Raw genomic sequence first — 57,671 nt, forward strand, 5'->3', positions numbered from 1 at the left:
AATGTGCTGATGGGCATTCCCAACGAAAAAGAAATTGAGCTGGAAACCCTGAGGGCCAGCATAAACGAATACGCGGCAATCGGTACGCAGGGACTTAAAGAAAACCTGAAATTTTTCCTTAACGCCATTGCCGAAGTTTGTACCGAAGAGGGGATAAAGATGACGATCCATCCCGATGACCCGCCTTATCCAATTTTGGGCCTGCCACGGATAGTGAGTACGCTGGAAGATTTTGAATATATCATCAACGAGGTCAACCAGGCCTTTAACGGCGTTTGTTTTTGTACCGGATCTTTGGGTGCGGGAATGAAAAACGATACCCTGGCCATTTTTAATGCAGTTAAAGAGCGGGTTTATTTTGCGCATCTGCGCAACGTTAAAAAAGATGATGACGGCAGTTTCTACGAGGCCGACCATTTGGGCGGCGATGTAAACATGTTCGAGATAATGAAAGCACTAACGGAAGAAAATGCGAAAAGAGAACAGCCGATTCCTTTTCGTCCCGATCACGGGCACCAGATGCTGGATGATCTTGCAAAGCACACCAACCCGGGTTATTCGGCCATTGGGCGTTTACGCGGCCTTGCAGAACTGAGAGGTTTGGAAGTAGGAGTAACCGGAAACTATTAATTTTTATAACAATACCTGTCGAATAATAGGCGGGTATTGTTTTTTACAGTCAAGTTATGGCTTGAAATTTGAGCAACTCGCATTATGGAAAACAAATCTAATCCCAGTAAAAAAATTTTAACTCCTTCAGTCATTCATGATGATTTACCAGAAGTCAAAAAACCAGAACACCTGCGTAAAATAGCATTGCAACATGATGATAAGTTACCTGAAAATCCAGAAAGAAATTACCACCACGATGAGCTTTTTAAGTCATCAACATCTAGCCATGATGAGATAAAACATGCGGATGATGATGTTTGGAATGGGGAAGATGCCTAGCTATTTCATGCTGATATTAGCTTTCATGAGGTAAACATTATAGGGTTCCCACTGCGACATAGTGAAGTATAAATGATCGTCGTTATTTTTTAACGGATAAATATAAGGACAGTATAATCCTTTAAATTGGTTAACATCGGCTAATATTTTTAGATTGCTCCAGGTTCCATTAATACTTTTGGCATCGCGATAAACCATGGCATGGAATTTACTTTTCGCCATTGGATCATAAGCTGAATCGTAGCTGTAAGCAATGATCCATCGCTTAAATTTCTTATGATCTAGGAGGGAGGCCTCGCCAATGGGTCCGGGGATAATAGTGGTCGCTTTACCTTCATCAGCTTTGAACCACTTTTTCGAATCACCATTCCAATATTCGTATGGATCTAAATTCAGCATTTCTTTTTCCTTAATCCTGGCCAGATATCCAGGCCCACCACGACCGGCTAAGCTTCCTATCATATAAACAAAACCATCTTTCTTAGCATAATAGATCTGAGAAAACTTACTATTGCCATTAAAGGTTACTGACTCTTTTCTTGTCCAGGTTTTTCCGTCATCTGTTGAGGTATACAACGAAGAAAAGTTAGTAAGCCATCGGCTATTTTTACCGGCCCAATCATAAATGTTCATGTAATGCACATAATCTGTTTTACCTACTCGAATAGCTGCTGTTGGAATAGAGGTGTTGTATTTTTTAGGATTTGTCTTTCCACCAGCACAAATTTCTCGGGCACTTCCGTTTTCATCCAATACCATAGAATCAATTGTGATTCCATCCTCCAGATTATTGTCGCTTGAAAATGCCAGAACATTTGATCGCCAATTAGCACCATTGCCACCGCCTTTACCATCTTTTTCAGCAATAAATTCTCTTCCATGAGTATCACCGAAAAAGATCCCGACTTTTGAACCTTCCATTTGCCAAAAAATTCCCAGATCAGTTCCACCAACATCATAGTCCTTTAAAGTATTATTCGGACTGGGAAGTTGTTCACCTTTGAGTGGTGTTCCTGTTAAACGAGCGATTTTTTGACATTACTCAATTGTAATTCAGGAGTTTGATTGTTTTGTGCCAAAGCGCAAAGGCTATTGAAATAAGGAAGGCAACGGCTAGACTAAAAGGTTTTAGTAGTTTATTAAATTGATACGGTGTCATATTGGTTTTCATTTGGTTAGCAGACTAATGTAAGTATATTAGCTAAAAAATAAACCAATATAAATGATTTGTTACCGAACATTTCCTGCAAAAGTTACCGAGTTTTAAATATGGAGATTTCGAAACGTTTGTAGCTCTTTTTTGTTATTTTCATCTACATATTAATAGTTTCAATGCGGAAGTTTTTACAAAGATTATTAGGTAAATGGGTAATTAGCCTCTCTAACAAGTTTGGTTCTCGACCTAATCAGATACGTATTCACGAAGCATTGACGAAACTTTATGAGACTATTTTGGGCGAGCCCGGCAAACGAGGACTGGTTTTCGATATGCAACCGGATGATAAGTTTATCATCTTTTCCGATCAGCATAAAGGCGCAAGAGACTATGCTGATGATTTCGCTCTGGCAGAGAAAAACTATTTAGCGGCGCTTGCTCATTATCATCGAGAAAATTTTCATTACATCAACCTGGGAGATAGTGAAGAGCTATGGGAAAATTTAATGGAATCTGTAATTAAACACAATAAAGCTACTTTCGAGGCAGAGAAGGCATTTATACTCTCTGAATCGTTTACAAAAATATTCGGTAATCACGATTTGTATTGGGATAACGATCCACTTGCTGGCCTCAACCTAAATAGAATTTACGGAAAAAAGATACCCATTTATGAGGGTGCGATTTTAAGAACGACTATAGCGAATAAAAAGTTAAATATTTTTCTCACTCATGGTCATCAAGGTGATTTACAAAGTGACGGAAATTGGTTTAGTAAGTGGTTTGTTAGTACAATTTGGGCACCTTTGCAATCGTTCTTGCGAATTAACCCTAATACTCCGGCTTATGATAATCAGCTTAAAACCGAACATAACAGCATGATGTATAGCTGGCAAATAAAACAACAAAATACCTCGCTGATTACCGGGCATACGCATCAGCCAGTTTTTGCTTCGCTTACCCATTTGGAGCGGATCTATTTAAAGTTAAAAAGAGCGACCTTAAGTAATAATCAACAAGAAATTGACTTATTAAATGCCGAATTGAAGAAAAGAATTCGGGAAGGGGATGAGGCGCCAGAATTTAAACAGTACAAACCGGGCTATTTTAATAGTGGTTGTTGTTGTTTTAGTGATGGCGACATTACGGGCATTGAAATTGAAAATGGAGTAATACGTTTAATCAAGTGGTCATTTCTGAAAAATGGAACTCCAGAAAGAATTGCGCTTGAGGAAATGAGCTTGGCAGAATTGCTCGATTAATTATTTAATAGGCAGCTGAACAAAAAAAGTAGTGCCCTTATTTTTGCCTTCACTCTCTGCCCAAATTTTACCTTTATGCATATCTAAAAACATTTTTACAGCTGTAAGGCCCAAACCATTAGAATTTTCGCCATGAGTTGGTACGGCGCTTAGATCTGCAAATTTTATAAAAAGTCTTTCCAAATCAATATCATTTAAACCTACCCCTTCATCTTTAACAGCTATCGTAAGTAAATTTTCTTCTTGCTGATGCGACAATGTGATGCTTCTATTTTCAGGAGAAAATTTAATTGAATTATGTAAGATGTGATAAAACAACGCCGTTATCTTTTCATGGTCGCCAAAAATTTCTAAAGCCGAATTTATTTTAATATCAAAGTTTTGACTTTTTTTATTAGCTAGTGGCGCTAGTTTTTGGGTAACCGAATTTAAAATTTCTCTGAGATCAATTTTATTTTTTTGTGGTTTAAACGAACCACTTACTTTTTTAGCCGAGCTTAAAATTTCGTTTAAACTAGCGACCATTTTTTTTGATTGCAAATTAATTTTTGAAGCAATCAAGCCCGCTTTTTCATCGATGTTTGGCATTCTACTCACCAATTCCGATTGCAGAGAAATAGTGGTCATCGGATTTTTTAAATCGTGAATGAGCACATGCAAGCGATCATCCTGTGCAGTTAGTGTTTGTCTGATGGCAATCCTGGTTTCTAATTTATCAATAACTAGTTCTGCTAATTTTGATAACATTTCTTTTTGTTTTTCCGTTGGTTCTGCCGTGATAGCGCCAAACACATAAAGCGCTCCAATTATAAAACGATCAGGAGATTTGATGGGTACAGCTATATATTTAGTTTGCTCATCACTTTTAGAGCTATTATTTGTTGTTGCCGCCCCGTAGTTTAAGTATTCTGGAGATAGAAAACTATCATTCTTTGACAATTCAATCTTCTTTCCAACTTCCGATTTTATAAAAATATCATCGTTGGTTATAAAGCAAATTCCAGCATTTTCCACCTCAAAAATTGCAGCCGCCAACCAGCTAATATTGTCGTATGTGTGCTCTACTGGCGAATTTAAAATTTCATAATATAAAAGTTTTTCTAATCGACTGTTGCTATTAATTGGGATAATGTTTTCAGGCATGATTGTATTTTTAGAATGCTGATCCCGATGAGAACAACAATAATGTTAAAGGTAAAGATTATCCTCAAAAAGGATAAAAAAAGAAACAATTATATAGTAAATTTAGTTAATATACATATTGAAAATATTCGGATAAAGAATTCGAATTAACGATCAAATCAACATAAAAATGAGATTATACATCGAACGAAAACCCGTTAAGGTAAACCCCGATACCAAACGTGTTATTGCCCGTTTTTTTTTTAACGGAGAGGAAAGAGCACTTGAGGTGATCAGAAAAGTTTTAGAATTTTCTGACGAAAAAGTTTTCTCCTTAATTTCGCCAATTCTGCAGGAATACTCAAAAAGACATAGGAATATCACAAAGATTTTAAATCGACATTGTAAAAAACTTAAAAAGCAGTTTACCATATTAAATACTGATATGGAAGACCTTGATCAATATAAAAGGTTATTGATCGGTGCTTACTTTACACACGAATATTCAATTGAATCTGCTGCTTTTTTCAATCCCAGTATTGTAGATGATCCTGATCAAACGGATTTAGTGGAAGGTGAGAAAAGAGTAATTATAAGCTTCAGGGCTGTTGGAGAAGGCCACATTTCATCGATTGTTTTCCGAAGGGCATTAATTGATAAAAATAATAATATTCAGGTGCTGCCAGTGGGCGATTATGTAGATGAGGCTGAGGTGGTGAAAAATGCAATTTATGTTAAAAAGCTTTTTCTTAAAAAAGCTGCTTACGCACAAATAGATCCTTCGGTTTTAGAGGAGATTGAGGCTAAATTGGATGATAAGTTTGAGTATACGGCATTAAGTAATATCATTAAAGATTCTAAAAGCTTACATAAAGATAACCCAGTCAAATCGATTGAATTCGATAAAGTGCTTTGGCTTTCTGATACCTACCACACAATAAGTTTTTCTAAAGATACCGATATTTCCGATCGTGTTATTTTTCCGATCTCAGAATTTGAACGAAAAGGAATTGAAGATGCCAGGTTTGTAAAATTTATAAAAGATGATGGAAGAGTGGTGTATTACGCCACTTACACCGCATTTGATGGATCGCTTATCATACCGAAATTGGTACAAACGGAGGATTTCTATGAATTTAAAGTGATTCCGCTTTATGGAGATGGTGCACAAAATAAAAATTTAGCATTATTCCCCCGTAAAATAAACGGGAAATATGTAATGATGAGTAGGATAGATGGGTGGAATAATTACATCATGTTCTCTGACAAAGTGAATGTTTGGGAAAATCCAATTTTGCTAAAACAGCCACGCTACTGTTGGGAGCTTGTACAAATAGGAAACTGTGGTTCGCCGATTGAAACTGACAAGGGTTGGTTGGTAATAACCCATGGTGTTGGCCCAATGAGGAGATATTGTATCGGGGCAGTGTTGTTAGATTTAGACGACCCAACCAAAGAAATAGGACATTTAATGGAACCACTAATTATACCCAATAATGATGAGCGTGAAGGCTATGTTCCAAACGTGGTCTATTCTTGTGGATCAATAATCAGTAACGGCGAGCTTATTATCCCTTATGGTTTATCCGATTATAGTTCTTCATTCGCAACCGTAAATCTAGAGTTACTTCTAAATCGTTTATTAGAAAACAACGATAAATAGTTAAACTCTAATGCACAAAAAAAGGCTGAATCAGATGATGGATCAGCCTTTTTTTATTTACTCGAACAGTCTATTTTTCTACTTTTTCATTTTCTACTAACGGAGAAGATAACGTTGCATATTCAGCTTCGGCAGCCTTTAATACGGCTAGGTGGGAGATAAAATAAGCTAGCGTACTTTCAGCGCCTTGATTTCTGTTCACACTGTTAAACTGTAAGCCATCGGCACAGCCATGTGTTTCAAAATCGTACAAAGGAATATGGAGGCTGTTTTTGCCTAAAAACCACTCGTAACTCACCTGCATCAAGTTAAGGTATTTCTCATCTTTAGTAATTTCATAGGTTTTTGCATAGAGCAGTACCATAGCCATCGTTTCAATAGCTTGCTGATCATATATTGGATTTTTACCATGCTTTTTCATCCAACCATCATTCCCAACTGGATTCAAATAACCATTTTCAAATGAAAAATTATTTAAAAACTCAATACTCTCCATGGCAATTTTATACGATTCTGTATTACCGGTAGCTTCATAGTGATGAAGAAGCGCCAACGGTAAAATGGCATTATCGTAAGTCAAAATATCTTCAAACCAATGCCATTCGCCATCTTTATTAATGTTATACGCTTGTTTAAGTGTATTTGCCAAGGTGTTAATTTCATTGATTAGTAATTCATCACCATGGTGGGTTTTTAAATAATAAGCTACTCCAATGATGGTGTTAGCCTGGCCTCTCAAATATTTCAAACTTTTAAAATGAGAAACGGAATGTGAGAATAATTCTCTTCCGAATTCTCGGTAAGAGTTATTTGGCGCAACATTTATCAAATAACCTAATGACCAAATGGTACGACCAAACGAATCTTCAGATCCAACTTCATCCAGATAATTTCTATTAAAGCTTAAAAAATTCCTAAAATTTCCATCTTCCCGCTGCATGTATTGAATGAAACTTAAATAGACTGGAATTAGCTTCAGCGCTTTTTGATTTTTATATTGCTCAAAAGCCATTAATGCCATAATTAATGCTCTGGCATTATCATCTATACAGTATCCTTCCTTCAAATTCGGAATTCCAAAACGGGCATGCTGTATAATTCCCGTATCATCAGTCAACAGAGAAATATGACTTAAATTTAGAGCCGGCATTCCTTCAACATCAATAATCGGCGGCACAACTCTCAATGGTTTCTGACCTGCGAATAACGCCTCCTCTAAAACGTTCATGTAAACATTTCCAATAGCTGGCCACCTTAAATTTAATCCATATTGGTATGCATTTGATTTATGTTGTTGATGCTTATTTTGATCATTTAATAATTCATTCACCACATTTGCTAGCTGCTCATCGTTTTTAAAATCGAACAACTTACCTCTGTTATCTGCAAGTAATTCTTGCGCATGCCAATAGGGAGTTGAAACTACAGCTGCACCTGCTCCAATAGCATATGATAATGTTCCACTGGTGATTTGCGCTTCATTTAAATACGGGGTAACATAAATGTAGCAGGCAGTTAAATATTGATGTAATTCCTCTTCAGAGACAAATTTATTTACGAATGAGATATTATTTTCCACACCCAGCTCCTTAGCCAAAGCTTTAAGGCTATCGCGATATTCCTCTCCATTATGTTTAACAACACCTGGGTGTGTGTTTCCTAAAATCACATATAAAACATCAGGATGTTGGGCGACAATGCTCGGAAGCGCTTTTATCATCGTTTCTAATCCCTTATTACGACTAATTAAGCCAAAGGTGAATAGCACTTTTCTATTTCTAAATAATTCACTTTTAGCAACTTCATTATTTAAAATCGGCTCCAGATCTGGAACACCATGTTCAATTAATTTTATTGATGATTGTGGAATTTGGTAAATGCTGGTTAAAAATAAAACTGCTTTTTTACTCATCACCACTATTTTCGAAGATTTTAATGCAATCTCTTTAATAATGGTTTGCTGCATGAAATTGGGTTCTTTTAATACCGTATGTAAGATGGTAATGAAAGGCTTTTTTAATCTATTGATAAATGAGAGTAAAAATACCCCGCTATTACCACCATAAATTCCAAATTCGTGTTCGATTATGCAGGTTTCAATATCACTGTTATTTATGAAATCTGCAGCTTCTAAATAATCTTGCTGATTCTGCTGTCTGATTACAAACTTAACTTCCTTCGGATAGGCATGCTCATCAAGATTATCTGATTCATTTAATGCAGCAACGAAACTGTTTTGAGCATCATAAGAAGAGTTTAAGCTTAAGGCGTTAACTAAATTCTGATTGAATGTTGCTAACCCGCATTCGCGTGGAGGATAAGTGGATATGTATGCAATCTTCATAAGTACTAATAGGTTGATATACCTTATTTAACATAGCCGATGGTAAATGGTTTTGTTTTCGATAGATTTCTCTTGATTATGACAAAACAATATGAATTATCGCCTTGTTACCTATAAAATTTAAACATCATTGCTATGAGATCGATTTGGAAAGGTTCAATTGGATTCGGTTTAGTTAATATTCCTGTAAAATTGTTTTCGGGAGTGCAAACTACACACCTTGATTTTGATATGCTTGATGAACGCGATCATGAAAAAATTAGGTACATGCGTGTAAATGATAAAACGCATAAGGAAGTACCTTTTGATAAAATTGTTAAAGGACATTTTCTGAAAGACAAATACATTATTTTAGATAAACACGATTTCGAAGAAGCTTCACCAGAAAAAACTAAAATTATCGAACTCGAAAATTTTGTCGATATCAAAGAGATTAATCCTATTTATTACGAAACATCATATTATACCGAACCAGAGAAGCAGGGTCGAAAGGCTTATGCACTGCTATTAAAAGCATTAGAAAAATCTGGCAAAGCCGGTGTAGCTCGGTTTGTTTTAAGAAATACCGAAAACCTTTGCGTTATTCATCCTATGGAAGGCGTAATTGTGATTACCAAAATTCGGTTTGAACAAGAGATTAGAAGTTTATCAGACATTAATAAAGTAACGGATATCACAATTACCAAAAAGGAGATGGATGTCGGTTTAGCATTAATTAAACAATATAGTTCGAAATTTGATTTAAGTGCTTTTAAGGATGACTACAGCGAAGAATTGTTAAAAATAATCAAGGCAAAAGCCAAAGGCAAAAGGGCCACAGTGAAGAAAATGAAACCACAAAAAGCGACGAGCGATGATTTATACGATCAATTGATGCAAAGTTTGGGATCAAAAAAAGGAGCTTAAGTGTGTTGGATTGAAAAAAAAAAGGAGGCCTTATTGCCTCCTTTTTTCGTTATCTTATTTAAAGGCAAACTTTAACTGTTCTGCTGCATAAGCTTGAGCCGCTTTAGCTTCTGGAACAACAAGGGCCATTCCGAAAAATTCATGTGTTACTCCCTCATAATTTCTGCTATTCACCTTCACGCCAGCTTCAGATAGTTTATTGGCTAATATTGTTCCATCATCATGCAAAGGATCAATTTCTGCAGTTATGATAGTGGTAGGAGGTAAGCCTTTTAGATTTGCATTTACCAGCGAAATTTTTGGATTTTGTGCTTCAATCATTGTGGTTAAGTATTTCTCTGTAAACCAACCCATCATTGCTTTATTTAATGGTTTAGCATTGGCATAAAGCTTATAAGATTCAGTATCCATATTTGATTGTGCAATAGGATATATCAAAACCTCGTGTAAAGGGATCATTATATTTTTATCTCTTGCTGTAATAGATACATTCGCAGCCAAATTGCCACCGGCACTCTCGCCAACAACAGCAATTTTCGCTGGGTCACCTTTTAGACTAACTGCATTTTTAACTACCCATTCATAAGCGGCAAACGCATCGTTGTGCGCCGTCGGGAATTTACTTTCTGGAGCAAGCCTGTAGGCAACTGATACCACTACAGCATTAACCTGCTCGGCTAATCCCTGTGCAGAGGCATTATAAACATCTAAGTTTGCAATAACAAAACCGCCACCATGATAATAAACAATCAAAGGATAGGGACCATTTCCGGCTTTAGGGGTATAAATGCGGACATGAATTTTTCCACCAGCAACATTAATGTCTTTACCGCTGGTATCAACTTGAGGTGCTGGAACTTCGATCTCATTTTGCTTTACTAAATCCATAACGGCATCAGTTGGCGTGTGGTTTTTACGAGCAGCAGCTGGGTCTAACGTTTCCAAAGGCTGATCTCCATAACTCGCTAGCTTTTCAATTACAGTTTGCATTTCCGGTTTAATTGTTTTGCCCCATTCTGGCGGAGGACCAGCGGGTTTTAACGCCACGACAGCTGACGAATCGGCCATTACAGAATCTGTAGTGTTTGTTGTTTTATCTCCACTGGTGCAGGCAGATAGTGAGATCGCCAGCGCAAAAAAGGCAGATGACAACTTTAATAAATTGGTTTTCATAGGAATTTTAGTTTTTATAAATGCTTTTTCTATAACGTTATCAAGAAGTTAGGGTTTCGTTTTACGTACAACCTTTTAGAATTTAGTCCCTTTCCAAACATCTACACCAATAAACTTGTTCTATAAAAAACTAAATAATATGTTAACAGAAATTACAGGGTTACCCGATAATGTATTTGGTGTGAGGGCTACCGGCGAAGTTACCAGTGATGATTTGAAGAACGTATTGCTGCCAGGCTTAAAACGAACTGCAGATCGATTTGACGAAATAAGGTATTTATTGGTGTTGGAAACTGATGTAAAGAATTTTACCGCTGGTGCCTGGGTTCAAGATGCTAAGGCGGGGTTACAAAATTTCACTAAATGGAAGAAGATAGCTGTTGTAAGCCACGAGAAAAGTGTAGAATGGTTTTCAGATGCATTCTCAATAGCAACTCCAGGTTCATCAAAAGGTTTTAAACCAGATGAACTAGAAGAAGCCAAAGCGTGGTTAATTACTGATAACTAAATTAAATATTCAACTATGAAATCCGCTCCCTTTCACGCCGTAATCGGGATGAATAATTCAGCTAGCGCATGCAGTGAGTAGGGTTTTGTTAACTTAAATAATTAAAAACAGATGAAAAATTCAAAAACTTCGGCAGAAAAAAGCAAAGCTACTGCACCAAAAGATGAAAAAGCAAAAGGGGCCGATGAAAAGGTTACTTCGGCAAAAGACGCTAAAAAAGTAGATGTGAGTAAGGAGTCGCCTAACAAAGACAAAAGTAAGTGAGTTTAATTTATGAAGATAGATTCGGATAATATTAATCGGTTTTACGATAAAATTTTTGATTGGGTAATAGCGAAAGGTCCGGCTGTTCTTTTAGGCATTGCTGTATTAATTGTTGGTTTATGGCTCATTAAAATTTTTAGTAAATGGTCAAAAGCAGCAATGACGCGGAGGGCGGTAAACCCTTCATTAACACCATTTCTTACTAGTCTAATCATCATCACGTTAAGAGTGCTTTTGGTTTTAACCGTAATGCAAATTATCGGAATCCAACTGACATTTTTAACTGTATTAGTGGGTGGTATTGGAGTAGCCGCCGGTTTAGCATTATCAGGTACTTTACAAAATTTTGCAAGCGGTGTACTGATACTATTGCTAAAACCGTTTGTAGTAGGCGATAATATTATCGCTCAGGGGCAGGAAGGTACAGTAAAATCAATACAGATTTTCTATACCATTGTGAAAACTTTCGACAATAGATCAGTAGTAATACCGAACAGTAAATTATCGAATGAAGTAATCATCAACATCAGCAAAGAAGGAGTGAGAAGGCTAGATATTGAAATTAAGTTTAGTTATGGGATTGAATTTGAGCAAATAGTCAAAGTTTTTAACCAAACGGTTGACGAATTTAAAAAATGCCTCAACACTCCAGAACGTAGAATAGGGGTATCGTCTTTGGAAGATAGTGGTTACAAAGTGGCCATGAACATTTGGGTGAAAGCTCATGGATTTATGGATACCAAGTTATCTTTTCAGCAAGAGTTAATGAAAAATTTAAAAAATGGCGGGGTAAAATTACCTGGAATGCCAGACTAATTTATGCTTTCAGAAGTGCATAAATCTTATCCATCAGCTCATCAATATTAAACGGCTTTGCCATAAAGTCATCGGCAGAAACCCCATCAAGAGTATAATTAGTTGCGTTATAACGGGCGGAAATCATTAACACAGGAATATGGCTGGTTGAGTCTTTCTCTTTCAATTCTTTCAAAAGAACTCTTCCGTCAATATCCGGCAGCATGATATCCATGATGATAACATCTGGATTAAACTCGGATACATGCTCAATAAAATCTGCGCCTTTGTTTAACCCCGCTACATTAAAAGCTTCGCTTTCTAAAATAAGAGTAATAACATCTAAAATTGCATGGTTATCTTCTATAACCAAAATGTTCTTTTTTGACAAGGTTGGGATGATTTTTAAATTTCGAACAAAGATAAAATAAAAAATAAATCTCTAAACTGAATATAGCAAATTAGAGTCATTCTAAAAGAACAGTAATATTTGCCATTTAGAAAATTCTAATACTTTTGTAAGTGCTAATACATCCTATGAATAAATTTTCTGTTGATTTAACCAATTGTGATAAAGAGCCTATTCACATTCCCGGCAAAATTCAGTCGCATGGTTTTTTAATCGCTATCAATAAAATTGATTTCACTATCACCTATATAAGTGAGAACACAAGTGATTATCTTTCTACGCCAGCTAAAAATTTATTGGATCAGCCTATTTCAGTATTGTCAAATCATTTCGTTCATGAACCTGATTTTAATATCGAAAACTTATTAAAGTTAGGGGTAATCAGAAAAAGCTTCGATGCTATTAGTCCATATCCTATTGAAATAAATGAAAAGCCATTTTATCTTATCATAAATACTTCAGTTAACGATTGGCTTTTAGAATTCGAGCCAGTAAGTTTACAATATGATATTCAGAGTTTAGTAGGGAGATCAGCCTCTGCAATGCTGCAAGGTAAATCGGTATCGGCCTTATTAAAGGGAGCCGCTACCGAAGTTAAAAAGCTTATTGGTTATGATCGTATCATGATTTATAAGTTTTTAGATGATGGACATGGCGAAGTGGTAGCCGAAGAAAGGGAAGATCATTTAGAGCCATTTTTTGGTTTACATTATCCAGCGACAGATATTCCGAAACAAGCAAGAGAATTGTATAAGCTAAACTTAACACGCCTAATTGCAGATGTTAATACCGATGATTCTCCTATAATAACTTTCAACGAAGCCACCGCATTAGATTTAACTAACGGAAGTTTAAGAGCTGTTTCGCCTATCCATATCCAATATTTAAAAAATATGGGGGTGTATTCGAGCTTTAGTATTTCGTTAATCGCAAATGGCGAGTTATGGGGTTTGATTGCTTGTCATAATTATAGTCCTAAATTTATCGATTATAAAGCTCGAGAAGGCGCTAAGCTCATCGGCGAAATTTTGTCTTCTGCATTGGAATATAGAGAGGAAGAAGAAAATTCGGAAACAGTGGAATTATTCAACAACACTGCGAATGTACTATCTGAACACCTCAATAGAGATAAGTATTTAATTGAAGCATTAACCAATTACGATAAAACGTTACTGAATGTTACTCATGGAACCGGTGTGGCGATTGTTTTCGAAAACGAGCTAAAAACAATTGGTGAGGTTCCGGATGATGAGTCAATATGGGAGTTAGTAGCGTGGCTTAAAGATAATAGCGACGAATCGATTTATTATACGCATCGGCTTTCCGAAATTTTTCATCCAGCGAAAAAGTATAAAGATATAGCATCTGGAATATTGGCATGTTCGCTAAGTAAAGATCCTGTTGAAATCATGATCTGGTTTAAGCCAGAACAAATATCTACCGTTAATTGGGCAGGAAATCCTGATAAACCCGTAACCGCTGTAGTGGATGGATTAGCGAGTTTATCCCCAAGAAAGTCTTTCGAAACTTGGTCTGAAGTGGTTAATAATACCTCCGAGAAATGGATGCCGGAAGAGATTACTTCCGTTTTACGCATCCGGGAAATCATCGTTGCTCACATTAATAAGAAAGCCAACGAGATTAGACTGTTAAATGAGAAACTACAATCAGCTTATGAGGAACTGGATACTTTTAGTTATACCATTTCTCACGATTTGAGAACACCGCTTACCTCTATAAAAACCTATGCAGAGCTGATGTTGAAAAACAAAACGCTGGATGATAAGGGAAAAAGCATGCTGGATAGGATTGTTAACAGTGCTAATAAAATGAATTTTCTAATCAAGGAGATTTTAAATTTAGCTCGTGTAGGCCGTTCTGAACTCGTTTTTGAGACGGTAAATATGCAATCGTTGTTAGCTGAGGTTAGCGCTGAAGTGTGGTCGGCTTTTAAAGCAGACAATGCCGAATTGATTTTAGGGCAATTGGTTGATCTAAAAGGTGATAAAACAATGATCGCTCAAGTTTTTACAAATCTTATCAGCAATGCTGTAAAATACTCATCAATGGTTAAAAGCCCTAAAATTGAAGTGAGTGCTGTTATAGATGGTGGAGAAACTATATATGCGATTAAAGATAATGGTATGGGAATTGATAACCGTTATTACGACAGGGTCTTTGAGCTTTTTAAGCGCATGGAAAATGTTAAAGATATTGAGGGAACAGGTGTGGGTTTAGCCATTGTAAAAAGAATAGTTGAAAGACATAACGGTAGGGTTTGGTTTGAAAGCAAACTCCATGCAGGTTCAACTTTCTATGTGGCTTTTAAAAATAAATAGAATGACGCCAGACATATTTTATGTAGAAGATGATACGGATTATGCATTTTTTATGCAGAACGCCGTACAAGAAGTTAAAGAAACGCTAAATCTGAGTATTGTAGAAGACGGAAAAGAGGCTTTGGAAAAATTGCAGGCTTTCGCTGATACTAAAACAAAACCTAAATTAATTTTATTGGATTTAAACTTACCAGGTTTATCTGGGTTAGATTTACTGAAATTTATTAGAGATATTCCTTACCTAAAATCTGTTCCGGTGATTTTATTCTCCACCTCAGATCATCCGGATGATGTAAAAGCATCAATTGAGTTTGGTGCCAATGCTTATTTAACAAAACCTGATGGCTATGATAACTTACTGAAATGTGTTCACTCCGTACACGATTTTTGGTTTAACCAGCATTTACGTTTAAATTAATTTTTTTAGATATAACAATAAAGATTCGGGCTTCAATCCGAATCTTTTCTTTTTTACAATTTAATTTTAGATATCACTTAGATATGATTGCCAATTTATTGAGAACGGAAACCGCTGAAAATCATGCGGCATTAGAATCTTTAATGTTTGTAAATGAAATTATGAACAATACATTAAGCATTGAAAACTATAAAAAACTACTAACCATTAATTACATTATACATCAAAAATTAGAAAATAAGTTAGCCAATATGTTAGATACTGCTTTGGCTGATCGATTGGATATGAAGAACAGACTAAAATTAGCTGCGCTGGAAAAGGACCTGGCGTATTGGCAAATTGATAGTTTGACTTTGCCAGCGCTTAACTTCGAATTATTTGTGCCTGAAAAAAACAATGCAGAAGTGTTAGGCGCATTATATGTGCTGGAAGGCGCTACACTGGGTGGAAACGTAATTAAGAAGCATATTTTGGCTAACCCTAATTTTTCTAATCACGAAGGCGGTTTAAACTATTATGGGGTTTATGGGGAAGAGTTAGGCACAAAATGGAAAAATTTTGTAACTATACTGAATGAAAGTGTTATAAGTGCTGATTACGAGCGATGCGTTAGAAGCGCTAATGAAACCTTTAATAATTTGATCAAGTTATCAAAACAGCTTAATTAGGTTTTCGAATTCGGCCTGATAAAATCGAAAAAATACATCTATAATACTGCTAAGGCATTTTTTTGATTGTTAGAATGTGCAAAACTTCTTTCAAATTAAAATTTGCTTTCTGTTGTTAATTCAAGGTAAATATGTATTATTGAAAAAAATAAATTTTTTAAACCTTAAAAACATCAATTAGCGATGGAAAAATTCTCAAAAGTTAAAGCTGCTGTTGCTGCGATTGAAGCAGATGTAGAAAAATTTTATAATGCTGGCAATGCAGCTGCTGGTACTCGTGTGCGTAAAGCAATGCAAGATCTTAAAGTTTTAGCACAAGAAATCCGTGCAGAAGTAACTGACAAGAAAAACTCTGGAAAATAATATTTCGCGAGTAAGAACAAAAAGGGTTTCGGTATGCCGGAGCCCTTTTTGCGTTTAGTGCATTTTGAGTAGCTATCGTTATCCCAAACTTACTATCTGCAAAAGAGTGGGCATCTTAATTATTAGTTTGCAGCTTGTAACGTTGCTAACGCTAACAGGCAATTTGCTTATTAGAGATAGTAACTTTTAAAAGACAGTTTGGGAATTAGCATGTGACAATGCAACAATAGATCAATCCAACAATTAACCCGAAGCCCTATAAAAGATAAAGCTCCCCATCGCGGGGAGCATCTATCCAACTAACAAAACATATTTTTAATTGAGAGCAAATAATTCAAGCTAACCTTTTTTAACCAACTTATATTCAAATACAGGTTTTCCACGCTCACCACCATCGCTTCCAACACCCATACTGACAAATCTTAATTTATAAATATTACCAGCACCATCTTTAACAACATAGAAACGGTCAGATTTAATACCTGTACCAGTAGTCGATCTCCACTTACTTCCTATGGCATCTCTGGCCGTCAAAAAAGTTAAAGTTGATAAATTTGATTCGGCGAAGGATGCGTATGTTAATGTGCTTGTATTTACAACTTCCGCTGCTGAAATACCTGCTAGATTGTTAATCGCGATATAATCTTGAAACCAATAAGGTGAACCTAAGCCAGAATTGTATGTTCCATAACTCCAGGCAAAATCCCATTCTGTTTTTCTAGGTTCAGCACTTACAGCTTTATTATTCTCTAGTGAAACAAAAACCAGGTTATAATCAGCATTCTTTGCAACATCCAAAGTTTTAATGGCTGTTTCACCTAATCTTGCATATTGAATTTTATAGCCAGCTCCATTCCGAGTAATCCTAACTTTAAACCACTTTTCTTTTTCTTTGCTTCCTTCAAAACTGATTAAGAACACTTTATTCTCCGCATCAATAGCGCTTATTTCAGGGATTGCCGTTTTAGTAACGTCACCATCCCAATTATCAACAAGTGAAACAGTTGTGGGGTCGGTGATGTCATGATTCAAGTTTACAGAGGTGCCCTGATCTGCTACTGTCACAGCAGAGATATCACTTTTTGAGGTAGTTACAGCTGTTGTTTGGTATGCTGCATTTAATACAACTCTAAATCTACTATCTGATGTTAATCCAAAATTGAAGCTTTTCCTGTCAACAGCTGTCGCTTTATCAGTACTTAAATCAGCATAAACGATATTTGCGTAATTCGATTCAGCAGTTTTACCGCTAAGGGTTAATGTACTTCCATCAGAGGGTGGCACTACAATTATAGGTTCTTCGCTATCTTTTTTGCAAGCGGTAAAAGTTATCACTAGTGCAGCGATTGCAATCATTGAGTTAAGTTTATTCATGTTCTTATTTATTGTGTTTAAAAATTATTTGTTCCAGTTAAAAGTTAAGCCAAAGACATAAGAGCGGCCATAGCTATAGGGTACTGCACCACCACCCGTATTATGTGCGCCTCCAGATGCGGTTGAAGTATTGCTCAAACGGGTTACATTAACCAGGTTTTTAACACCTGCATTGATGGTGATGTATTTGTAAATGCTTTTGTTCAACATCAAATCTGCTAGGCTAAACCCACCAATCTCAACCAATTGGTAATCTGTAATATTGGTATTTACACTTTGATAACTCGGAACAGCGCCCGAATATTTATAGAATAGACTGATGTTTCCTCTAATTTTTGGAAAGCTGTATAAGATCGTTGCGGTAATTTCTGGCGACCATGAAAATTCAGGTATTGTCAGCCCAGGATTAATTTCTAATTGTTCATTATATCTGCCGATGTAGGATGCACCAATAGTTGCGTTCAAATTTTTATAGATGATGGTATTATCTAAGGTAAATCCTGCAGTTTTAAATTTTGATACATTAAATAGCGTAGTCATCGTCGCATCTTGTGCCGATTGTGCAAATGAGATTCGGTTTTTAAAAAAATTATAAAACCCTGCTAATGTAGAACGCATTTGCAAATCATCAATTTTTAATCCCGCCCAGGTTAATGAACCATTAAAGCTATTTGATTCTTCAGCTTTTAAATTTGGATTACCAATAATATTATGACTGGCATCAACGAAATCATAGTATAACTCTCTCAGCGCTGGGGATCTAAAGCCGCGGGCGTAAGCTAATCTCAAATCGAAATTTTTGCTTAAAACAAACTTGGTATTTAGTGATGGAATAATAGGAGGAGCGGGGTACACCGAGTTTTTAACAAATCTTAATCCTGGTCTGATATTTATTCCCTCAACGGGTTTAATCTCTGATGAAATAAAAAGCGCATAATCATTTATTACTGGCGAACCATTAATTCGTTGTCCACTTGCTGCATCTCTGTTAAATTCAAAACCTGGTTGAAAGGAAATTTTGGAATTTAAAATATACTGTGCTGTCGCCCTGAAAATAGTGGAGTTAAATTTGGCAGTATCCTGCTTTCCTTGTTCGGTACTGAGCACATCTGCACCTGTACTGAAATTGTGATTAATGGTTTTAGTTAAACGTTTCAAATCAGAATAACCAGCTATTGCAGTTAATTGTAATGAATTACTTAATCTCCATTCAGATTGTAATTGATTGGTGTAACGCTTGGTGTTATAACTCTGCCATTCAGCGATGTAATTCAGCGTATTCATACCGCCACGGCTAATAATTTCTTCCCGCAAACCATCCAATCTGTACCAAACATTAAAATCTTTGTTTCTATACCCAATCTTTGTATTGGCAAGCCACTGCTCTTTTGGTTTCCACCGATTGCCACTCGCCAAATCCTGATCAACAATGTCTCTGGAAGTAGTGCTTGGTTTAATGTTCCAGCCAGCAAAATCGTTATGCGTTACGCCAAACAAGGCACTCCAGCCGTTGTTTTGCCAACTTAACCCAAGATTTTGAACGTGATTTCCCTTGTCCGAAAATGCTTTATATTCGTTTCCAACAGTTTCCTCTTGCAATCTTGCTGTAATATTTAACAACGATTTTCCAGCACGTTTGGTAATAATATTAATCACACCAGCTAAGGCATCAGCCCCGTAAACAACCGACATTGGCCCTTCAACAATTTCAATACGTTCAATGGTATTAATATCAATTTGGTTTAAACTTTCCCTTGTATCCGATCGATCAATCATGGGTACACCATCCAGTAAAACCTTAACATTTCTGCCTGTCATGCCCATTATGGTTACATCGGTTGTTCCCAATGTTAAATCATTACTAAACCTGAAACCTAATTCGGTATTTAAAACTTGCTGTAAGTTAACAGCTCCACGTAAACGAATTTTTTCTGCACTGATCGTTCGCACATTGTAAACTGAATTTTTTAACGATTGAGGACCAAACTGACCAGTAACCACAACATCTTTCAAGTCGGTTGCCTTGATGGTATCTGTTATGATTTCCTGTGCAAAAGTTAAAAATCCAAAAAACATCAAAAAGACTGATAAATATATTTTCATTTATTTAGACTAATTATAAATAATTGTGCAAATTTGTCGATAATCAGACACATCAGATAACGCCAAACGGATAATTAATGCCGTGATACGGATTAAAAAAAAATGGGAATTAAAATATCAGACTATGCTACAGAAGAGCCTATTTATTCAAATACCTATCCATATAATTTCGAAGTTGCAAAGGATATTGATGAACACAGTAGCGAAATAGCGAATGCTGATTATCAAATAAAAATCAGCGAGAAATGGTTTGAAGGCATCCATGTTACTGTTGCAGACATTGAAAGCAATCGACCTAGAGATTTTAGATACAGCTCAGCTCAAGAAAATATTGGCTTTCTGTATTGCATTGAAGGAGTACTTTTCATTAATAATGCCGATGAAGCAAGTGACCCGGTCATTATAAACGCTAATCAACAGTCTATTGCTTTTGGGCAATTAAACAATACCGTACTCCATATTAATGGAAGGGTTAAATATCTATATATTCAACTTACCTCATCCTACTATCAAAGAATCGCCAACAAAATATTTGAAGCAGAATCGTTTCAAAAAGAGAAAACGGTAACACCAGAAATGGAGCTACTATTTCAATCCATTATCAATTCAAAATATGCTGGTAGGGCAAATCGGTTGTTTATCGAATCTAAAATTTTTGAACTGATTATTTACTATATCGATCAGCAAGATAAGCCAGAGAGCTTTCTTATTAAGAAAGATGATGTGGATAAAATTCTATTAGCGAAGAAGCTGGTGGAGTCTGATCTCCAAAAACCGCATTCGCTTGTCGAGTTAGCAAGAAAGGTTGGTATAAACGATTACAAGCTTAAACGTGGTTTTAAAGAAATTACGGGATATACCGTATTTGGTTATTTGTATAAAATTAGAATGGAACAGGCTTACCATTTCCTAACTCAGGATAAAAAAAGTGTAAGTGAGGTATCGTATTTAGTAGGTTATAAAAATCCACAGCACTTTATATACGCTTTTAAAAAGCTTTATAAAATTTTACCAGGAAGTTTGAACAAAATCTAAAACTCAACGCAAACGTTTGTGTTGATTAATCTTTGCCTTCGTTTACAATCAGGTCTGATTCTACTATCGTATTGTAAAATGCCTGATTTTCTGAATTAGGACTATTCATTAAATCGAGAAGAATGTTTGCTGCCTTCTGTCCCTGTAAATAGGGATATTGTTCTACTGATGCAACTGGAGAATGATCTATATAGCTAATAATAGGTAAATTAGCATAACTAACAATGTCGAAATCATTAATTACATTGAGTTTTTTAAAATATTTGATTAAAAATAAGGCAACATAATCATTGAAGGCTACAATGGCAGTTGGTTTCCTTTTATGATTTAAAAATTGATTTGCAGCTTCTATGGTACCTTTTTCAGTTAAATCGCAGTTAACGATCAAAGACGGATCGAACTTCAGCCGGTTAAAGGTAATGGCTTGCATATAACCATCTTTTCTTTCGTCGCTCGCGAATAAGGTGGTCGGTCCGTTTATCATCCCAATGCTTCGATGGCCTTTTTTAAGCAGGTAATTTATAGCCTTAACCGTTGCGCTTTCTAAGCTGCAAGCTACATAATGAACATTTTTGAATGGAGGAATGCGGTCGAAAAATACCACAGGAATATTAAAAGAATTTAATTTTTCAAAGTGATTAAATTTTGACGTGTCTTTACTGATAGAAACCAACAAGCCATCAACACGTTGATTTTTCATCTTTTCTACCAACTTCACTTCCTGATCATAATCATCATGCGACTGGGCAAAAATTACAGTATAATTCTTTTTTAATGCCTCATCTTCAATTGCAGATATAGCTGTGGAGAAAAAATGCTCTGATAGTTCAGGTAAAATTACACCGATGGTATAGGTTTTGCCCTTTTGAAATAAAATTGCAGCATTATTTGGCTCATAGTTAAGTGATTTTGCCAACTGCTTAATCTTCTCTCTTGTTACTGCTCCAATACTGGGATGATCATGTAAGCCTCTAGATACGCTAGAAGGAGAAATGTTCAAAAGTCTGGCGATTTCTTTTATAGTGGTTGGTTTGGATTGCATTTTGACTGCTAAACTACTTCTTCGTGATGTAATATTACGAAATTAATCAAACGTTTGCGTTGTTTTTTTACTCCATTTCCTATAATCAAGATCTAAATATCGATACATTCGAATATCTTTTAATGGGTAACCAATATCAAATATTTGAGCTTTATGGATAGAAGACAATTTGTTAGAAACGCAGGACTAACCACTGCTGCTTTCGCAGCCCTTCCAGATCAATCTATTTTTGCATCACCCGTTGATGATAAAATTAAAGTGGTGATGATCGGAGTAGGTTTAAGGGGCCAAAATCATTTGGAATTGCTTTTGAAAAGAAATGATGTAGAATTGGTGGCTATCTGCGATATAGATAACAGGATGTTAACAATGAGTAAAGCCATAGTTGCGAAAAGCGGTAAGCCAATGCCAAAGATTTTTACAGGTGATGAAAATGCCTGGAGAAAAATGTTGGAACTAAAAGGCATTAAAGCTGTAATCATTTCTACTCCATGGGAACTGCATAAACCAATGATAATCGGTGCAATTGATGCCGGCATAAAATACGTAGGATCCGAGGTATCGTTGGGAATTAACCTGCAAGATCATTGGGATGTGGTACACGCTGCTGAAAAAGGAAATGCACAAGTGATGATGCTTGAAAATGTTTGTTACCGAAGAGATGTTCTTGCTGCTTTGAACATGGTTCGCCAGGGTGTTTTCGGGGAGATGATTCATTTTCAAGGCGGTTACCAGCACGATTTAAGGGAAGTTAAATTTAACGATGGTGTTAATCCATACGGACATGGGGTAGAATTTGGTGACAAAGGATTTTCGGAAGCCAAATGGAGAACTAACCATTCAGTTCATCGCAATGGTGATTTATATCCTACACACGGTGTCGGCCCGATTGCTCAATGTATAGATATTAATAGGGGAAACCGGTTTTTGAAATTAAATTCCTTTGCAACCAAATCTCGTGGCTTGCATAACTATATTGTTGAAAAAGGAGGTACAAACCATCCGAATGCTAAAGTGAATTTCAGATTAGGAGATATTGTAACGACCACAATTGATTGTGCAAATGGCGAAACGATTATTTTGCAGCACGATACTAATTTACCACGCCCTTATTCTTTAGGTTTCCGTTTTCAGGGTACAAAGGGTTTATGGATGGATGTGAACAAAAGCATTTATGTAGAAGGCATAAGCAAGCCACATGCTTGGGATAATGCTAAAGAGTGGCTGGAAAAGTATGATCATCCGCTATGGAAAAAATACGGAAATGATGCCCAGGGTGCAGGACATGGAGGTATGGATTTCTTTGTTATAAACGCGTTCATCGAATCAGCCAAGAGGAACGTACTTACACCGCTTGATGTTTATGACGCTGCAACTTGGAGCGCCATTACCCCGTTAAGTGAACAATCAATAGAGCTAGGAAACGAAACAGTGGAGTTTCCAGATTTTACAGGAGGCAAATGGATGAGCAGAAAGCCAATATTTGCTCAAAATGATGATTATTGATAGGAAGCGATTATGCGATCACTAAGCAAGTGATGAAGTAAAACGAGAAGTGTTATAACCACTCCCCGTTTACTGGCACTTCAAATAAATGAATTCACTTGAATTACATAAGTTATCTAAGCTATATGTTGAGCCGGTATCAAAGTTATCACTTTAAAGCGTTCAAAATTAATTTTTATTGAAATTGCCAAAGGCCCCAGAACATTTCTGGGGCTTTTTATTTTGCTTTCCGCTGACTTAAGTATTGAAGTGATGGTCAATCTAATCCGTACATTGGCCAAAATTTTTCTTAATGATTGCGCTATATTTTTTACTCTTATTTGTCGTCTTATTTTTAGTGATCACCAACCTTCCTGTTTTCGGTAGATTACCAAAAGGATTAAGACTTGAGAGAATCCATCAATTGAGCAATTATCGTGATGGTGCTTTACAAAATCAATCGATCACCCCAATGCAGCCTGAAGGCGTAAGTTTGTTGAAGGTACTGAAAGCTTTCTTGTTCGATAAACATCCAAATAAGATTCCTCAAAAATCTTTAAAACATATCCAACCGGATTTAAATAGTAAACCAGCAACGGCTGCTCCAGAGATTATTTGGTTTGGCCACTCTTCTTATTTAGTTAAAATAGATGGTTTAAGGATTTTAGTTGATCCAGTTTTTAGTCAGGTACCGTCTCCATTTTCTTTTATTGGGAGTAAAGCTTTTGCGGGGACTGACTTTGTGAAAGCTGAAGATTTTAAAGATCTTGATGTGATTTTAATCACTCATGATCATTATGATCATTTAGACTATCAAAGCATCATAACATTGGCTCCCCAAACTGCCAATTTTATTACATCAATAGGGGTGGGCTCACATTTGGAAAGATGGGGAATTTCTCCAAACAAGATTAAAGAGTTGTGTTGGAATGAAACTACTAGTTTGTTGAATGGAATTACCTTTACAGCGGTACCGGCAAGACATTTTACAGGACGAAAATTCAAACGTAATCAAACACTGTGGTCGGCGTTTGTGCTGGAGTATAAAAATTGGAAACTTTTTCTAGGCGGAGATTCTGGATACGATAATCATTTTAAAGAAATTGGAACCAGGTTCGGTTCATTTGATATTGCTTTACTCGAGTGTGGGCAATACAATGCCTATTGGCATCATATACATATGTTTCCCGAAGAAACCGTACAGGCGGCGATTGATTTAAATGCAAAAGTGCTAATGCCTGTGCACTGGGGCAAATTCAGCTTAGCCATGCATCCTTGGGATGATTCTATACGAAGAGTGGTTGATTCAGCCCATGAAAAACAAATGCGAATTGTTACTCCTCAATTAGGCGAAACCGTGATTTTAAACACTGAAATGCCAACTTTCAAATGGTGGCTTGATCAATAAAATTTAAACAAAAATATAGTTCTGCTGTTTAAAAACTAAAATCAACTGATATGAAAACCGATCTTGTAGAAATTTTTCAAACCATAAGAGCCAGTGTACAACCATATGCCACTCGAGGTTATACGGTACACGAAAATTCTGAAACGGGTTACGATCTTTATAGCGAAAAAAATATTCAATACGACGACATTAAAGTTACTGAAAGGTTTTTCATGGGCTTGTACATCAATGGAAGCGAGGTAGAACTTAAGCTGAACAGCAAAGATTTCACATTTAAAAACCAAGCCCTTGTTAGCTTTGGGGATGATAAACTGGGATTGAAAATTTCAGAATTAGATGAAGCTAAATTGAAGGAAATAGAAACGTTAGTTGAAATTCTTCACATTCACTTTAAAGAAAATGAATGGATTTAAAGTTGTTTGATTAATTTTGCGCCAATCACAAATTAATCGAATAATTGAACAGTCTCCAACCACCCATGATATTTGCATGGCACACACAACTTAAATCGTCGCTAACTGATTTCAATGTGGAGTGCCATTTTTTTTTGGAGGTCGAGTTTAATTTGCTTTCTATTCATAATCAATCCCTTGTTATCCATTTAGTAAATATCGACAATACGTTTACGCCTAGCCAACTCATTGATCTACAGCAATCTTACTTAATCAAGGGAATCAAGCTTATTCATTTATGGGAAGATGTTTGGTTTAATAAAAATAACCAGGTTTTGGGAAGAATTGCGTCTATCTTAGGATTAAATAAAAGGATACACGGAAGAAAAACCATTGTTCAGAAAATTGATAAGTCTATTGCGCAAACATTTCTAAACGAAAATCATTTACAGGGTTTTGTAAGGAGCAGGCACAAATTTGGGTTGTTTGAGAAAGATAAATTAGTAGCTGTTGGTACTTTTTCTGCACTTCGCAAAATGAATTATGAAGAAAATTATAAATCAGCAGAATTGATCAGGTTTGCGGTGAAGTCTGGATATTCTGTTATTGGGGGGCTAAGTAAGTTAATCACGCACTTTTCAGCGTTGTATAATCCTGATGATATCATGACTTATGCTGATCGGGATTGGTCGGCGGGAGAGGTTTACCAAAAGTTAAACTTTATCCGAACCGATCTATTAAATCCGCAGTTTTTTTCGTTAGATATAAATTTAAATCGGATCATAATCAAAGAGAATTCATTGTCATCTGCCGCCGTATTTAATACTGGAAGTCTAAAGTATATCCTGAAATTTTAACATGAAAGATTTTAATCTTATTATTATTTTGGGAGCAACTGCTTCAGGTAAAACAAAATTAGCAGCCCATGTTGCACACGCCATTAAAGGGGAAATAATCAGCGCTGATAGTCGCCAGGTTTTTAAAAAAATGGACATTGGAACTGGGAAAGATCTTGATGAATACACGATTCAAAATAGTAAAATACCATATCATTTAATAGATATCTTGGAGCCTGGAGAAAGATATCACGTAGATGCTTTTAAAAACGATTTTTATCGGGTATTTGGTGATATTACTGCTAGGGGTAGAGTTCCTGTTTTATGTGGTGGTACTGGCATGTATATCCATAGCCTACTGCAAAGCCAGGAATATACAGCTGTTCCGGTGAATGAAAGTTTGAGAGAAAAATTGCAACTTGAAACTAAGGATGAGTTAATATCGAGGCTTAAAGAATATAACGATGTAGAGTATGTTGATTTGAATTCTAAGAAAAGATTGATAAGGGGAATTGAAGTTGCAACGTTTTTAGCGCACAACGATATAACCATAAATACAGCTCCAAAAATAAATCCTATTGTCTTCGGACTTAAAAACGAGGTTGAAGTAACCCGAGCAAAGATTTTAAAACGATTGGATGATCGTTTATCATCAGGCATGATCGATGAAGTTGAGAATTTAATTTCAGGCGGAGTTTCAAAAGATATGCTAGTTTTTTATGGGTTGGAGTATAAATTTATTGTGAACTACTTAAATGACCTAATGGATTATGATGAATTTAAATTGAGGTTAGGAATTGCCATTTGCCAATATGCGAAACGCCAAAATACATTTTTCAGAAAAATGGAAAAAGACGGTGTTTTAATAAATTGGCTTGATGCATCATTGCCTACTAACCAAATAACTAAACAGATTTTGGCTAAAATTTCATTTTAGTTTATTTTCGGAAAATCATAATAAGCACGTTCTTATTACGTTACCCGCTTCATTAAACAAAAAAGCTCTTTTGGCACATATTTTGTATTTGTTTCACATATAGTTTAACTCAAAAAAATAACTTATAATGAAAACAATTACTAAAATTATTGCTACCTCAGCAGCTGTAGTGGCTCTATTCTTTACAACAAATGTTAATGCACAATCTCGTAACTTCGGTATTGGACTAAATGTTGGCGTACCGACTAGCGATGCTTATAGTTTCGCAATTGGCGGAGATCTTCGTTACCAATTTAATGTAGACAAACAATTATCAATCCCTGTTACAGCGGGTTATACGCACTTCAGCGGCAAAGAAATTGGCGATACTGGTGTTAATTACGGTAGTTTCGGATATATCCCAGTTAAAGTTGGTGCTAAATATTTCTTTGATCAGTCTGGATCTGGCTTATATGGTTTAGCAGAATTAGGTGCTGGCTTTGGTACTAATGAAGGTAGTGGAACATCATTTGTATATTCACCTGCAGTTGGTTATTCTTGGGATAATGGATTGGATTTAGGTGTTAAGTATGAAGGGTTATCACAAAACAGTGTTAATACTGGTTATTTCGGTTTACGTTTAGCTTACGGATTTAGCTTGTAATCCATCAATAAAATAATTCAAAAAAAGCCTTGACGAAAGTCAGGGCTTTTTTTTTATTTTAAAAATTTCTGAATAAAATGAAAATTATAAAATCTGTTAGAATCAATTTATCGTATATAATCCAAAACCCTTAATTAATAATTTAAATTTATCTAACATGAAAACAATTACTAAATTTTTTGCAGCTGCACTTGTCGCAGGTGCTGTTTTTACAGGATCAAACCTAAATGCACAGACTATGACGACCATGGATGCCGGATCTACTAACAATGGAATGGCCTTTAAGGTAGGAGTGGGATTAAATGGTGGTTTGTTCAAGAAAAGTTCTCCAATGGAGTATGCTTACGGTGCCGATTTAAAACTTCAATGGGATTTAACTAAAGATGTTGCTATTACAGCATCTGGAGGTTATACAAAATTAAAAGGCAGAAATAACTCTTTAGATTTTGGTTTTATTCCTGCCAAAGGTGGTGTTAAAGTTTTTGCTATTGAAAGAATGTACCTATCTGCGGAAGCCGGTGCAGGTTTCGGGATTGAAGATGGCGCTAAAACTAACTTTATTTATACAGGTGGCCTTGGTTATGAGTGGGATAATGGTCTTGATATTGGTGCAAGATATGAAGGTTATGTAAATGATGTAGCTTCTACAACTTATTTCAGAAAAACAGGTCAGTTTGCTTTAAGAATCGCTTATAATTTTAAATTATAATTATAGCATCATATATTTCAGAAGCCTCGCAATTTGCGGGGCTTTTTTTGTTTAATTAATATTATAATTGCTAATTTGAGCGGAAAACCAAATACAATGAAAAAAATATTCGGCATTGCCATATTAGCTACATTACTGGCCTGCAACCAAGCGGAGAAAAAAGCTACAGGTGATAAAGACACTTCCCAGAACAACGCAGCAAAGGTATCAAATGAGGTAAAGATCAACGATGTTAAAAAATCAGAGATATTAAATCAATATGTAGATCTTAAAAATGCGTTGGTAGCTTCAGATTCTGCAGTTGGACAAAAGTCTGCGAAGGCGTTAGAGAAAAGTTTAGCAAATTACGCAGGTTGTGAACCCACGGCAGAAATAGCAGCGAAAATTGCTAGTGCCACTGACCTTGCCATACAGCGCAAAAATTTTACTGTTTTAAGTGCAGATATCATTGCCTTATTCAAATCAACAGAGATAGAATCAGGAACACTTTATGTTCAACATTGCCCAATGGCTAACAAGGGAGATGGAGGAGACTGGCTATCGAAAGAAAAGGAAATCAAAAACCCTTATTATGGTAATGAGATGCTTGAGTGTGGAAGAGTTACAGAAGAGATTAAATCAAAATAGCATGAATGTCGGGAAAAATTAAGCATGATTGTTACGTCTTTTTGACTGATTATTCATATTAATTTAACAGATTTGTTATGCATGTATATTAATTTTATATAATTTAGAAAGCTATAAACACAATACAATAATATGTCAGATATTGCAGAGATTAAAGTTGATGGTAAGACAGTAGAATTGCCAGTAATTACAGGAACAGAAGATGAAAAGGCCATTGATATCTCTAAGTTAAGAGATCTTACAGGCTTTGTAACCTTAGATACTGGTTTTAAAAATACTGGTTCTACAAAAAGTAAAATCACTTTTTTAGATGGTGAAAAAGGAATCTTAAAATATAGAGGATATTCTATAGAAGAACTTGCCGAAAAATCCAGCTTTTTAGAAGTATCATATTTGATCGTATATGGTGATTTGCCAACTCAAGAGCAATTAGATGCATTCCAGGGCGAAATAAGTAAGCATACCTTGATTCACGAGGATATGAAGAAATTTTTCGATGGTTATCCATCGAGATCTCATCCAATGGGTCAACTTGGTTCTTTAATTTTCTCACTATCAACATTCTATCCAGAGTGCTTAAAGCCTAACCAAACTGCTGAGGAGCAAAATCTAACCATTATCAAGTTATTGGCTAAGCTGCCTACAATCGTTTCGTTTATTTATAAAAAAGCATTGGGTCATCCGCTTATCTATCCAAAAAATAAGTATGATTACGTAACCAATTTCCTTTGGATGACATTTGGACAACGTACTGAGGATTACGATGTGAACCCGGTTGTTGTGAATGCCATGAACAAGTTACTGATTTTACATGCAGATCATGAGCAAAATTGCTCAACATCTACTGTTCGAATAGTGGGCTCATCAGATTGTAATTTGTATGCTTCAGTTGCGGCAGGTATAGCGGCACTTTGGGGGCCACTACATGGTGGTGCAAACCAAGCTGTTATCGATATGCTTGAGCTAATTAAGAACGATGGCGGAGATACAGAGAAATGGATTGCCAAAGCGAAAGATAAAAACGATCCTTTCCGTATGATGGGATTCGGACACAGAGTTTATAAAAACTTTGATCCAAGGGCGAAAATCATTAAAAAAGCTTGTGATGATATTTTGGAAAACTTAGGTATTGATGATCCAATTTTAGAAATCGCTAAAAAATTAGAAGAGGCAGCATTAACTGATCAATATTTCATTGATAGAAAGTTATATCCTAACGTAGATTTCTATTCAGGCATCATTTACAGAGCATTAGGGTTCCCATCTGAAATGTTTACCGTGTTATTTGCCCTGGGTCGCCTACCGGGATGGATTGCTCAATGGAAAGAAATGCATGAAAATAAAGAGCCGATTGGTCGTCCACGTCAAATTTACGTTGGTGAAACTGATAGGGCGTTCGTTGATATTAAGAGCAGAAAATAATAGTAATTTAGTCCATAAAAAAAAGCTTCAGAATTTCTGAAGCTTTTTTTATACCCTTTATTTTGATCAGGTTACTACGTAATAAATTAAGTTGAGCATCACCATTTCAGTTAATTTAAGTGATAGGAAGTATAATATAATGATCATGATCATCTTCCCAACTACTTTTTTTCGTTGGTAAAATATTTTCAACGCATTAAACATATACCAGCAAATCCACACGAAAATAGCTATTCCAATGAGGTTTGACATGTTGGAATCTTCGCCGAAAATATATTTTATTAACGGTTTGGTAAATATGGAGACGATGAAGAATGCAGTCATTCCATGTATTGTGAAGATCAGGTGATCCAGATAATAAATGTGATTTCTTCTAAAATTCCACATAATGAAAAGTGCAAGCAAAGGCATCATCAGGAAATATTGCTTCGGTCTGTTGTGTTCAAGGGTTTCCTGAATAACTTCTGCTTTTTCCCCAATAGATATAGCTCGTTTCTTGATCATTCTATCTAACCAATTGTCCTGCTCTATCGGATTTAAAGTTTTCTGTCTCGCTAAATATGCAGCATAAGTACTGTCATTTCGATCATCGTGAATTTCACTAAACTTTCGAATTACCTTAGTTAACGAATCCGATCGGTTGGCTTTGTTCAGCTTTTTCAGGGTTTCTAACGCTATTTTTTGGTCCTTAAAACTTAAGGCTTTGAAATCTTCACGATCTAAATCTTCAGCGATATGCTTCGTAGTTTCATTCATGATACCTGGTACTGCTTTTACCAGTCCGGCATTTTTCAATACTTTGTTTACACTATCTAGTGTAGCTTTTCTTTTTTGAGTTTCGGCGGCAGTTACTGGCTTGTGTTCGTTTTCTATTTCGACATGAGTAGGTGAGTAGGCAACCAAAAAATAAACAATAGACACAAAAATGTACATGCTTACCGGATTGATATACCTGGCTCTTTTTCCAGCTAAATAATCTAACGTAACCTGACCAGGTTTAGTTAAAAGGGGAACAAGTGTTTGAAAAAATTTATTATCGAAATGGAAGTAATGTGCAATGCTATGGCTTATGAAGCCCCAAAAACTTTCTTTTAATTCTAGATTGGGTTGCCCACAATTGCTACAATAATGCTTTTCTACATGCGAGCCACAATTTAAACAATTGTGTTCTTTTCTATACTTACCAGCTGACATAGGTGATTTCGAAATATTTAGTGTGTAATGGCATCAATAGCTTTCTCTTCTGCTTTGGTGTGTTTGTGCTTAAATAATAATGCAAATAAGACCGTAATGATTAACGCATAAATGGCGAATGTTAGCCACACGCTGTGCCAGTTTATAACCGGTATTGCTCTACTCAATTGACCATTATCTAAAACAGAAATTCCTTTTGAACCCAAAAAACTAATTAATAGCTTATTATTAGGTTGTGCTGAAACTAATGTTGCTAATTCTTGAATAGTAGTGTATGCGCTTGTAAAATATTTTTGAATGATCCAGCCAGATGTTAAACTTCCTAATATTGCTCCAAATCCATTTGTCATCATCATAAACATACCTTGCGCTGAGGAACGCATTTTTGGAGTAGTTGAGGTTTCAACAAATAATGATCCTGAAATGTTAAAAAAGTCAAACGCCATTCCATAAACAATACAACTTAAAATGATCATCCACAATCCATCTGCTGGGTTTCCAAAGGCAAATAAACCAAATCTGAATACCCAAGCCAGCATAGAAATAACCATTACATTCTTAATTCCATACCTTTTTAAGAAAAAGGGGATGGCTAGAATGAACAATGTTTCGGAAATTTGAGAAATTGATAAAATTAAGGTGGATCTTTTTACTACATAGAGTTCAGCATATTGGGGAAACATTTTAAATTCATCAAGAAACACATCTCCATATGCATTTGTTAATTGCAATGCTCCACCTAAAAACATTGAGAAAATAAAAAATAATCCCATTTTATAATCTGCGAATAATTTGAACGATTCTAGTCCTAATTTTTGCACCCATGATTTTTTTTCGCTGATTAACTTTAATGGTTTACATGCCGGAAGAGTAAATGAATAAATGCCTAATGCAAAAGCACTTACTCCAGCTATGTAGAATTGATTTGCACTTGCTTTATTACCTGTTAAATTGGTAATCCACATGGCCACAATAAATCCTACGGTTCCCCAAACCCTTATTGGTGGAAAACTTTTAATAACATCAAATTCGCTATTTTTAAGCGTTGTATAGCTAATAGAATTGCTTAATGCGATGGTTGGCATATAAAAACACATTGCCAATAATATTACCCAAAAGAAGCTGTTAGGACTTGTAACTTGTGGTAGGTAAAACATTACACTGGCATACAAAATATGCAAAACTGCATACAGTTTTTCTGCATTAATCCATTTGTCTGCCATAATACCAGTTAAGGTCGGCATAAATAGAGAGGCAATTCCCATCGTAGAAAATATGATTCCAAAGTCTGCACCATCCCATTGTTTGGTTCCGAACCAATAGTTTGCAATTGTAATAAGCCATGCTGCCCACACAAAAAATTGCATAAAGCTCATCACGGTTAAGCGGAACTTAACATTCATCATATTAGTTTGTTTGATTTTTTTGAAAGTAAAGGCTGAATATAGAACTATTTTAAAACATTATTCAAAAATGAACCCAAATTATTTTAAACAATTTGGGTTCATTTTAAATTTCCATTTTCTTGGAGGATTTTAGGTAAGAATCAATAACAATTTATTAGGAAGTTCCTCTTTTATTTAACTCATCTCTCAATCGGGCAGCTTTTTCATAGGCTTCGTCAGCGATTGCTTCCTGAAGTTTCTGTTGAAGTTCTTCAATTGTTAAATCACCAAATCCTTGCTGTTGCGATGAACTTGGCGTTACATCAGCATCAGGTTCTTTGGCAATCGAATCCATGTTTTCTAAAAATAGAAAATCATTTCCTTCAATTACGATCCCTGCAGAGGCCAGTATAAATTCATAAGTATAAATTAAAGCGTTAAACCGAACAGCAAGTGCAATTGCATCTGAGGTCCTGGCATCAATTTCATGGGGGGTTTTTCCATCGCTACAGATTAGTTTTGCATAAAACACACCATCAACCAAATTATAAATAATGATTTCTTGTATGTTGATATGAAAAGTATCAGCCATTGATTTAAATAAATCGTGGGTTAATGGCCTGCTGGGAGTCATCTTTTCAATTTCAATAGCAATTGCCTGAGCTTCAAATGCGCCTATAATAATGGGCAATCTTCGGCGGCCATTTACTTCTCCTAAAACCAGGGCATAAGCACCAGATTGCGTCTGGCTGTAAGATAAACCTACAATATCTAATTTAACTTTTTTCATATATCGTTTTCAAACCTCACATATTTTTAGATATGCGAAGTTTAAAGTAATTTATTATCCTTTATGTGCTTTTAAAGCTTCTATTAATTTTGGTACAACTTCAAAAGCATCTCCAACAATACCGTAATCTGCTACTTTGAAAAAAGGTGCTTCAGGATCTTTGTTAATCACCACGATTACTTTTGATGAACTTACACCAGCCAAATGTTGAATTGCACCAGATATGCCGATGGCAATATACAAGTTGGGGCTAATGGAAATTCCTGTTTGACCTACGTGTTCAGAATGCGGTCTCCAATCTGCATCAGAAACTGGTTTTGAACAAGCGGTTGCAGCACCTAATAAACCTGCTAATTCTTCAATCATTCCCCAGTTTTCAGGACCCTTTAAACCACGTCCGGCAGATACCACTAATTCAGCATCTGGAAGTGAAGCTTTATCAGTTGCTCTTACAATATCTTTGATAACAGTTCCTAAGTCTGATTGTTTAACATCAGCGGAGAAGGTTTCAATAGCTGCTTCGGTGTTATTTTCTTTCACACCAAAGGCATTCGGGTTTAAGGCTATTACCTTATTTGCCGACGTTAATTCGGTAATGGCAAAGGCTTTACCAGAAAATGCAGTTTTTTTAACCGAGAATTTCCCATCTGTACTAGGCAACTCAACAGCTCCATCTGCCAAACCAGCTTTAAGTTTCACTGCAATACGAGGCGCTAAGCCTTTACCAGAAAATGAATTCGATAATACGACGATGTCTGCATTTTCTTGTCCGGCAGCTGCAGCAATTACGCTTGCGTAAGCCTGGTTTACAAACGTTTTTAACTGATCTACACTTACATTTAAAACCTTCGATGGACCGTATTTACCTAACTCTTTTAATTCACTTTCTGCAACATCGCCAATAGAAATGGCAACTAAATTGGTCGATTGTTGATCGGCAATGGCTTTGGCGTATGAAACTGCCTCGAAAACAGATTTCTTAAACTTCCCTTCAGCTTGTTCTACATATACTAATACTGACATATTTTTATCTTAAATCTCCGATGGAGATGTTTATCTACTCAATTAACTATCTCTGTTTATTTCAAGCTCAAACTTAACTAGATCCTATTAAATCACTTTTGCTTCACTATGTAGCAAGCCAATCAACGACTCCGTTTGATCTGCAGGAATTAATTTCACCGTGCCGCGTGGAGCTGGAGTTTCATATTTAGTCACCTTGGTAACTTCTTCAATCGAAACTGGATCAACAACAGCTAAAGGTTTTGTTCTTGCGCTCATAATACCACGCATGTTAGGAATTTTTGGTTCAGCAACCCCTTCAGCACAGCTTGCTACAAACTTTCCAGTAACGGTAACTACTTCTTTTCCACCTTCAATTTCTCTTTCTACAGTTGCATTGTCTCCATCAATGTCGAGTTTTTTGATGATTGAAATTGAGGGTATGTCTAAAAATTCTCCGACCATTGCGGCTACCTGATTTCCATTATAATCAATAGACTCCCGTCCAGTTAAAATGATATTGAAATCTCTATCCTTTGCATATTCTGCAATTTGTTTAGCTACGAAATAGGCATCACGTGGAGCAGCATTTACTCTTACGGCATCATCTGCGCCAATTGCAAGTGCTTTCCTGATGGTTGGATCGTTTGCTGCTTCGCCAACATTGATTACAGTTACTGTTCCTTTACCACCTTCGGTTAACTCAATTGCTCTTGATAATGCAATTTCATCATAAGGATTAACAATATATTGTACTCCGGCTGTATTGAATTCGGTATTATCATTGGTAAAAGTTATTTTTGTCGTCGTGTCGGGCACGTTACTGATACAAACTAATATTTTCATATGTTAATTTGGGTTTTAGTGAATATGAAATTATCAAAGCTTAAAGTAAGGCTCCTGATTAATCATACTATTGGTCTTATTTATATATGGTCTTTCTGCAAATTTAATTAAAAAAGCAAGGAAATAAAATGTCATCAAGCCGTTTAGCAAAGTTATTGGAGTTTTTAGAAAGTGATCCGAACGATCCGTTTATACTATATGCCTTAGCCACAGAGTATAACACTCAAAATGATAAAGAAAAGGCCTATTCTTTTTACCTTCAGTTAACGGATAAACATCCAGATTATGTAGGAACTTATTATCATTTGGGTAAGTTATTGGAAAAAGATGATCAAAAAGATAAAGCGATTGAAGTATATCAAAAAGGAATGGCTGTAGCCCGTAATAAGCGAGATATGCATGCATTTTCTGAGTTACAAGGTGCGTACAACACTGCTGCAGGTTTAGATTATGAAGATGAATAATTTACTCAGTCGTTTTCAATTATTTGTTTATTGCTAATTAGCCAGAATAAATGCAAGCTAAACCCATCGCTGCTAAAAAGCAGTGGCTATTTATCAGGAATGTCGTATTGTTCACCTTCACTTCTTTCGGTGGCGCACAAGCTCATTTAGCATTGCTGTTGAAGTATTTCGTTAAAAATTCCAAGTTTATTTCGGAAGAAGAGTTACTGGAGTTAAACGCTTTAGCACAGGTTTTACCGGGGCCAGCATCTACACAAACACTGGTGGGGATAGCCTGGAAAGTTGGGAAACTGAAGCTAGCAATCCTTACTTTTTTGATTTGGATCTTGCCAACAGCAACAATTATGACATTTGCTGCGATTAGCTATGCCTTGCTTGATCAGAAGCAAAAGTTTAGTGATATTTTGGAGTATATTCAGCCCATAGCGTTGGGTATTGTAGCTTATGGAGCCTGGCAATTGGGTAAGAAAGTTTTGTCTTCCCAAGTTTCCATTTTCTTAGCCATATCTTCTGTTGTGGCAACCTTTGTTCTCCGTAATGCCTATGTGTTCCCATTAGCGATTTTAGTTGGTGGGATAATTTCTTCCGCAATTGAAACGCCTAAAGAGGAAACGGAATTGAGAGTTAAACTTTTCTCGAATATTAACCCGAAGAAGATGATTTACTTTTTAGGTGCACTACTTTTATTCGCACTTGTTGGTGCCATTATCAACAGAACATCACCTTTCAGCTTGCCAATTCGTTTGTTAGAAAATTTTTACCGGAACGGAATATTAGTTTTCGGTGGTGGCCAGGTGCTTGTACCGTTAATGTTTACTGAGTTTGTAGAGATGAAGCATTATCTGCCTTCATCAGGTTTTTTATCAGGTTTTGCGTTACAGCAAGCGCTTCCCGGCCCAACATTTTCATTCACCAGTTATCTGGGTGCATTAAGCATGAAGAACTTCGGCTACGGCGTATGGGGACAGGTGCTGGGTGGCCTAATCGGTGTAATTGGAATTAATTTACCAGGATTAATTTTGGTTTTATTTATCGTTCCTTTTTGGGATGATTTGAAAAAAATCTCAAGGATTCGCTATAGTCTTTCTGGTATCAATGCGGTAAGCGTAGGTTTCATTATTGCCGCCTTTATCCTGTTGCTTATCCCGATAGGTTTTAACTGGTTGTTCTTAGGGATAATGGTAGCCACATTTTTACTTTTAAACTTCACCAAAGTGAGCCCGCCTGTTATTGTTTTAGCAGGAATATTATTCGGATATCTTTTCTAAATAAAAAAAGGGAAATTTTTCGATTTCCCTGCAACTATTTACTTCATTAAAATGGTGGATCATCATCATTATAATCGTCCATTTTTGATGGTCGAATAATAACATTGCTTTGTTTTTCAAAATCTTGTGATGGGTACATTCCTGCAGATGGATCTGCTGAAGCAAATGACGTTGGTGCTGTGAAATCCTCTTCCAAATCCGTAAACTTAACAAACTTACCAATAAATCGAAGTGGTACAATTCCAGTTTCACCGTTCCTGTGTTTTGCAATAATTACTTCGCCAATTCCTGCTTGCGATCTTCCTTGCTCATCTTCGGTAATGCCATAATATTCAGGGCGATAAAGGAATAAAACCATATCTGCATCCTGCTCAATTGAACCCGATTCACGCAAATCGGATAACATTGGTCTCTTTCCCTGCAAACCAGGTCGGCTTTCTACCGCACGACTTAACTGTGATAAGGCTAGAACGGGAACATCTAATTCTTTGGCAACTGATTTCAAAGCTCTTGAAATACTACCGATTTCTTGCTCACGGTTACCGCCACCTTTACCGCCTTCACCTTTACCATGCATCAACTGCAAATAATCTACAATTACTAATTGAATATCGTATTGCGATTTTAGTCTTCTACATTTTGCTCTAAATTCAAAGATATTTAGCGCTGGCGTATCATCGATAAGTAGGGGAGCTTCCGTTAAGCGACCGATTTTACTGTGAAGCTGCTGCCATTCCCACTCTTGTAAATTTCCTTTTCTGATTTTTTCTTGCTCTATTTCAGCTTCTCCCGATATTAAACGGTTAACTAACTGAACAGAAGACATCTCTAAAGAGAAAACTACTGTCGGTTTTTGAAAATCAACTGTCGCATTCCTAGCGCAGGTAAGTACGAAGGCGGTTTTTCCCATCGCCGGACGAGCAGCGATAATTACTAGATCTTGTTTTTGCCAACCTCCGGTAATGCGATCTAACCCTGTAAATCCAGTCGGAACACCCGTTAAGCCATCTGTTTTTGTTCGAAGTTCTTCTAGGGTCGCTAATGATTGTTTGATAATATCGTCCATTTTCTGCGTATCTCTCCGCAAGTTATTTTGGGCAATATCAAACAATCCTTTTTCCGCATGATCTAATAAATCGAAAATATCAGTGGTATCTTCATAAGCATTCGTAATAATATCAGTAGAAATTCTAATCAATTCACGCTGAATATATTTTTGGGAAATAATCCGGGCGTGATATTCAATATTTGCGGCAGAAGCTACACGGTTAGTCAGATTAGTAATATAATAAGCTCCGCCAACCATTTCTAAAGTACCCATCTGGCGCAGTTCTGATGTTACTGTTAAAATATCTACTGGTTTCGATTTTTCGAACAGCATGTGGATGGCTGCAAATATTTTTTGGTGGGCTTCATGATAAAAAACCTCAGGCTTTAAAATGTCGATAACAGCCGAAAGCGCATCTTTTTCCAACATCAATGCACCTAAAACTGCCTCTTCCAAATCTAATGCTTGGGGAGGCAATTTACCCATTGAACTCACTGTTGTATTTAATCTTGCTTTTCGGGATGATATACTATTCTTTCCGCCTTGTTCGTTATCGATACTCATTTTACAAAAGTAGTTAATTTTTGATCCGAATGTTTTAACAAGTTCTTAGCTGTTTGTTAACAAATTGAAGAAGAATAAGATTAAGTTTTCGTTATTTTAAAAAGATCTCAAAATTCTGAACAATAAAATGTTGATAATGGAAGGGTGATAAATATGGGTTTATAGGGAATGGATAACTGAAGGAATAGAGAATAGGGAATTGGTAATTGAAAATAAGGAAGAGGTAATGGGGAATAGGTAGTTGGCAATAGTAGAAAATGTAACAGTACTTTTTTTAAGTTCGACTGATAAACTTCCTATTTCCGATTCTCTATTACCTCTATAATTCTATTGCCAATAAAAATCAGTCCTCTGTTTTACGTCCATATTTTCTAATAGCAAATAATTTTGCTTGCCTTGCCGGAAAAACAACTACTTTTGCAAACAATTTTACAACATGGATAATTTTAGAAGACCACAAAGAGCAAAGGAAAATAATGAGTTTGTATTTGGCATTAGAGCTGTAATTGAAGCAGTGAAAGCTGGAAGAGATATTGAAACGATTTATCAGCAACGTGGTCTGGGAGGCGAATTATTTCTGGAATTAAAAGCACTACTTAAAGATACCTTGATCCCATTGAACGCTGTTCCAATTGAGAAATTGAATAGAATGTCTCAGAAAAATCATCAAGGTGTTATAGCTGTTATTTCTCCTATCACTTATCAAAATATTGAGGATATTGTTCCTGCTGTTTTTGAAAAAGGCGAAGTGCCGTTGATATTGGTGTTAGATAGTGTTACTGATGTACGTAACATGGGTGCAATTGCTCGTACAGCTGCTTGCGTAGGTGTGCATGCTATTGTGGTACCGTTAAAAAATGCCGCACAAATTAACGCAGATGCTATTAAAACTTCTGCAGGAGCCCTATTTAATATTCCTATTTGCAGACATGCTAACCTTCATAAAACCTGTTTGTTTTTGCAAGAAAGCGGTTTGCAAATTGTAGCCTGTACCGAGAAAACCACAGATTTAATTTACTCTCCAGATTATACCATGCCAACAGCAATCGTTATGGGGTCGGAAGACGAGGGAATTTCAAACGATCTTTTAAGAGTAGCAGATCATTTAGCAAAAATTCCAATGGCTGGCAAAATAGAATCATTAAATGTGTCAGTTTCTGCGGGTGTTATTTTATACGAGGCTGTAAGACAAAGAACTACCTAAGGTTGATGTCCTTTTAATTTCTTGATTAGGAATATAATTATGTATTTTTAATTAGAAATTCCATTTATGCTTCCTGCAAAAAACATTATTGAAGTTATCACTCATCTAGATGATATTATCAATCAAAGCATTGCCAAAAAATCCAGAGCGGGATATTTTGCTTGCTTGTATCGAAAAATGACCATCGCTGTTCAAAATGGGATAAATGACGGTTTGTTTGAGGACGGACAGCGAATGGAAAAGCTTGATGTGATTTTTGCAAATCGATATATCGACGCTTATTTCTGTAATTTGAACCAGACTCCACTAACTTTTTCATGGAAATCTGCTTTCGACGCCAGTTTACAGCCTTACACTGTCATTCAACATTTGTTAATGGGCATGAATGCACATATTAACTTAGATCTAGGCATCGCTGCTGCTGAAACTGCAAAGGGTTCTGACATCCAGTTGATTAAAAAAGATTTCAATCTTATCAACAATATTATTGGTAGCTTGATAAATATAATCCAAAAGGATTTGGAAGAGATTTGTGCCCCGATGAAATTATTAAAATATGTTGATAATAAAAGCAAAGAATCTGTAATCAATTTTAGCATTACAGCGGCAAGAAACACCGCTTGGGCAAATGCTGTTAGCCTCTCCGTTCTGCAAACGAATACGTATCAGGGCTACATCAAAAATCTGGATGATAAAATTAATGTAGTAGCCAGAAATATTATAAATCCTAACTTTTCTCAAAGCTTAGTTTTAAGAACAGTTAGGATTTTCGAACCAAAAGATGTTGGCGAGATTTTAAGATTTTTGAAAGATTAAATGAATCTATTGCCGAATCTAGATTTAACTTCGGCTACAAATTCTTTTACTTTTTGCTCCTCATTACGTGGGCAAATCATCAACATATTGTTGTTTTCCACTACAATGTAATCATGTAGTCCTTGTAGGATGACCAGTTTATCTTTCGGTACATTAACCATACAATTCGACGAATCGAACATAATCACCTGTTCTGAAGGAATTACCGCATTACCAACGTAATCCTTCTCAGCCATTTCATAAATTGAAGCCCAGGTACCTAAGTCAGACCAGCCAAAATCAGCAGGTAAAACATAAACATTATCAGCCTTCTCCATAATACCAAAATCGATAGATATATTGGTGCATTGCAGATAAGCATTATTTATAAAATCATTCTCTCTTTCGGTATTCATTTCTGAACGGCCCTGATTGAAAATTTCGTACATATCTGGTAAATGCCTTTCAAATGCTTTCAAAATTGATTTTGCCGACCAGATAAAAATTCCGGCGTTCCATAAAAAATCACCACTTTGGATAAATGATTTGGCTAATTCCAAATTTGGCTTTTCGGTAAATGTTTTAACACGATGTAAATCAGTATCGGTATTTAATACATGATCGGTGTGCTGAATGTAGCCGTAACCCGTATCAGGTCTGTTAGGTTTGATACCTAAGGTAATCAAACAATCATTTTTCGAAGCGGCATCAAGCGATTGCTCAATGGAATCGATAAAACCATCTATGTTAGCAATAGTATGATCTGAAGGTGCTACAACGATAGTCGCATTAGGATTAAGCTCATGAATTTTTAAACTTCCATAAGCTACACAAGGGGCCGTGTTTCTTAATAACGGTTCCGCCAAGATTTGATTATCTGAGAGCTGTGGTAACTGTTCTTTTACAAGATCAGCATAAATCTCATTGGTAACGATAAATATATTTTCTGGTAAACAGATTTTTAAAAACCTTTCGTAAGTGCTTTGAATCAGTGTTTTACCAACTCCAAAAAAATCGATAAACTGCTTAGGGTATTCTGTTCTGCTCACCGGCCAGAAGCGACTTCCGACTCCGCCAGCCATTATTAGGGCGTAATAATCTTTATTCATTTTATGATTTAAAATTACACTATTCCTTCATTCAAAAGATCGTGCAAATGGATAATTCCAAAGTAAGTGTTTTGTTTCAGTACTAGCAACTGCGTAATGTTATTTTCCTTAATTATGTGTAGTGCTTCTACTGCAAGAGCGTCGTACTGTATGCTTTTTGGCTGCTTACCCATAATATCTTCGGCTTTCAGTCCAGTAACCGAATCATTGTTCTCAAGCATGCGTCTGATATCGCCATCGGTAATTACACCAATAACACTATTTTCCTCATCAACAACAGCAACAGCACCCAAACGGTTTTTGCTAATTTCTATTAATACATCCTTAACGGAGGCCGAGGGATTTATTGAAGGTTTTTCATTAGAAAGGGCCAGATCTTTGGCCTTTAAATAAAGTTTCTTTCCTAATGATCCTCCGGGGTGATATTTCGCAAAATCAGACTCATTAAATTCTCTACATTCTAAGAGACAAATAGCCAATGCATCGCCCAAGGCGAGTTGAGCCGTTGTGCTGGTAGTTGGTGCTAAATTATGTGGGCAAGCCTCTTTTTCAAATGAGGTATTTAATACAAGATCTGCCTGTTCGGCTAAAAACGATGCTAATTCCCCAACCATTCCAATCAGTTTATTTCCTGCAGATTTAAGCAATGGAACCAACACTTTTATTTCTGGAGTATTTCCGCTTTTTGATAAACAAATAATGACATCATTTCTTTGAATCATACCCAAATCGCCATGAATTGCATCTGCGGCATGCATAAAAATAGCAGGCGTGCCAGTAGAATTAAAAGTAGCAACAATTTTTTGAGCGATAATAGCGCTTTTGCCTATGCCCGTTACAATAACTCTTCCATCACAATTTAAAATGGTAGATACCACTTGCTCGAAATCATCGTTAATGTTTTTCGCAACATTTAGTATCGCTGCTGCTTCAAGCTCTAAAGTGCTTATGGCTGATTGGATTATGTATTTTTTACTTTTCAAAGAGAAAATAATTGTTGGTGAATACTTGAAATTCTTGTAAAATTATGTTATTTTGGATAGAAAAATAGCATCGCATATTTTATTACACAAAATGGACGTGAAAAAGTCGTTATTTGATAACCTACAAAATTTCTTTGGGTTTGATAATTTCAAAGGTGATCAGGAGTCGATCATAACAAATATATTAGAAGGCAATAATACTTTCGTTATTATGCCAACCGGCGGAGGAAAGTCTATTTGCTATCAATTGCCAGCATTAATGAGCGAAGGAACGGCGATTGTAATTTCTCCTCTAATTGCATTAATGAAAAACCAGGTGGATCAATTAAGGGCATTTGGTGGAAATGATAGTATCGCACACTTTCTTAACTCATCTTTAAATAAGTCTGAAATTACACAAGTTAAGTCTGATCTTTTAAGTGGCCAGACGAAGTTGTTATATGTTGCGCCAGAATCGCTGGCTAAGCAAGATAATATTGAGTTCCTTAATTTAATAAAGATCTCTTTTGTCGCGGTTGATGAAGCGCATTGTATATCGGAATGGGGTCATGATTTCAGACCTGAATACCGTAAAATAAAGCAGGTGATTGCAGGCTTGGGCAATAATATTCCTATTATAGCTTTAACAGCTACTGCCACACCGAAGGTTCAGCAAGATATTATGAAAAACCTTGGCATGACCGAGGCTACACTATTTAAATCGTCATTTAATAGGCCCAACTTATTTTATGAAATCCGCCCAAAAAGGGATATCACTAAAGAAATCATAAAGTATATTAAATCTAATCCAGGGAAATCAGGGATCATTTATTGTCTCAGTCGAAAAAAAGTAGAAGAAGTTGCAGAAGCGCTAAACCTTAATGGAATTAGTGCTTTGCCATATCATGCTGGTTTAGAACCGAAAATTAGAGCTGAAACACAAGATCGCTTTTTGATGGAAGATGCAGAGGTGATTGTAGCGACAATTGCTTTTGGTATGGGGATAGATAAACCTGACGTTCGTTTCGTTATCCATCATGATGTTCCTAAAAGTATGGAGGGTTATTACCAGGAAACTGGTAGAGCTGGCCGTGATGGTGGCGAAGGAGTTTGTATTGCTTTCTACGCTCAAAAAGACGTAGATAAGCTGGCTAAATTTATGAAAGATAAGCCAGTTTCTGAACGCGAAATTGGTACACAAATTTTAAAAGAAGTTATTGATTATGCTGAATCTGGCGTTTGCCGGCGTAAGCAGATACTTCATTATTTTGGAGAAAATTTTAATGAAACAGGTTGCAATTGCATGTGCGATAACTGCAAAAAACCTAAAAAACAATTTGATGCGGAAGACCAGCTATCAACCTTGTTAAAATTCATCGAAAAAACAGGCGAGAAGTTTGACGATGCGCATTTACTAAACGTTTTTTTGGGCTTGGAAACTGCACAAACCATTGCTTATGAGCATAGCAAAGTTCCGGAATTTGGAATCGGTAAAGAAGAAGGAATTCTGTTTTGGAAATCAGTTATCCGGCAGGCCGTTCTAAATAATTACCTTTTTAAGGATATTGATAATTACGGTTTATTAAAGCTAACTAAACAAGGAAGAGACTTTATTATCAATCCTTACAGCTTGAAATTCATCTTAAATGAGCCGATTGAAACGGGCGCAGATGATGATGATGATGATGTAAAACAAGGTCCTGGAGCCTTAGATACCCACTTGTTACAGCTGCTAAAAGATTTACGTAAAAAAATTGCCAAGCAAAAAAGTGTTCCACCCTTTGTTGTTTTTCAAGATCCATCTTTGGAGGAAATGTGTACGCATTATCCAATTACAATGGAAGAAATTCGTCAAATACACGGTGTTGGCTCTGGTAAAGCAATGAAATTTGGTAGCCCTTTTATTGAGTTAATTAAGAAATATGTAGAAGATAACGACATTGAGCGACCAATTGATTTGATTATTAAGACTCAAGCCAATAAATCGCAAATGAAAGTTTCTATTATTCAAAATATCGATAGACAGATTGGTTTAGAAGATATTGCAGATTCAAAAGGAATTACTTACGAAGAAATTTTAAAAGAGGTAGAATCAATCGTAAACTCAGGTACCAAACTTAATTTAAACTATTTTATTGATGAAGTCATTGATGATGATAGACAAGATGAGGTTTTTGATTACTTCCGTGCTGCCGAAAGCGATTCGATCGATGAAGCACTTAACGAACTTGGCGAAACTGACTATACCCGCGAAGAAATCCAATTGATGCGAATAAAATTCATGTCAGAACTAGGGAACTAAAATTAGATTTGAGATAAAGAGACTAGATTTTAGACTGTTTACGTCTGAAATCTCAAATCTCAAATCTCAAGTCTTAAATCTCAATTATGCTAAACTATTTAGATAAAATAAAAAATACAGAATCCGGAAATTTCTTTTTGATGGCTGGTCCATGTGCAATAGAAGGTGAAGATATCGCCATGCGTATTGCTGAAAAGATTATTACGATAACAGCTAAACTTAAAATCCCTTACATCTTCAAGGGTTCTTATCGCAAAGCAAATAGGAGCAAAGGCAGCTCTTTTACAGGGATTGGCGATGAAAAAGCCCTAAGAATTTTGGAGCGTATTGGTCGCGAATTTGGCGTGCCTACCGTTACAGATATTCACGAAAGTGGTGAGGCTGCAATGGCTGCTGCATATGTAGACGTGTTGCAAATCCCAGCTTTTTTGTGTCGCCAGACTGACTTGTTAATTGCTGCTGCCGAAACTGGCAAAGTAGTTAATGTAAAAAAGGGACAATTTCTTTCTGCTGGTTCTATGAAATTTGCAGTTGAAAAAGTGCGGGAAGCCGGCAACGAAAAAGTAATTTTAACGGACAGGGGAAATACTTTTGGCTACCAGGATTTAATTGTTGATTATCGGGGTTTACCCGAAATGCAAAGCTTCGGTGTTCCCGTTGTGATGGATTGTACGCATTCGTTACAGCAACCAAATCAAGCGAGTGGTGTAACCGGAGGTAAACCCGAATTAATTTTAACCATTGCTAAAGCTGCCATTGCAGTTGGTGCAGATGGCTTGTTTATCGAAACTCACCCAGATCCAGCAAATGCGAAATCAGATGGTGCTAATATGTTGCATTTGGATTTATTGGAAGAAACTTTAACCAGGTTAATCCGGATTAGGCAGGCTATTCTTTAAAAATGACAAACTCAAAGGTATTTCTTACTGCCGAATGGCGAAAACTTGCTTTGGCACAATATACTGTAGATAAGGCTGTGCTTTTGAAATACCTGCCGCCCAATACAGAATTTGATGATTGGCAAGGCAAATACTATGTGAGCTTAGTTGGTTTTATGTTCGTAGATGTAAAATTAAGGGGCTTTAATATCCCGTTTCATACTAATTTTGAGGAAGTTAATCTTCGCTTTTACGTTAAATACAAAGATGGTGATGAGTGGAAGAGGGGCGTTGTTTTTATAAAAGAAATTGTGCCGTTGCCAGCCATCACCTTTGTGGCAAATACAGTTTACAAAGAGAACTACCAAACCTTGCCGATGAAACATGTTTGGATTGAGCAGGAACATCAAATCGAAGTGGATTATCTTTGGAAGAACAAAACCTGGAATAAATTTTCTGTTACCGCTTCATCAAAAGCTCAGGAAATTGCTGTGGGCAGCGAAGAAGAATTCATTACCGAACATTATTGGGGATATACCAAGATTGGATTAAATAGAACTTCTGAATATGGCGTAGAACATCCACGCTGGGAAGCTTACCCAGTTAAACAATACAAAATTGAAGTTGATTTTGGGATTAATTACGGAAGTGATTTCGCTTTTCTTAACCATGCTGAACCAGATTCAGTAATGCTCGCAGAAGGCTCAGAAATTAGGGTTTTGAAAGGGAAGAAGTTTTAGCAGTAATAGTATTTTCATAGGCTAGTTCGCTATAAACCGGTCGTCATTGCGAGAAACTATTTTTAATAGTTTCGAGGCAATCTCACTTGATAAAATAATGCCACAAATGGGATTGTGGCAAACGCACTTCGCTGTAGGTTCAATCGGTGAAAAGTCGATTTCGCCAGCCTGCCGCAGGCAGGCAATGACGAAAAGTTAAAAACGTAAATGGTAGTGTAGCAAAAAATCTTTTGAAGAACAACGCATGCCTTTTACTAATCCAAGACAAGTTGTTTTCTATTAAAAATTAAATTTTAGTTATCAAAAATGATGTTCTTCTATTGCTTTTTCGCCCAAGCTCGGTTTTATTATCTGCAATTGGTTTATTTGCCCCAAAACCTTTAAACGTGAGTCTTTTGGCTTCAATATTGTTTTTCAATAAATATTCGTAAACAGCATTTGCTCTATTAAACGATAACTTTTCGTTCAATTTATCATCGCCTATATTATCTGTATGACCTTGAATTTCGATATCTACCGTTGGATTTTGAGTTAAGAACTCAATTAATAAATCGAGTTCTCTAATTGATGCCGGCAAAAGATTGTACTTATTAGTGTCGAAGAAAATATTTCTCAAAGTTACATTGCCACCTTGTTTAATTTTTTCGATGTAGACTTCTATTTGGAAGGGCTTGTTGATATCGCCAGCCTTTAATTCAAAGTTTTCAGAATAAAACAAATAACCCTCTGCATTAACATTGAAAAGATAATTACTTCCGATAGGCATAACAGCTAGAAACTGACCGGTTTCGGGATCGGTATAGTCATCAAAAACTGTATTGTTTGATTTTAAATCGATAACCTGAACATTGCTTTCTATCGTTTTCTTGGTGTCCTTATCTCTCACTATTCCTTTTACATAAGAAACTTTCATTGGTTTCGCAATTTCCGGCAAACCGAAACTATAAATGTCCTGACCACCGAAGCCATCTTTTAAGTTAGAGGAAAACATTCCCGTATTTCCATCAGCACTAACAATTAAACCGCTCTCATCATCAAATGAATTTATCGGATAGCCGATATTAACAGGTTTTTGAAACTTTCCTCCAACATCCATTCTGCTGTAGTAAATATCTTTGTTTCCAAAGCCTGGCCATCCATCTGAGGAAAAGTAAAGAGTCTTTCCATCAGCGTGTAGGAAGGGGGTGTTTTCATCGTAAATTGTATTTATTTCAGGACCAAGATTTATAGCAGGTCCCCATTTGGCATCATCAGTAATAGTGCTTTTCCAGATATCGTAGCCTCCCGAACCGCCGGGACGGTTGCTGATGAAATATAATGTTCTACCATCTGGACTAATTGCAGGTTGCGACTCCCAATACTCAGAATTTACAGGTTTGCCAATATTATACGGTTCGCCCCAATCTTTGCCTTCTCGGTGAGAAACGTAAATATCACATCGACCCAGCCCATCTGGGCGATTACATCCCGTAAAAAATAAATATTTTCCATCTGGAGATATCGTTTGAGCGCCTTCATTGTATCTGGTCGTATTAATGTTGGCTGATAAAGGCGTAGCTAAATTCCATGAATTATTCTTGAATTGAGAAGTCCAAAAGTCTTCATTCCCATTCATCAGGCGAGTAAACACTAATGTTTCTCCATCGGCTGTTAAAGCAGGGAAATACTCTGAATCGTTTGTATTAACGCCATTTCCTAGGTTAGCTGGTGCGTACTTAACAGGCTTCTTAATTTCAAGGGATGCAAAATCACAGTCCATTAAGTATTTCCTTGCTCGTTTTGCCCGGTCAGAAAAATTATCTAATAATAAGAATTCATTAAAATGTTTTTTTGCCTGATCATATTCTTGTGTGGCAAATTCCATCTCGGCTAAGCCATACATCACTTCGGGAGCTACATTTTTATTGATCAGTAACGCTTTTTGGTAAGCGGCTTTAGCATCTGAATATCTCTTTTGCGCTTTGTAAACGCCGCCGAGTAAGGCGAATGCATTTTGAAATAGGGGATCTGCCTCAACAGCACTTTTCAAAACTTGCTCGGCAGATGCATAATCTAATTTCTCAATGTATGGTCCTGCCTTTTCGAAAAAAGTTTGTGCTTTTCTGTTAGGTGAACTTTGAGCATAACAGGAAACAACTGTTATACTAAAGAATAAGAGAAACCAGTATTTCATTACATCAACATTTGGTGATCAAAGCTAATGTAGACTATTTAAGGAATATTTAAAAATTTATGCGTTTGCAAAGAGATCTCCCATTTTGGGTTAGCCATTACGTACTCGATAATCATCGGGGTAATTTCCTTAGATTTTGACCACTCTGGCTGAAGATAAAGCTTACAGGTTGGCGATACCATTGCCGCATATTCCTCTGCCCATTTAAAATCACTTTTATTAAAAACAATAACTTTCAACTCGTGGGCGAAAGGGGTAATATAGGGTCTGGGTGCTTTAAATTTCTTTGGTGATAAACAGATCCAATCCCAATGACCTGAAAGAGGATAAGCACCCGAAGTTTCAATAAATGTTAAGATACCTCTATCTCTAAGTTTTTGAGTGAGGTAGTCAAGATTATAAATAAGTGGTTCACCGCCAGTAATTACCACAGCTTTGCCCGGGAATTTATCTGCATTTTCTACAATTACATCAGCCGGAGTTAAGGGATGCATTTCAGCGTCCCAGCTTTCTTTCACATCACACCAGTGGCAACCTACATCACAACCACCTAAGCGGATAAAATAAGCTGCTTTTCCGGTGTTGAATCCTTCGCCCTGTATCGTATAGAACTCTTCCATTAAAGGAAGTAATGTGCCGTCTTCTGGTATATCTTGTTTCATTTTTGAGGATGCAAATATCTTAAAAAAATACGGTCTAGCAGTTCCTCTTTTAAAAATTAATGTAAAGATGAAATAAGACTGATATTTAAATAGTTATTTTAGCTGTATGAAGTGGTTCAAAGCGCTAAATATTAATCAAATCCCGAATGCCAATTCAATAAAGACGCTTGAGGTTAATGGCAAACAACTCTGCGTAATCAATAATGAAGAAAAAATTGTGGTAACCCAATCTTCTTGCCCACATGCTGGCGGTCACTTTTCTGGTGGTTGGTGCAAAAATGGAAATCTGATCTGTCCGATACATCGCTATGAATACAGTTTGGAAACCGGAAGAGGTGCAGAGGGTCAGGGCGATTATATTGACATTTATCCAAGTGAGTTAAGAGAAGATGGCTTGTATGTTGGTTTTGAAGAAGGCTGGTGGAGTAAGCTTTGGGGATAAGTTTAACCACAGATTAAAAAGGATGTACACAGATAGAGTTAAGCAAAAATATTAGCCACCGAAACTTTAATGAATAGAAACGAACTTAACTTCTGTGTTTTCGTTGCTAACAAATCTGTTTTTATCTTTGTCCATCTGTGGTTAAATCAGTTTAGTAAATACCTCTTGAAAAATGATTGGCAATTTAATACTTCAATATCAGCAAAATAAAAATCTTCACTATCTTCTGTAATGATGCATTTACAATCAACAGATTCAGCAGCATAATATTCTAATCCATCTTCAAAATCATGAATAGACTTGTTTGCAAGTGTATCTGAAACACCTTTTGATAAGTTTTCAGCAATTTTAATATGTTGACAGAGCAAATCGATTTTCTGTTTCGCTAACAGTGATTTATGTTTTTTTTCTGCAAAGTAAAAAGCAATTGCTAGGCAAAGTGGCGAAGTATAAACTTCAAATTTTGGATGAGATGCCAAACTTAAAATCCTTGAAGAATAAGTAAAAAGGGGATATTCTTTATTCAAAACTGAAACTAAAACGTTTGCATCTAAAAATATCTTCATCGATTATTTTTTAGAAGAAAAGAACTCATCTTTTGATGCTTTACGGCCAGCTTTAACGGTTTTTTTATACTCTACTTCGCCCTGTGCAACCATACTTACCCAATCAGAAATGGGGTAATCTTCTAGTGATTTATAATCACTGCAAGTAACTTGCGTTAACAAATGCTCAATTAAACGCGATAGGCTAATATTGTTATCAGCAGCATATTTTTTAGCCTTTGTTACTACGTCTTGGTTAAAGCTTAAAGTTAGTTTCGAATCCATAACATTATATTTATAATCAAATATAATTATTTTACGTATAATAAAAAATATTTACACGTAAAAAAAGCAATCCATTATTTGAATTGCTTTTAATTATTTTTGAACCATGGATTTTTCGCTTTGGCGTTTAAGCTTTCAGCTTTAAGAATAAATTTCTTTCCTGGCTGATGCTAATGTATTCTTCAACAAACCTACAATCGTCATTAAACCGACTCCACCGGGAACAGGTGTAATATAAGATGCAATTGGCACTACGTTTTCGAAATCTACATCTCCATATAATTTGAAACCAGATTTTGTTTCAGTAGATGTTTCACGGTTGATACCCACATCAATAATTATAGCGCCGGGTTTTACCATGTCGGCGGTGATGAAATTCTTTTTGCCAATTGCTGCAATAATAATATCGCCTTGTAAAACCTGCTCTTTTAAATCTTTTGTACGAGAATGGGTAAGCGTAACTGTACAGTTGCCTGGGTTTGCATTTCGGGCCATTAAGATGCTCATTGGACTACCAACAATGTTACTTCTTCCTACTACTACACAATGCATCCCAGAAGTGTTAATGTTGTATTCCTGTAACATCAATAAAATTCCATAAGGTGTAGCAGGGATGAAGCAGGGTAGATTACGCATCATTCTGCCCAAGTTTACCGGATGAAAACCATCTACATCTTTACGGTAATCAATAGCTTCCGTAACTTTCTCAGGGTCTATATGTTTTGGTAAAGGAAGCTGAACAATTAGTCCATCAACATCAGCATCTTTGTTAATTTCTTCGATTTTAGCCAATAATTCAGCTTCAGTAACCGAATTATCATAACGGTGAAGTGAAGACTTGAAACCTACCTTCTCGCAGTTTTTCATCTTACTGGCTACATAGGTTTCGCTTCCGCCATCGTTGCCCACTAAAATGGCAACCAAATGAGGTTTGCGTCCATTGCTATTTAAAAATTCTGCAGCTTCTTCAGCAATCTGAACTTTAACTTTTTCTGATACGTATTTACCGTCTAATAATTTCATTCTTGAAGAGATGTGAAAAATGAGATTTAAGATCTGAGATCGAACAAATTGTCTAACGTCCCATGTCTATTATCTCATATCTAATTTTTAATCCAATTTCAAAACCGCCATAAATGCACTTTGTGGAATTTCTACGTTTCCAACCTGTCGCATGCGTTTTTTACCTTTTTTCTGTTTCTCTAATAATTTACGCTTCCTGGAAATATCACCACCGTAACATTTAGCTGTAACATCTTTACGTAAAGCACTAAGTGTTTCACGAGCGATCACTTTTGCGCCAATAGAAGCTTGAATTTTAATTTCGAACTGTTGACGAGGGATTAACTCTCTTAATTTCTCGCAAATTTTCTTTCCGAAATCGTAAGCGTTACTTCTGTGAATGAGTGAGGAAAGGGCATCAACCGGTTCATCATTAATTAACATATCTAAACGAACCAAATCTGATTTGCGGTAACCTACCTGGTGATAATCAAAAGATGCGTAGCCCTTTGAAATGGTTTTTAACTTATCATAAAAGTCGAAAACAATCTCGCCCATTGGCATTTCGAAAACCAGTTCAACCCGATCGGAAGTTAAGTACGATTGATTTACAATCGTTCCTCTTTTCTGAATACAGAGCGACATTACTGGTCCGACAAAATCGGCTTTGGTAATAATATTGGCTTTGATAAATGGTTCCTCAACAGAATCAAGTTTGCTCGGATCAGGCAGGTCTGAAGGATTGTTTACAAAAATCTCATCTCCTTTTGTAGTATGAGCGATGTAGGATACGTTAGGAACGGTTGTAATTACCGTCATGTCAAATTCACGCTCTAAACGCTCTTGAATGATCTCCATGTGCAACATTCCCAAAAATCCGCAACGGAAACCGAAGCCTAAGGCTGCCGAACTTTCAGGTTCAAATACGATAGATGCATCGTTCAACTGCAGCTTGTGCATTGCTTCACGAAGTTCTTCAAACTCGTCCGTATCAACAGGGTAGATCCCAGCGAATACCATTGGTTTAACTTCTTCAAAACCTTGAATTGCATCTAAAGATGGTCTTGCAGTTGTTGTAATAGTATCACCAACTTTTACTTCTCTGGCTTCTTTTATTCCTGAAATGATATAACCCACATCTCCGGTTTTAACCACGCTCCGTGGTGCCATGTCCAGTTTCAAAATCCCTACCTCATCAGCAAGGTATTCCTTTCCTGTATTGATAAATTTAACCTTATCGCCTTTTTTAATCTCGCCGTTTACCACTTTGTAATAAGCGATAATTCCTCTAAAAGAGTTAAAAACCGAGTCGAAAATTAAGGCTTGTAACGGTGCTTCAGGATCGCCAACAGGTGCTGGAACACGATCTACAATGGCTTGAATAATATCGGGAATTCCCAAGCCAGTTTTCCCCGATGCAGGAATAATATCTTCGCGTTTACAGCCAATTAAATCAATAATCTGATCTTTAACTTCCTCAGGCATCGCCCCAGGCAAATCCATTTTGTTTAAGATTGGAATAATTTCGAGGTCGTGTTCTAAAGCTAGATACAAATTCGAAATGGTTTGTGCTTGAATCCCTTGCGAAGCATCTACAATTAATAAAGCGCCTTCGCAAGCAGCGATAGAACGCGAAACTTCATAAGAGAAATCAACGTGTCCCGGGGTATCAATCAAGTTAAAGTTATATTCAATATCTCCAACCTTATAGTTCATTTGTATGGCATGACTTTTAATCGTTATGCCTCGCTCACGCTCCAAATCCATATTATCGAGCAATTGCGCCTGCGCTTCACGCTGCGAAATTGTCGCTGTATATTCTAATAACCTATCTGCCAAAGTGCTCTTGCCATGGTCGATATGTGCAATAATGCAAAAATTACGTATATGCTTCATCTTTGCGCAAAGATATGCTTTTTAATGGAAAATTTACCGTCGAAAATGGAATGCTAAGCGGCCAATTTTTTTATAAAACAAGGTAGTATTTGCTGATTAGAAAATTAATGACTTCTTCCGTTCAGGAGGAAAAAATCTTCGTTCGTTCCGTTATCTTATTTCCTGAAAAAATTCTGTTATTTTGAGGGAACAATCTCATTTATAGCAACAATAAATGCATAGTTACCATTACGTTTAATTGCTAAAGCTCACGATATATCAAATTAGCTGCTCAAAAGTCAACATTTTTTGCTTTTCAGCGTCAGGTATTGTAGTTGGTCTTTTTGTATTAGGGTCAACCGCTATGCAAACTGTTTTTCCTTTACTGCAAATTACTTCTTCGGTTCCCTTTAGTTTTACAATTTGATACTCCAAGTCAAAGCTTGTATTGCCAATTCGTGATGTTTTCACATGAACAGCTATTTTATCATTCATCACAATCGGCAGGATATAATCCAGTTCAGCATGAGCAATGACGATTCCAGTTTTATTCCAATCCCACTTTACAATTTCTTCCCAATACTTAGTTCTCGCAATTTCCAAGTAGGTAAAGTATACTGAATTATTCACATGGCCCATTAAATCAAAATCAACAAAACGAAGATGAATGTTCGTTTTATAGTTGAATTTGTCGGAAAAATCACGTATTTCTGACAATTTGTCTTTTGATTTCGATTTGTTTTGCCAAAATGTCTTAAAAATCATAAAAATTTGGTTTGGTATGTAAGTTGAATAACGACTGATATCAGATTAAAAAAATAAAATTAAAGATATGACACTTGTAAATTTTAATAACAGAACCCGCAACACAGCACCTTACTTTAACAATGTTTTCGATTCATTGTTTAGTGAAGCAGTAAGTAAAAACAAAATGGTTGATAGATCGCCAAACGTTAACATTCATGAAAATGAGACTGCATATGTGATTGAGTTGGCGGCACCAGGTTTGAAGAAAGAAGATTTTCAAATCAATTTAAAAAAAGATACGCTTTCTGTTTGGGCAGAAGTTAAAAAAGACGAAACACAGGTTGCTAAAGATTTTACCCGTAAAGAATTTGATTTCAGCTCGTTCGCCAGATCATTTAATTTGCCAGAAACTGCAGACGGCGAAAAAATTACCGCAGAATATAAAGATGGTATTCTGGTAATTAACATTGGCAAAAAAGACGATACTAAATTACAACATAAAGAAATTGTAGTATCGTAGAACAAAATATTCTCGAAAGAGGGTTTTTCATAATAGTTTAAGTTTAGGTTTTATAAGGTTAACGTTGGATGACGTTAACCTTATTTTTTTTGTATTTAGATTGATTTTAAGTTGAAACATCAAGTTAGCCTAACGTCATTTTTTTGTACTTTTGCGCCATGGAAAGAGAAATTCTGGATACTAAACGTAAAGCACTTAAAATTAATCTTGACCCAAGGATATACGGTACTTTTGCCGAAATTGGTGCAGGGCAAGAAGTTTCAAGGAATTTTTTTAACGCTGGTGCAGCTTCCGGAACCGTTGCAAAAACGATGTCGGCCTATGATATGACTTTTAGCGATGCGATTTATGGTGCTGAAACTAATGGTCGTTATGTAAGCCAGAATAGACTTTTGCAAATGCTCGATCATGAATTTGGCCTACTTAACGAAAGATTATCTGGCGAAAAATATGACAGTAGAACATTTTTTGCTTTTGCCGATACAGTTACCACACTAAATTATAAACGTACAAATGAACCTCACGGTTGGGTAGGACTTCGATTCCAAAACGAGCCAGGTGGTGCTCCAAATGAAATATTTTTCCATGTTCGCTTGCTTGATACCGATGTAAATATGCAACAGCGTGTGCTTGGTATTATTGGCGTTAATTTGGTTTATGCAGCCTTCTATCTTAATGAAGATCCAAAATTAATGGTTGAATCTTTAGCTGATAATTTAACGATCGGTTCGGTTGAAATAGATTTAATCTCGGTTAAGGGCCCGGCATTTCCTGGGGTAGATAATATCTTACTTAATTTATACATGATTATGAAAGATTTTTCTGCGGCAGCTATCTTTGACGCAGATACACACCCACGCCAGGCTAAAGATTTGTTGTACAAAAAGGATATCATGATTTTGCGAACCAAATATGGTCAGAAATCATTACCCAATTTCAATCTATTTAACAAGGCTACAGAGCAATTTAAACGAACCAATAAAGTAGAGGAGGGAAATATTGCTGTTATGATCGAGGTTTTATTGACCAATGTTTTAACGGATGAACAGGAAACTCCTGACCATATTGATTTAGAATCGGTTGCTAAACGTACGCAAGAAATGTGCGATACTGGAAATATTGTGATCGTTTCAAATTTCACTCGTCATAATAGATTAGCTAAGTATTTGGCTCGTTGTAAGCCAAAAAGTGTTGGCCTAGCTACTAACATTAACAACTTGAAGTTCGTTTTTAACTCTACAAATTTTAAAGGTGAAAATTATTCTGGTCAGTTATTGAGCTATGTTAACGACATGTTCAACACAAATGTTCGTTTATTTGCCTATCCGTTTTTAGATAAAAAAACAAATGAAGTAATTACAACTTCGAATATGCCTGTTACGCCTGAGGCAAAGCCACTTTTTGATTTTCTCTTAGTTAACGGTTACATCACCGATATTAAAGATTACAGTGAAGATGAAGTAAAAACGGTTTAGTTTATACGTTATCATCCCCGAGAAATCTACTTTGATATTTTAAATGATCATCAAAGGCTTTGAAGGGTAGTTCCTGTTTCAGTAACTCTCAAACTATGTTTTGCGCCACATTTCAGTGCAAAATTATTTCGTTGATGCCCTACAGGGAAGTCAAATGCGATCGGGTAGTTGTAGTTTTTAACTTTTTCCAACACTATCTCATAAATAGTTTTGCCAAACTCTTGGCCAGTATCATCTGGTTTAACTTTGAAACCTCCGATTATCAAACCTTTCAGGTTTTTTAGTTTACCGCTACGTTTCAAGTTCCATAACATCCTATCGATGCTGTAAAGGTATTCACCTGTATCTTCAATAAAGAGAATTTTATCTTTGGTGTCCAAATCGGAATCACTGCCAGACAGTGTTTCAATAATACTCAGATTTCCACCAACTAAAACTCCTTTTACGCTTCCTAGTTTATTATTCATGTTTGTGGGGGCTGAATATCCCATTGGTGCTCCAATTAAGGCATTTTTTATTGATAAGATGGTTTCGATCTGAATGGGTTCTGCTTTGGTCCAATCATCTGGAAAACTGTTACACATTTTGGAGTGAATAGAAGCAATGCCATAGTTTTTGGCTAGGTGGCAATGTAAAACAGTGATGTCACTAAATCCAATAATCCATTTTGGATTTTTTTTGAATGATGAAAAATCTAATTGATCAATGATTCTGACGAAGCCATATCCGCCCCGGGCACACATGATGGCTTTTATATTGGGGTCGTCCAACATCGTTTGGAAATCCTTCAATCTTTCCTCATCTGTGCCGCCGTAAGTGAAATCACGTTTTCCAATTGTTTCACCTATTTTTATTTGGAAACCCCAGCTTTGCATTTGCAAAATTGAAGGCTGCACTTGTTCCGTAGTGATAAAACCAGCCGGACTTGTTATTCCAATCCAATCGCCTTGATTTAAATATGGTGGTATCTTAAATGATGAAGGTTCGCTTTCAATACTTTTGCCGAAGCTTTTTAAAATGGGCATTATGGTAGCAGCTGC

General features: G+C 36.2%; 56 protein-coding genes (2 of these 56 cut by a window edge). 32 read left to right on the plus strand and 24 right to left on the minus strand.

Going from position 1 to position 57,671, the window contains the following annotated elements:
* Positions 1–630, plus strand: the 3' portion of a protein-coding gene (uxuA, locus tag OQZ33_RS19635) for a mannonate dehydratase (protein ID WP_265801038.1). 540 nt of this gene lie to the left of the window's left edge; only the last 630 of its 1,170 coding nucleotides appear in the window; its start codon lies beyond the left edge, outside the window; the stop codon is at positions 628–630.
* Positions 631–714: 84 nt separating this feature from the next.
* Positions 715–951 carry a hypothetical protein gene (locus OQZ33_RS19640; protein ID WP_265801039.1) on the plus strand — a complete coding sequence of 79 codons (237 nt, stop codon included), beginning with the start codon at positions 715–717 and terminating at the stop codon, positions 949–951.
* Here OQZ33_RS19640 and OQZ33_RS19645 read toward each other — a convergent pair whose 3' ends face one another.
* The gene (locus OQZ33_RS19645) at positions 952–1,980 is read right to left on the minus strand and encodes a DUF4185 domain-containing protein (protein ID WP_322975099.1); all 1,029 of its coding nucleotides are present in this window, start codon (positions 1,978–1,980) and stop codon (positions 952–954) included.
* A gap of 303 nt (positions 1,981–2,283) precedes the next feature.
* Here OQZ33_RS19645 and OQZ33_RS19650 point away from each other — a divergent pair, with 303 nt between their 5' ends.
* Positions 2,284–3,369: a metallophosphoesterase gene (locus tag OQZ33_RS19650; RefSeq protein WP_265801040.1), complete on the plus strand. Its 1,086-nt coding sequence runs from the start codon at positions 2,284–2,286 to the stop codon at positions 3,367–3,369.
* Here OQZ33_RS19650 and OQZ33_RS19655 read toward each other — a convergent pair whose 3' ends face one another.
* Positions 3,370–4,512, minus strand: a complete 1,143-nt coding sequence (locus tag OQZ33_RS19655) for a sensor histidine kinase (RefSeq protein ID WP_265801042.1) — start codon at positions 4,510–4,512, stop codon at positions 3,370–3,372.
* A 169-nt stretch (positions 4,513–4,681) separates the two neighbouring features.
* Between OQZ33_RS19655 and OQZ33_RS19660 the strand changes: the two genes are divergently transcribed.
* Positions 4,682–6,154 (plus strand): glycoside hydrolase family 130 protein, encoded by a 1,473-nt coding sequence (locus OQZ33_RS19660; RefSeq protein ID WP_265801044.1) that lies wholly within the window; start codon positions 4,682–4,684, stop codon positions 6,152–6,154.
* 70 nt (positions 6,155–6,224) lie between these two features.
* On the opposite strand, the gene OQZ33_RS19665 is transcribed toward OQZ33_RS19660, so the two are convergent.
* Complete coding sequence (locus tag OQZ33_RS19665) at positions 6,225–8,498, minus strand: glycosyltransferase (RefSeq protein WP_265801045.1); 2,274 nt, start codon at positions 8,496–8,498, stop codon at positions 6,225–6,227.
* Between the two features lie 135 nt (positions 8,499–8,633).
* Between OQZ33_RS19665 and OQZ33_RS19670 the strand changes: the two genes are divergently transcribed.
* Positions 8,634–9,404 carry a Ku protein gene (locus OQZ33_RS19670; protein WP_265801046.1) on the plus strand — a complete coding sequence of 257 codons (771 nt, stop codon included), beginning with the start codon at positions 8,634–8,636 and terminating at the stop codon, positions 9,402–9,404.
* 54 nt (positions 9,405–9,458) lie between these two features.
* Here the strand turns inward: OQZ33_RS19670 and OQZ33_RS19675 are convergent, their stop codons facing one another.
* On the minus strand, positions 9,459–10,577 hold the full coding sequence (locus tag OQZ33_RS19675; protein ID WP_265801048.1) for an alpha/beta hydrolase: 1,119 nt from the start codon (positions 10,575–10,577) through the stop codon (positions 9,459–9,461).
* A gap of 139 nt (positions 10,578–10,716) precedes the next feature.
* Between OQZ33_RS19675 and OQZ33_RS19680 the strand changes: the two genes are divergently transcribed.
* The 3 genes from OQZ33_RS19680 to OQZ33_RS19690 all read left to right on the plus strand — a co-directional run bounded on the left by OQZ33_RS19680 (position 10,717) and on the right by OQZ33_RS19690 (position 12,165).
* Entirely contained in the window at positions 10,717–11,085 is a 369-nt protein-coding gene (locus OQZ33_RS19680) for an STAS/SEC14 domain-containing protein (protein ID WP_265801050.1), read from the plus strand.
* Between the two features lie 111 nt (positions 11,086–11,196).
* The gene (locus OQZ33_RS19685; RefSeq protein WP_265801052.1) at positions 11,197–11,349 is read left to right on the plus strand and encodes a hypothetical protein; all 153 of its coding nucleotides are present in this window, start codon (positions 11,197–11,199) and stop codon (positions 11,347–11,349) included.
* 9 nt (positions 11,350–11,358) lie between these two features.
* Positions 11,359–12,165, plus strand: a complete 807-nt coding sequence (locus OQZ33_RS19690) for a mechanosensitive ion channel family protein (protein ID WP_265801053.1) — start codon at positions 11,359–11,361, stop codon at positions 12,163–12,165.
* Position 12,166: 1 nt separating this feature from the next.
* On the opposite strand, the gene OQZ33_RS19695 is transcribed toward OQZ33_RS19690, so the two are convergent.
* The gene (locus tag OQZ33_RS19695; RefSeq protein WP_265801055.1) at positions 12,167–12,517 is read right to left on the minus strand and encodes a response regulator transcription factor; all 351 of its coding nucleotides are present in this window, start codon (positions 12,515–12,517) and stop codon (positions 12,167–12,169) included.
* Between the two features lie 164 nt (positions 12,518–12,681).
* Here OQZ33_RS19695 and OQZ33_RS19700 point away from each other — a divergent pair, with 164 nt between their 5' ends.
* The 4 genes from OQZ33_RS19700 (at position 12,682) to OQZ33_RS19715 (ending at position 16,341) form a co-directional block, all read left to right on the plus strand.
* Positions 12,682–14,892 carry an ATP-binding protein gene (locus OQZ33_RS19700; RefSeq protein ID WP_265801056.1) on the plus strand — a complete coding sequence of 737 codons (2,211 nt, stop codon included), beginning with the start codon at positions 12,682–12,684 and terminating at the stop codon, positions 14,890–14,892.
* A 1-nt stretch (position 14,893) separates the two neighbouring features.
* Complete coding sequence (locus tag OQZ33_RS19705; protein WP_056849278.1) at positions 14,894–15,310, plus strand: response regulator; 417 nt, start codon at positions 14,894–14,896, stop codon at positions 15,308–15,310.
* An 83-nt stretch (positions 15,311–15,393) separates the two neighbouring features.
* The gene (locus OQZ33_RS19710; RefSeq protein WP_265801058.1) at positions 15,394–15,978 is read left to right on the plus strand and encodes a biliverdin-producing heme oxygenase; all 585 of its coding nucleotides are present in this window, start codon (positions 15,394–15,396) and stop codon (positions 15,976–15,978) included.
* Positions 15,979–16,161: 183 nt separating this feature from the next.
* Positions 16,162–16,341 carry a hypothetical protein gene (locus tag OQZ33_RS19715; RefSeq protein WP_010602585.1) on the plus strand — a complete coding sequence of 60 codons (180 nt, stop codon included), beginning with the start codon at positions 16,162–16,164 and terminating at the stop codon, positions 16,339–16,341.
* Between the two features lie 339 nt (positions 16,342–16,680).
* Here OQZ33_RS19715 and OQZ33_RS19720 read toward each other — a convergent pair whose 3' ends face one another.
* Positions 16,681–17,715 (minus strand): HmuY family protein, encoded by a 1,035-nt coding sequence (locus OQZ33_RS19720; protein ID WP_265801061.1) that lies wholly within the window; start codon positions 17,713–17,715, stop codon positions 16,681–16,683.
* Positions 17,716–17,739: 24 nt separating this feature from the next.
* Positions 17,740–19,818, minus strand: coding sequence for a TonB-dependent receptor plug domain-containing protein (locus OQZ33_RS19725; RefSeq protein ID WP_265801062.1), 2,079 nt, complete (start codon positions 19,816–19,818; stop codon positions 17,740–17,742).
* Between the two features lie 102 nt (positions 19,819–19,920).
* On the opposite strand from OQZ33_RS19725, the gene OQZ33_RS19730 reads away from it, so the two are divergent.
* The gene (locus OQZ33_RS19730; RefSeq protein WP_265801063.1) at positions 19,921–20,853 is read left to right on the plus strand and encodes a helix-turn-helix domain-containing protein; all 933 of its coding nucleotides are present in this window, start codon (positions 19,921–19,923) and stop codon (positions 20,851–20,853) included.
* 25 nt (positions 20,854–20,878) lie between these two features.
* On the opposite strand, the gene OQZ33_RS19735 is transcribed toward OQZ33_RS19730, so the two are convergent.
* Positions 20,879–21,895, minus strand: a complete 1,017-nt coding sequence (locus OQZ33_RS19735; protein WP_265801065.1) for a LacI family DNA-binding transcriptional regulator — start codon at positions 21,893–21,895, stop codon at positions 20,879–20,881.
* Positions 21,896–22,048: 153 nt separating this feature from the next.
* On the opposite strand from OQZ33_RS19735, the gene OQZ33_RS19740 reads away from it, so the two are divergent.
* The 9 genes from OQZ33_RS19740 (at position 22,049) to OQZ33_RS19780 (ending at position 30,354) form a co-directional block, all read left to right on the plus strand.
* Positions 22,049–23,401: a Gfo/Idh/MocA family protein gene (locus OQZ33_RS19740; protein ID WP_265801067.1), complete on the plus strand. Its 1,353-nt coding sequence runs from the start codon at positions 22,049–22,051 to the stop codon at positions 23,399–23,401.
* Positions 23,402–23,693: 292 nt separating this feature from the next.
* Entirely contained in the window at positions 23,694–24,788 is a 1,095-nt protein-coding gene (locus OQZ33_RS19745; RefSeq protein WP_265801068.1) for an MBL fold metallo-hydrolase, read from the plus strand.
* Positions 24,789–24,838: 50 nt separating this feature from the next.
* Entirely contained in the window at positions 24,839–25,201 is a 363-nt protein-coding gene (locus OQZ33_RS19750; protein WP_265801070.1) for a hypothetical protein, read from the plus strand.
* Between the two features lie 65 nt (positions 25,202–25,266).
* Positions 25,267–26,037, plus strand: coding sequence for a hypothetical protein (locus tag OQZ33_RS19755; RefSeq protein ID WP_265801071.1), 771 nt, complete (start codon positions 25,267–25,269; stop codon positions 26,035–26,037).
* 1 nt (position 26,038) lies between these two features.
* Positions 26,039–26,953, plus strand: a complete 915-nt coding sequence (miaA, locus tag OQZ33_RS19760) for a tRNA (adenosine(37)-N6)-dimethylallyltransferase MiaA (protein ID WP_265801073.1) — start codon at positions 26,039–26,041, stop codon at positions 26,951–26,953.
* Between the two features lie 127 nt (positions 26,954–27,080).
* A complete protein-coding gene (locus tag OQZ33_RS19765; RefSeq protein WP_265801075.1) occupies positions 27,081–27,596 on the plus strand; it encodes an outer membrane beta-barrel protein in 516 nt (171 codons plus the stop codon).
* 157 nt (positions 27,597–27,753) lie between these two features.
* Positions 27,754–28,305 (plus strand): hypothetical protein, encoded by a 552-nt coding sequence (locus OQZ33_RS19770; RefSeq protein ID WP_265801077.1) that lies wholly within the window; start codon positions 27,754–27,756, stop codon positions 28,303–28,305.
* Positions 28,306–28,401: 96 nt separating this feature from the next.
* Complete coding sequence (locus OQZ33_RS19775) at positions 28,402–28,932, plus strand: DUF3347 domain-containing protein (RefSeq protein WP_265801079.1); 531 nt, start codon at positions 28,402–28,404, stop codon at positions 28,930–28,932.
* A gap of 132 nt (positions 28,933–29,064) precedes the next feature.
* Complete coding sequence (locus tag OQZ33_RS19780; RefSeq protein ID WP_265801080.1) at positions 29,065–30,354, plus strand: citrate synthase; 1,290 nt, start codon at positions 29,065–29,067, stop codon at positions 30,352–30,354.
* A gap of 66 nt (positions 30,355–30,420) precedes the next feature.
* Here the strand turns inward: OQZ33_RS19780 and OQZ33_RS19785 are convergent, their stop codons facing one another.
* From OQZ33_RS19785 to OQZ33_RS19805, 5 genes are all read right to left on the minus strand, one after another.
* Positions 30,421–31,548, minus strand: a complete 1,128-nt coding sequence (locus OQZ33_RS19785; protein WP_265801081.1) for a DUF3667 domain-containing protein — start codon at positions 31,546–31,548, stop codon at positions 30,421–30,423.
* 17 nt (positions 31,549–31,565) lie between these two features.
* Positions 31,566–32,951, minus strand: a complete 1,386-nt coding sequence (locus tag OQZ33_RS19790) for a nucleoside permease (protein ID WP_265801116.1) — start codon at positions 32,949–32,951, stop codon at positions 31,566–31,568.
* A 157-nt stretch (positions 32,952–33,108) separates the two neighbouring features.
* The gene (locus OQZ33_RS19795) at positions 33,109–33,723 is read right to left on the minus strand and encodes a bifunctional nuclease family protein (RefSeq protein ID WP_265801082.1); all 615 of its coding nucleotides are present in this window, start codon (positions 33,721–33,723) and stop codon (positions 33,109–33,111) included.
* Positions 33,724–33,777: 54 nt separating this feature from the next.
* Positions 33,778–34,746 (minus strand): electron transfer flavoprotein subunit alpha/FixB family protein, encoded by a 969-nt coding sequence (locus OQZ33_RS19800; RefSeq protein WP_265801083.1) that lies wholly within the window; start codon positions 34,744–34,746, stop codon positions 33,778–33,780.
* Between the two features lie 87 nt (positions 34,747–34,833).
* Positions 34,834–35,571, minus strand: coding sequence for an electron transfer flavoprotein subunit beta/FixA family protein (locus OQZ33_RS19805; RefSeq protein ID WP_265801084.1), 738 nt, complete (start codon positions 35,569–35,571; stop codon positions 34,834–34,836).
* Between the two features lie 128 nt (positions 35,572–35,699).
* Here OQZ33_RS19805 and OQZ33_RS19810 point away from each other — a divergent pair, with 128 nt between their 5' ends.
* Both OQZ33_RS19810 and chrA read left to right on the plus strand, forming a co-directional pair.
* Positions 35,700–36,035, plus strand: a complete 336-nt coding sequence (locus OQZ33_RS19810; protein ID WP_265801085.1) for a tetratricopeptide repeat protein — start codon at positions 35,700–35,702, stop codon at positions 36,033–36,035.
* A 50-nt stretch (positions 36,036–36,085) separates the two neighbouring features.
* A complete protein-coding gene (gene chrA / locus OQZ33_RS19815; RefSeq protein WP_265801086.1) occupies positions 36,086–37,303 on the plus strand; it encodes a chromate efflux transporter in 1,218 nt (405 codons plus the stop codon).
* Between the two features lie 46 nt (positions 37,304–37,349).
* Here chrA and dnaB read toward each other — a convergent pair whose 3' ends face one another.
* Positions 37,350–38,915 (minus strand): replicative DNA helicase, encoded by a 1,566-nt coding sequence (gene dnaB, locus OQZ33_RS19820; RefSeq protein ID WP_265801087.1) that lies wholly within the window; start codon positions 38,913–38,915, stop codon positions 37,350–37,352.
* Between the two features lie 436 nt (positions 38,916–39,351).
* Between dnaB and rlmB the strand changes: the two genes are divergently transcribed.
* Both rlmB and OQZ33_RS19830 read left to right on the plus strand, forming a co-directional pair.
* On the plus strand, positions 39,352–40,119 hold the full coding sequence (gene rlmB / locus OQZ33_RS19825) for a 23S rRNA (guanosine(2251)-2'-O)-methyltransferase RlmB (protein ID WP_265801088.1): 768 nt from the start codon (positions 39,352–39,354) through the stop codon (positions 40,117–40,119).
* A 66-nt stretch (positions 40,120–40,185) separates the two neighbouring features.
* On the plus strand, positions 40,186–40,935 hold the full coding sequence (locus OQZ33_RS19830) for a DUF5995 family protein (RefSeq protein WP_265801090.1): 750 nt from the start codon (positions 40,186–40,188) through the stop codon (positions 40,933–40,935).
* Here the strand turns inward: OQZ33_RS19830 and OQZ33_RS19835 are convergent.
* Positions 40,932–42,023, minus strand: a complete 1,092-nt coding sequence (locus tag OQZ33_RS19835; RefSeq protein ID WP_265801092.1) for a mannose-1-phosphate guanylyltransferase — start codon at positions 42,021–42,023, stop codon at positions 40,932–40,934. The two genes, OQZ33_RS19830 and OQZ33_RS19835, sit on opposite strands and share 4 nt — an antisense overlap.
* Positions 42,024–42,037: 14 nt before the next feature.
* Positions 42,038–43,006 carry a KpsF/GutQ family sugar-phosphate isomerase gene (locus tag OQZ33_RS19840; protein WP_265801093.1) on the minus strand — a complete coding sequence of 323 codons (969 nt, stop codon included), beginning with the start codon at positions 43,004–43,006 and terminating at the stop codon, positions 42,038–42,040.
* Positions 43,007–43,097: 91 nt separating this feature from the next.
* On the opposite strand from OQZ33_RS19840, the gene recQ reads away from it, so the two are divergent.
* The 3 genes from recQ to OQZ33_RS19855 all read left to right on the plus strand — a co-directional run bounded on the left by recQ (position 43,098) and on the right by OQZ33_RS19855 (position 46,905).
* Entirely contained in the window at positions 43,098–45,287 is a 2,190-nt protein-coding gene (recQ, locus tag OQZ33_RS19845; protein ID WP_265801117.1) for a DNA helicase RecQ, read from the plus strand.
* 86 nt (positions 45,288–45,373) lie between these two features.
* Entirely contained in the window at positions 45,374–46,186 is an 813-nt protein-coding gene (gene kdsA, locus OQZ33_RS19850) for a 3-deoxy-8-phosphooctulonate synthase (RefSeq protein WP_265801094.1), read from the plus strand.
* Between the two features lie 2 nt (positions 46,187–46,188).
* Positions 46,189–46,905: a YqjF family protein gene (locus OQZ33_RS19855; RefSeq protein ID WP_265801096.1), complete on the plus strand. Its 717-nt coding sequence runs from the start codon at positions 46,189–46,191 to the stop codon at positions 46,903–46,905.
* A gap of 286 nt (positions 46,906–47,191) precedes the next feature.
* Here OQZ33_RS19855 and OQZ33_RS19860 read toward each other — a convergent pair whose 3' ends face one another.
* Both OQZ33_RS19860 and OQZ33_RS19865 read right to left on the minus strand, forming a co-directional pair.
* On the minus strand, positions 47,192–49,078 hold the full coding sequence (locus OQZ33_RS19860) for an OmpA family protein (RefSeq protein WP_265801097.1): 1,887 nt from the start codon (positions 49,076–49,078) through the stop codon (positions 47,192–47,194).
* Between the two features lie 38 nt (positions 49,079–49,116).
* Positions 49,117–49,740, minus strand: a complete 624-nt coding sequence (locus tag OQZ33_RS19865; RefSeq protein WP_265801099.1) for a 7-carboxy-7-deazaguanine synthase QueE — start codon at positions 49,738–49,740, stop codon at positions 49,117–49,119.
* Positions 49,741–49,846: 106 nt separating this feature from the next.
* Between OQZ33_RS19865 and OQZ33_RS19870 the strand changes: the two genes are divergently transcribed.
* A complete protein-coding gene (locus tag OQZ33_RS19870) occupies positions 49,847–50,182 on the plus strand; it encodes a Rieske (2Fe-2S) protein (protein ID WP_265801101.1) in 336 nt (111 codons plus the stop codon).
* 146 nt (positions 50,183–50,328) lie between these two features.
* On the opposite strand, the gene OQZ33_RS19875 is transcribed toward OQZ33_RS19870, so the two are convergent.
* The 5 genes from OQZ33_RS19875 to OQZ33_RS19895 form a co-directional block, all read right to left on the minus strand.
* The gene (locus OQZ33_RS19875) at positions 50,329–50,748 is read right to left on the minus strand and encodes a PIN domain-containing protein (protein ID WP_265801103.1); all 420 of its coding nucleotides are present in this window, start codon (positions 50,746–50,748) and stop codon (positions 50,329–50,331) included.
* 3 nt (positions 50,749–50,751) lie between these two features.
* Positions 50,752–51,012 (minus strand): DUF6364 family protein, encoded by a 261-nt coding sequence (locus OQZ33_RS19880; RefSeq protein ID WP_265801104.1) that lies wholly within the window; start codon positions 51,010–51,012, stop codon positions 50,752–50,754.
* A gap of 141 nt (positions 51,013–51,153) precedes the next feature.
* Positions 51,154–52,035, minus strand: coding sequence for a bifunctional 5,10-methylenetetrahydrofolate dehydrogenase/5,10-methenyltetrahydrofolate cyclohydrolase (locus tag OQZ33_RS19885; RefSeq protein ID WP_265801105.1), 882 nt, complete (start codon positions 52,033–52,035; stop codon positions 51,154–51,156).
* Positions 52,036–52,122: 87 nt separating this feature from the next.
* Positions 52,123–53,910: a translation elongation factor 4 gene (gene lepA, locus OQZ33_RS19890; protein ID WP_056848806.1), complete on the minus strand. Its 1,788-nt coding sequence runs from the start codon at positions 53,908–53,910 to the stop codon at positions 52,123–52,125.
* Between the two features lie 258 nt (positions 53,911–54,168).
* Entirely contained in the window at positions 54,169–54,654 is a 486-nt protein-coding gene (locus OQZ33_RS19895) for a thioesterase family protein (protein WP_322975098.1), read from the minus strand.
* A 67-nt stretch (positions 54,655–54,721) separates the two neighbouring features.
* Between OQZ33_RS19895 and OQZ33_RS19900 the strand changes: the two genes are divergently transcribed.
* Together OQZ33_RS19900 and OQZ33_RS19905 are read left to right on the plus strand one after the other, a co-directional pair.
* Positions 54,722–55,156 (plus strand): Hsp20/alpha crystallin family protein, encoded by a 435-nt coding sequence (locus OQZ33_RS19900; RefSeq protein WP_265801107.1) that lies wholly within the window; start codon positions 54,722–54,724, stop codon positions 55,154–55,156.
* 158 nt (positions 55,157–55,314) lie between these two features.
* The gene (locus OQZ33_RS19905) at positions 55,315–56,631 is read left to right on the plus strand and encodes a nicotinamide mononucleotide adenylyltransferase (RefSeq protein ID WP_265801108.1); all 1,317 of its coding nucleotides are present in this window, start codon (positions 55,315–55,317) and stop codon (positions 56,629–56,631) included.
* Between the two features lie 50 nt (positions 56,632–56,681).
* Here OQZ33_RS19905 and OQZ33_RS19910 read toward each other — a convergent pair whose 3' ends face one another.
* On the minus strand, positions 56,682–57,671 hold the 3' portion of the coding sequence (locus OQZ33_RS19910) for a S66 peptidase family protein (RefSeq protein WP_265801109.1). The gene runs 33 nt beyond the window's last position; the window shows 990 of its 1,023 coding nt (coding positions 34–1,023); the start codon falls outside the window, past its right edge; it ends in the stop codon at positions 56,682–56,684.

The organism is Pedobacter sp. MC2016-05, from assembly GCF_026239735.1.
Taxonomy (GTDB): Bacteria; Bacteroidota; Bacteroidia; order Sphingobacteriales; family Sphingobacteriaceae; genus Pedobacter.

Bases quoted from the DNA above. Each gene is read 5' to 3' on its own strand.
- OQZ33_RS19755 (WP_265801071.1), top strand. From the start codon at position 25,267: ATGATATTTGCATGGCACACACAACTTAAATCGTCGCTAACTGATTTC.
- OQZ33_RS19710 (WP_265801058.1), top strand. From the start codon at position 15,394: ATGATTGCCAATTTATTGAGAACGGAAACCGCTGAAAATCATGCGGCA.
- OQZ33_RS19685 (WP_265801052.1), top strand. From the start codon at position 11,197: ATGAAAAATTCAAAAACTTCGGCAGAAAAAAGCAAAGCTACTGCACCA.
- OQZ33_RS19855 (WP_265801096.1), top strand. From the start codon at position 46,189: ATGACAAACTCAAAGGTATTTCTTACTGCCGAATGGCGAAAACTTGCT.
- OQZ33_RS19785 (WP_265801081.1), bottom strand. From the start codon at position 31,548: ATGTCAGCTGGTAAGTATAGAAAAGAACACAATTGTTTAAATTGTGGC.
- OQZ33_RS19655 (WP_265801042.1), bottom strand. From the start codon at position 4,512: ATGCCTGAAAACATTATCCCAATTAATAGCAACAGTCGATTAGAAAAA.
- OQZ33_RS19885 (WP_265801105.1), bottom strand. From the start codon at position 52,035: ATGAAATTATTAGACGGTAAATACGTATCAGAAAAAGTTAAAGTTCAG.
- OQZ33_RS19795 (WP_265801082.1), bottom strand. From the start codon at position 33,723: ATGAAAAAAGTTAAATTAGATATTGTAGGTTTATCTTACAGCCAGACG.
- OQZ33_RS19830 (WP_265801090.1), top strand. From the start codon at position 40,186: ATGCTTCCTGCAAAAAACATTATTGAAGTTATCACTCATCTAGATGAT.
- OQZ33_RS19765 (WP_265801075.1), top strand. From the start codon at position 27,081: ATGAAAACAATTACTAAAATTATTGCTACCTCAGCAGCTGTAGTGGCT.
- OQZ33_RS19700 (WP_265801056.1), top strand. From the start codon at position 12,682: ATGAATAAATTTTCTGTTGATTTAACCAATTGTGATAAAGAGCCTATT.
- OQZ33_RS19740 (WP_265801067.1), top strand. From the start codon at position 22,049: ATGGATAGAAGACAATTTGTTAGAAACGCAGGACTAACCACTGCTGCT.
- OQZ33_RS19665 (WP_265801045.1), bottom strand. From the start codon at position 8,498: ATGAAGATTGCATACATATCCACTTATCCTCCACGCGAATGCGGGTTA.
- rlmB (WP_265801088.1), top strand. From the start codon at position 39,352: ATGGATAATTTTAGAAGACCACAAAGAGCAAAGGAAAATAATGAGTTT.
- OQZ33_RS19810 (WP_265801085.1), top strand. From the start codon at position 35,700: ATGTCATCAAGCCGTTTAGCAAAGTTATTGGAGTTTTTAGAAAGTGAT.
- chrA (WP_265801086.1), top strand. From the start codon at position 36,086: ATGCAAGCTAAACCCATCGCTGCTAAAAAGCAGTGGCTATTTATCAGG.
- OQZ33_RS19705 (WP_056849278.1), top strand. From the start codon at position 14,894: ATGACGCCAGACATATTTTATGTAGAAGATGATACGGATTATGCATTT.
- OQZ33_RS19730 (WP_265801063.1), top strand. From the start codon at position 19,921: ATGGGAATTAAAATATCAGACTATGCTACAGAAGAGCCTATTTATTCA.
- OQZ33_RS19880 (WP_265801104.1), bottom strand. From the start codon at position 51,012: ATGGATTCGAAACTAACTTTAAGCTTTAACCAAGACGTAGTAACAAAG.
- OQZ33_RS19865 (WP_265801099.1), bottom strand. From the start codon at position 49,740: ATGAAACAAGATATACCAGAAGACGGCACATTACTTCCTTTAATGGAA.
- OQZ33_RS19790 (WP_265801116.1), bottom strand. From the start codon at position 32,951: ATGAATGTTAAGTTCCGCTTAACCGTGATGAGCTTTATGCAATTTTTT.
- OQZ33_RS19875 (WP_265801103.1), bottom strand. From the start codon at position 50,748: ATGAAGATATTTTTAGATGCAAACGTTTTAGTTTCAGTTTTGAATAAA.
- OQZ33_RS19750 (WP_265801070.1), top strand. From the start codon at position 24,839: ATGAAAACCGATCTTGTAGAAATTTTTCAAACCATAAGAGCCAGTGTA.
- OQZ33_RS19680 (WP_265801050.1), top strand. From the start codon at position 10,717: ATGTTAACAGAAATTACAGGGTTACCCGATAATGTATTTGGTGTGAGG.
- OQZ33_RS19835 (WP_265801092.1), bottom strand. From the start codon at position 42,023: ATGAATAAAGATTATTACGCCCTAATAATGGCTGGCGGAGTCGGAAGT.
- OQZ33_RS19775 (WP_265801079.1), top strand. From the start codon at position 28,402: ATGAAAAAAATATTCGGCATTGCCATATTAGCTACATTACTGGCCTGC.
- OQZ33_RS19770 (WP_265801077.1), top strand. From the start codon at position 27,754: ATGAAAACAATTACTAAATTTTTTGCAGCTGCACTTGTCGCAGGTGCT.
- OQZ33_RS19860 (WP_265801097.1), bottom strand. From the start codon at position 49,078: ATGAAATACTGGTTTCTCTTATTCTTTAGTATAACAGTTGTTTCCTGT.
- OQZ33_RS19900 (WP_265801107.1), top strand. From the start codon at position 54,722: ATGACACTTGTAAATTTTAATAACAGAACCCGCAACACAGCACCTTAC.
- OQZ33_RS19675 (WP_265801048.1), bottom strand. From the start codon at position 10,577: ATGAAAACCAATTTATTAAAGTTGTCATCTGCCTTTTTTGCGCTGGCG.
- OQZ33_RS19735 (WP_265801065.1), bottom strand. From the start codon at position 21,895: ATGCAATCCAAACCAACCACTATAAAAGAAATCGCCAGACTTTTGAAC.
- dnaB (WP_265801087.1), bottom strand. From the start codon at position 38,915: ATGAGTATCGATAACGAACAAGGCGGAAAGAATAGTATATCATCCCGA.
- miaA (WP_265801073.1), top strand. From the start codon at position 26,039: ATGAAAGATTTTAATCTTATTATTATTTTGGGAGCAACTGCTTCAGGT.
- OQZ33_RS19660 (WP_265801044.1), top strand. From the start codon at position 4,682: ATGAGATTATACATCGAACGAAAACCCGTTAAGGTAAACCCCGATACC.
- OQZ33_RS19905 (WP_265801108.1), top strand. From the start codon at position 55,315: ATGGAAAGAGAAATTCTGGATACTAAACGTAAAGCACTTAAAATTAAT.
- OQZ33_RS19650 (WP_265801040.1), top strand. From the start codon at position 2,284: ATGCGGAAGTTTTTACAAAGATTATTAGGTAAATGGGTAATTAGCCTC.
- OQZ33_RS19895 (WP_322975098.1), bottom strand. From the start codon at position 54,654: ATGATTTTTAAGACATTTTGGCAAAACAAATCGAAATCAAAAGACAAA.
- lepA (WP_056848806.1), bottom strand. From the start codon at position 53,910: ATGAAGCATATACGTAATTTTTGCATTATTGCACATATCGACCATGGC.
- OQZ33_RS19725 (WP_265801062.1), bottom strand. From the start codon at position 19,818: ATGAAAATATATTTATCAGTCTTTTTGATGTTTTTTGGATTTTTAACT.
- OQZ33_RS19720 (WP_265801061.1), bottom strand. From the start codon at position 17,715: ATGAATAAACTTAACTCAATGATTGCAATCGCTGCACTAGTGATAACT.
- OQZ33_RS19745 (WP_265801068.1), top strand. From the start codon at position 23,694: ATGATTGCGCTATATTTTTTACTCTTATTTGTCGTCTTATTTTTAGTG.
- OQZ33_RS19715 (WP_010602585.1), top strand. From the start codon at position 16,162: ATGGAAAAATTCTCAAAAGTTAAAGCTGCTGTTGCTGCGATTGAAGCA.
- OQZ33_RS19870 (WP_265801101.1), top strand. From the start codon at position 49,847: ATGAAGTGGTTCAAAGCGCTAAATATTAATCAAATCCCGAATGCCAAT.
- OQZ33_RS19690 (WP_265801053.1), top strand. From the start codon at position 11,359: ATGAAGATAGATTCGGATAATATTAATCGGTTTTACGATAAAATTTTT.
- kdsA (WP_265801094.1), top strand. From the start codon at position 45,374: ATGCTAAACTATTTAGATAAAATAAAAAATACAGAATCCGGAAATTTC.
- OQZ33_RS19670 (WP_265801046.1), top strand. From the start codon at position 8,634: ATGAGATCGATTTGGAAAGGTTCAATTGGATTCGGTTTAGTTAATATT.
- OQZ33_RS19805 (WP_265801084.1), bottom strand. From the start codon at position 35,571: ATGAAAATATTAGTTTGTATCAGTAACGTGCCCGACACGACGACAAAA.
- OQZ33_RS19640 (WP_265801039.1), top strand. From the start codon at position 715: ATGGAAAACAAATCTAATCCCAGTAAAAAAATTTTAACTCCTTCAGTC.
- recQ (WP_265801117.1), top strand. From the start codon at position 43,098: ATGGACGTGAAAAAGTCGTTATTTGATAACCTACAAAATTTCTTTGGG.
- OQZ33_RS19800 (WP_265801083.1), bottom strand. From the start codon at position 34,746: ATGTCAGTATTAGTATATGTAGAACAAGCTGAAGGGAAGTTTAAGAAA.
- OQZ33_RS19780 (WP_265801080.1), top strand. From the start codon at position 29,065: ATGTCAGATATTGCAGAGATTAAAGTTGATGGTAAGACAGTAGAATTG.